The 57408-nt window shown below is 66.4% G+C and carries 56 protein-coding genes and 1 riboswitch (1 of these 57 cut by a window edge); of the genes, 31 read left to right on the plus strand and 25 right to left on the minus strand.

Annotated features, from left to right (window positions below; translation table 11 throughout):
- Positions 1-153: 153 nt before the first annotated feature.
- From V9E98_03170 to V9E98_03195, 6 genes are all read left to right on the plus strand, one after another.
- On the plus strand, positions 154-1185 hold the full coding sequence (locus V9E98_03170) for a DUF4192 domain-containing protein (protein MEI2715988.1): 1032 nt from the start codon (positions 154-156) through the stop codon (positions 1183-1185).
- A gap of 110 nt (positions 1186-1295) precedes the next feature.
- Positions 1296-1399: riboswitch (SAM riboswitch) on the plus strand.
- Positions 1400-1575: 176 nt separating this feature from the next.
- A complete protein-coding gene (locus tag V9E98_03175) occupies positions 1576-2901 on the plus strand; it encodes a bifunctional o-acetylhomoserine/o-acetylserine sulfhydrylase (GenBank protein MEI2715989.1) in 1326 nt (441 codons plus the stop codon).
- A 16-nt stretch (positions 2902-2917) separates the two neighbouring features.
- Positions 2918-4102, plus strand: a complete 1185-nt coding sequence (locus V9E98_03180) for a homoserine O-acetyltransferase (protein MEI2715990.1) — start codon at positions 2918-2920, stop codon at positions 4100-4102.
- Positions 4103-4277: 175 nt separating this feature from the next.
- A complete protein-coding gene (locus tag V9E98_03185; protein MEI2715991.1) occupies positions 4278-5072 on the plus strand; it encodes a PKD domain-containing protein in 795 nt (264 codons plus the stop codon).
- Positions 5073-5109: 37 nt separating this feature from the next.
- Positions 5110-5685: an HhH-GPD-type base excision DNA repair protein gene (locus V9E98_03190; protein ID MEI2715992.1), complete on the plus strand. Its 576-nt coding sequence runs from the start codon at positions 5110-5112 to the stop codon at positions 5683-5685.
- Positions 5686-5915: 230 nt separating this feature from the next.
- Entirely contained in the window at positions 5916-6089 is a 174-nt protein-coding gene (locus V9E98_03195) for a hypothetical protein (protein MEI2715993.1), read from the plus strand.
- Here V9E98_03195 and V9E98_03200 read toward each other — a convergent pair.
- From V9E98_03200 to V9E98_03220, 5 genes are read right to left on the minus strand one after another with little or no spacing between them, the layout of a single operon-like run.
- A complete protein-coding gene (locus V9E98_03200; GenBank protein ID MEI2715994.1) occupies positions 6076-7539 on the minus strand; it encodes a hypothetical protein in 1464 nt (487 codons plus the stop codon). The two genes, V9E98_03195 and V9E98_03200, sit on opposite strands and share 14 nt — an antisense overlap.
- 45 nt (positions 7540-7584) lie before the next feature.
- Positions 7585-8130 carry a hypothetical protein gene (locus V9E98_03205; GenBank protein ID MEI2715995.1) on the minus strand — a complete coding sequence of 182 codons (546 nt, stop codon included), beginning with the start codon at positions 8128-8130 and terminating at the stop codon, positions 7585-7587.
- Between the two features lie 47 nt (positions 8131-8177).
- On the minus strand, positions 8178-8360 hold the full coding sequence (locus V9E98_03210; protein ID MEI2715996.1) for a hypothetical protein: 183 nt from the start codon (positions 8358-8360) through the stop codon (positions 8178-8180).
- Complete coding sequence (locus tag V9E98_03215; GenBank protein ID MEI2715997.1) at positions 8357-9007, minus strand: hypothetical protein; 651 nt, start codon at positions 9005-9007, stop codon at positions 8357-8359. The genes V9E98_03210 and V9E98_03215 overlap by 4 nt, the downstream gene beginning before the upstream one ends.
- Positions 9004-9282, minus strand: a complete 279-nt coding sequence (locus tag V9E98_03220) for a hypothetical protein (GenBank protein ID MEI2715998.1) — start codon at positions 9280-9282, stop codon at positions 9004-9006. The genes V9E98_03215 and V9E98_03220 overlap by 4 nt, the downstream gene beginning before the upstream one ends.
- A gap of 391 nt (positions 9283-9673) precedes the next feature.
- Here V9E98_03220 and V9E98_03225 point away from each other — a divergent pair, with 391 nt between their 5' ends.
- Positions 9674-10219, plus strand: coding sequence for a hypothetical protein (locus V9E98_03225; protein MEI2715999.1), 546 nt, complete (start codon positions 9674-9676; stop codon positions 10217-10219).
- Between the two features lie 202 nt (positions 10220-10421).
- Here the strand turns inward: V9E98_03225 and V9E98_03230 are convergent, their stop codons facing one another.
- From V9E98_03230 to V9E98_03255, 6 genes are all read right to left on the minus strand, one after another.
- On the minus strand, positions 10422-10781 hold the full coding sequence (locus V9E98_03230) for a hypothetical protein (protein MEI2716000.1): 360 nt from the start codon (positions 10779-10781) through the stop codon (positions 10422-10424).
- A gap of 225 nt (positions 10782-11006) precedes the next feature.
- Positions 11007-11444 carry a hypothetical protein gene (locus V9E98_03235; GenBank protein MEI2716001.1) on the minus strand — a complete coding sequence of 146 codons (438 nt, stop codon included), beginning with the start codon at positions 11442-11444 and terminating at the stop codon, positions 11007-11009.
- A gap of 232 nt (positions 11445-11676) precedes the next feature.
- Positions 11677-13947, minus strand: a complete 2271-nt coding sequence (locus V9E98_03240; protein MEI2716002.1) for a hypothetical protein — start codon at positions 13945-13947, stop codon at positions 11677-11679.
- A complete protein-coding gene (locus tag V9E98_03245) occupies positions 13947-14093 on the minus strand; it encodes a hypothetical protein (protein ID MEI2716003.1) in 147 nt (48 codons plus the stop codon). Before V9E98_03245 ends, V9E98_03240 begins: the two co-directional genes overlap by 1 nt.
- An 84-nt stretch (positions 14094-14177) precedes the next feature.
- A complete protein-coding gene (locus V9E98_03250; protein MEI2716004.1) occupies positions 14178-14372 on the minus strand; it encodes a hypothetical protein in 195 nt (64 codons plus the stop codon).
- Positions 14373-14997: 625 nt separating this feature from the next.
- Positions 14998-16272, minus strand: coding sequence for a recombinase family protein (locus tag V9E98_03255; protein ID MEI2716005.1), 1275 nt, complete (start codon positions 16270-16272; stop codon positions 14998-15000).
- Positions 16273-16292: 20 nt separating this feature from the next.
- Between V9E98_03255 and V9E98_03260 the strand changes: the two genes are divergently transcribed.
- Entirely contained in the window at positions 16293-16517 is a 225-nt protein-coding gene (locus V9E98_03260) for a hypothetical protein (GenBank protein ID MEI2716006.1), read from the plus strand.
- A 60-nt stretch (positions 16518-16577) separates the two neighbouring features.
- Here the strand turns inward: V9E98_03260 and V9E98_03265 are convergent, their stop codons facing one another.
- From V9E98_03265 to V9E98_03275, 3 genes are all read right to left on the minus strand, one after another.
- Positions 16578-17726: a Dyp-type peroxidase gene (locus V9E98_03265; GenBank protein ID MEI2716007.1), complete on the minus strand. Its 1149-nt coding sequence runs from the start codon at positions 17724-17726 to the stop codon at positions 16578-16580.
- Entirely contained in the window at positions 17635-18429 is a 795-nt protein-coding gene (locus V9E98_03270) for a copper chaperone PCu(A)C (protein ID MEI2716008.1), read from the minus strand. Before V9E98_03270 ends, V9E98_03265 begins: the two co-directional genes overlap by 92 nt.
- 206 nt (positions 18430-18635) lie before the next feature.
- Positions 18636-19316, minus strand: a complete 681-nt coding sequence (locus V9E98_03275) for a hypothetical protein (GenBank protein ID MEI2716009.1) — start codon at positions 19314-19316, stop codon at positions 18636-18638.
- Between the two features lie 322 nt (positions 19317-19638).
- Between V9E98_03275 and V9E98_03280 the strand changes: the two genes are divergently transcribed.
- Complete coding sequence (locus V9E98_03280) at positions 19639-21234, plus strand: RNA polymerase sigma factor (GenBank protein MEI2716010.1); 1596 nt, start codon at positions 19639-19641, stop codon at positions 21232-21234.
- A 16-nt stretch (positions 21235-21250) separates the two neighbouring features.
- Here V9E98_03280 and V9E98_03285 read toward each other — a convergent pair whose 3' ends face one another.
- The gene (locus tag V9E98_03285) at positions 21251-21964 is read right to left on the minus strand and encodes a polysaccharide deacetylase family protein (GenBank protein ID MEI2716011.1); all 714 of its coding nucleotides are present in this window, start codon (positions 21962-21964) and stop codon (positions 21251-21253) included.
- 92 nt (positions 21965-22056) lie between these two features.
- On the opposite strand from V9E98_03285, the gene V9E98_03290 reads away from it, so the two are divergent.
- On the plus strand, positions 22057-22680 hold the full coding sequence (locus V9E98_03290) for an LON peptidase substrate-binding domain-containing protein (GenBank protein ID MEI2716012.1): 624 nt from the start codon (positions 22057-22059) through the stop codon (positions 22678-22680).
- Positions 22681-22695: 15 nt separating this feature from the next.
- Here V9E98_03290 and V9E98_03295 read toward each other — a convergent pair whose 3' ends face one another.
- A complete protein-coding gene (locus tag V9E98_03295; protein ID MEI2716013.1) occupies positions 22696-24603 on the minus strand; it encodes an IPT/TIG domain-containing protein in 1908 nt (635 codons plus the stop codon).
- Between the two features lie 256 nt (positions 24604-24859).
- On the opposite strand from V9E98_03295, the gene V9E98_03300 reads away from it, so the two are divergent.
- Both V9E98_03300 and sulP read left to right on the plus strand, forming a co-directional pair.
- Entirely contained in the window at positions 24860-26293 is a 1434-nt protein-coding gene (locus V9E98_03300) for an aldehyde dehydrogenase family protein (protein MEI2716014.1), read from the plus strand.
- A 120-nt stretch (positions 26294-26413) separates the two neighbouring features.
- Entirely contained in the window at positions 26414-28396 is a 1983-nt protein-coding gene (sulP, locus tag V9E98_03305; protein MEI2716015.1) for a sulfate permease, read from the plus strand.
- Between the two features lie 44 nt (positions 28397-28440).
- Here sulP and V9E98_03310 read toward each other — a convergent pair whose 3' ends face one another.
- Entirely contained in the window at positions 28441-28902 is a 462-nt protein-coding gene (locus tag V9E98_03310; protein ID MEI2716016.1) for a J domain-containing protein, read from the minus strand.
- A gap of 72 nt (positions 28903-28974) precedes the next feature.
- Between V9E98_03310 and V9E98_03315 the strand changes: the two genes are divergently transcribed.
- Together V9E98_03315 and V9E98_03320 are read left to right on the plus strand one after the other, a co-directional pair.
- The gene (locus V9E98_03315) at positions 28975-30327 is read left to right on the plus strand and encodes a transaminase (GenBank protein MEI2716017.1); all 1353 of its coding nucleotides are present in this window, start codon (positions 28975-28977) and stop codon (positions 30325-30327) included.
- 56 nt (positions 30328-30383) lie between these two features.
- Complete coding sequence (locus V9E98_03320; GenBank protein MEI2716018.1) at positions 30384-31919, plus strand: WS/DGAT domain-containing protein; 1536 nt, start codon at positions 30384-30386, stop codon at positions 31917-31919.
- An 11-nt stretch (positions 31920-31930) separates the two neighbouring features.
- On the opposite strand, the gene V9E98_03325 is transcribed toward V9E98_03320, so the two are convergent.
- Positions 31931-32311, minus strand: coding sequence for a cupin domain-containing protein (locus tag V9E98_03325; protein MEI2716019.1), 381 nt, complete (start codon positions 32309-32311; stop codon positions 31931-31933).
- Between the two features lie 138 nt (positions 32312-32449).
- Between V9E98_03325 and V9E98_03330 the strand changes: the two genes are divergently transcribed.
- Complete coding sequence (locus V9E98_03330; protein MEI2716020.1) at positions 32450-33412, plus strand: magnesium transporter; 963 nt, start codon at positions 32450-32452, stop codon at positions 33410-33412.
- Positions 33413-33451: 39 nt separating this feature from the next.
- On the opposite strand, the gene V9E98_03335 is transcribed toward V9E98_03330, so the two are convergent.
- On the minus strand, positions 33452-34168 hold the full coding sequence (locus V9E98_03335) for a M15 family metallopeptidase (protein ID MEI2716021.1): 717 nt from the start codon (positions 34166-34168) through the stop codon (positions 33452-33454).
- A complete protein-coding gene (locus V9E98_03340; protein MEI2716022.1) occupies positions 34165-34884 on the minus strand; it encodes a hypothetical protein in 720 nt (239 codons plus the stop codon). The genes V9E98_03335 and V9E98_03340 overlap by 4 nt, the downstream gene beginning before the upstream one ends.
- A gap of 295 nt (positions 34885-35179) precedes the next feature.
- Between V9E98_03340 and V9E98_03345 the strand changes: the two genes are divergently transcribed.
- Positions 35180-36091, plus strand: coding sequence for a hypothetical protein (locus tag V9E98_03345; protein ID MEI2716023.1), 912 nt, complete (start codon positions 35180-35182; stop codon positions 36089-36091).
- A gap of 121 nt (positions 36092-36212) precedes the next feature.
- On the opposite strand, the gene V9E98_03350 is transcribed toward V9E98_03345, so the two are convergent.
- Positions 36213-36662, minus strand: a complete 450-nt coding sequence (locus tag V9E98_03350) for a hypothetical protein (GenBank protein MEI2716024.1) — start codon at positions 36660-36662, stop codon at positions 36213-36215.
- Between the two features lie 104 nt (positions 36663-36766).
- Between V9E98_03350 and V9E98_03355 the strand changes: the two genes are divergently transcribed.
- Positions 36767-38266: an AAA family ATPase gene (locus tag V9E98_03355; GenBank protein MEI2716025.1), complete on the plus strand. Its 1500-nt coding sequence runs from the start codon at positions 36767-36769 to the stop codon at positions 38264-38266.
- 28 nt (positions 38267-38294) lie between these two features.
- Here the strand turns inward: V9E98_03355 and V9E98_03360 are convergent, their stop codons facing one another.
- The 4 genes from V9E98_03360 to V9E98_03375 form a co-directional block, all read right to left on the minus strand.
- Entirely contained in the window at positions 38295-39302 is a 1008-nt protein-coding gene (locus tag V9E98_03360) for a DUF2804 domain-containing protein (protein ID MEI2716026.1), read from the minus strand.
- On the minus strand, positions 39299-40594 hold the full coding sequence (locus tag V9E98_03365; GenBank protein MEI2716027.1) for a hypothetical protein: 1296 nt from the start codon (positions 40592-40594) through the stop codon (positions 39299-39301). Before V9E98_03365 ends, V9E98_03360 begins: the two co-directional genes overlap by 4 nt.
- 65 nt (positions 40595-40659) lie before the next feature.
- Complete coding sequence (locus V9E98_03370) at positions 40660-43053, minus strand: glycoside hydrolase family 3 C-terminal domain-containing protein (GenBank protein ID MEI2716028.1); 2394 nt, start codon at positions 43051-43053, stop codon at positions 40660-40662.
- A 35-nt stretch (positions 43054-43088) separates the two neighbouring features.
- Positions 43089-44729, minus strand: a complete 1641-nt coding sequence (locus V9E98_03375) for an alpha-amylase family glycosyl hydrolase (GenBank protein ID MEI2716029.1) — start codon at positions 44727-44729, stop codon at positions 43089-43091.
- A gap of 183 nt (positions 44730-44912) precedes the next feature.
- Between V9E98_03375 and V9E98_03380 the strand changes: the two genes are divergently transcribed.
- The 14 genes from V9E98_03380 to dprA form a co-directional block, all read left to right on the plus strand.
- Entirely contained in the window at positions 44913-46250 is a 1338-nt protein-coding gene (locus V9E98_03380; GenBank protein MEI2716030.1) for an ammonium transporter, read from the plus strand.
- Entirely contained in the window at positions 46247-46585 is a 339-nt protein-coding gene (locus tag V9E98_03385; GenBank protein MEI2716031.1) for a P-II family nitrogen regulator, read from the plus strand. Before V9E98_03380 ends, V9E98_03385 begins: the two co-directional genes overlap by 4 nt.
- Positions 46586-46594: 9 nt before the next feature.
- Positions 46595-48976: a [protein-PII] uridylyltransferase gene (locus tag V9E98_03390; protein ID MEI2716032.1), complete on the plus strand. Its 2382-nt coding sequence runs from the start codon at positions 46595-46597 to the stop codon at positions 48974-48976.
- A 48-nt stretch (positions 48977-49024) separates the two neighbouring features.
- Entirely contained in the window at positions 49025-50548 is a 1524-nt protein-coding gene (gene ffh, locus V9E98_03395) for a signal recognition particle protein (GenBank protein MEI2716033.1), read from the plus strand.
- Positions 50549-50698: 150 nt separating this feature from the next.
- On the plus strand, positions 50699-51322 hold the full coding sequence (gene rpsP / locus V9E98_03400) for a 30S ribosomal protein S16 (protein MEI2716034.1): 624 nt from the start codon (positions 50699-50701) through the stop codon (positions 51320-51322).
- Between the two features lies 1 nt (position 51323).
- The gene (locus V9E98_03405; protein ID MEI2716035.1) at positions 51324-51563 is read left to right on the plus strand and encodes an RNA-binding protein; all 240 of its coding nucleotides are present in this window, start codon (positions 51324-51326) and stop codon (positions 51561-51563) included.
- Between the two features lies 1 nt (position 51564).
- The gene (gene rimM / locus V9E98_03410; protein MEI2716036.1) at positions 51565-52083 is read left to right on the plus strand and encodes a ribosome maturation factor RimM; all 519 of its coding nucleotides are present in this window, start codon (positions 51565-51567) and stop codon (positions 52081-52083) included.
- 2 nt (positions 52084-52085) lie between these two features.
- Positions 52086-52793, plus strand: a complete 708-nt coding sequence (gene trmD, locus V9E98_03415; protein MEI2716037.1) for a tRNA (guanosine(37)-N1)-methyltransferase TrmD — start codon at positions 52086-52088, stop codon at positions 52791-52793.
- Between the two features lie 177 nt (positions 52794-52970).
- Entirely contained in the window at positions 52971-53321 is a 351-nt protein-coding gene (gene rplS / locus V9E98_03420) for a 50S ribosomal protein L19 (GenBank protein MEI2716038.1), read from the plus strand.
- A 72-nt stretch (positions 53322-53393) separates the two neighbouring features.
- Positions 53394-54095, plus strand: coding sequence for a signal peptidase I (gene lepB / locus V9E98_03425; GenBank protein ID MEI2716039.1), 702 nt, complete (start codon positions 53394-53396; stop codon positions 54093-54095).
- Positions 54096-54190: 95 nt separating this feature from the next.
- Positions 54191-54907, plus strand: coding sequence for a ribonuclease HII (locus V9E98_03430; GenBank protein ID MEI2716040.1), 717 nt, complete (start codon positions 54191-54193; stop codon positions 54905-54907).
- Between the two features lie 45 nt (positions 54908-54952).
- Complete coding sequence (locus tag V9E98_03435) at positions 54953-55312, plus strand: YraN family protein (protein MEI2716041.1); 360 nt, start codon at positions 54953-54955, stop codon at positions 55310-55312.
- Positions 55312-56814, plus strand: a complete 1503-nt coding sequence (locus V9E98_03440; protein MEI2716042.1) for a YifB family Mg chelatase-like AAA ATPase — start codon at positions 55312-55314, stop codon at positions 56812-56814. The genes V9E98_03435 and V9E98_03440 overlap by 1 nt, the downstream gene beginning before the upstream one ends.
- Positions 56811-57408, plus strand: partial view of a DNA-processing protein DprA gene (dprA, locus tag V9E98_03445; protein MEI2716043.1) — the 5' portion only. 77 nt of this gene lie beyond the right edge of the window; the window shows 598 of its 675 coding nt (coding positions 1-598); the start codon lies at positions 56811-56813; its stop codon lies off the right edge, out of view. Before V9E98_03440 ends, dprA begins: the two co-directional genes overlap by 4 nt.

A 57408-nucleotide genomic window follows, 5' to 3' on the forward strand; every position in this document is an offset into this window, starting at 1 on the left:
CGCCACGCAACCGGGCTCGTGTGAGAATTTCAGGGCCCCTGCGGTGCCGGCACCTCGACCGACACGCCGTTTCCACAGCCGTCGTGACCCCATCGTCATCCCCGGTCGGATCCGCGCAGTCAGATCCCCCTTCGGTCGACCTGACAGTGAGGCATGACCACCACCAACACTTTCTGCCCTGTCTCCCGCACACTCGGCCGTCACCCCGAGGAACTCCTGCCGGCCATCCCGCTGCTCATCGGTTACCGCCCGTCAGACAGTCTCGTCTGCCTGTTCTTCGACGGCTCTGGGAGTATCGTGCTGAGTTCCCGGGTGGACTGGGACACGTGTCGCACGGCACCAGACGATGTCGTGGCCACATTGGCGGAGCGAGCCCGCAACTGCGAGGCCAACTCCGTGCTCGTCGCCAGCATCGATGCCGTCCGTCCCGATCAGCACACCATCGCGGCCTTGGCGCTCAGCTTCCTGTCGCGTGACTTCGAGCTTCTCTGGGCGGGTGAGACATTCGACGATAGTTGGCGTGGCCTCGAATGCAGTCCAGCGTGTGGCGAGCATCTGCTCGACCGCCACCATCCCACGGTGGTCGGACTGATCGCCGATGGACTGGCCGCCGCCCCCGACCGCGACACCATCGTCGCCGAGATCGCCGAAGACCCCGGCCGACGCATCCCCGATCTGGGTACGGCGCCCACCGGTCGCCGCTTGGAATCGTGGCGCGATGACGCCATCGAGCGGATGGCGGAGTTGCTCCGCACGACGGAACCGCTCTCTGATTCCGACGTCGACCTCGTGACGCGGGCCTGTCGGGACCTACGGGTCCGAGATGTCGTCCTGTGGCGCATCACCAACGGACCGCATCACGGTCGCGCATTGCTCCAGCGGTGTTGGGACGTGTTCGCCGAGAGTCTGCGCCGAGCCCCCAGCGACTCGATTGCGCCTGTCGCGGCCGTCGCAGCGCTGATCGCATGGCAGCTGGGAGAAGGAACCCGCGCCATGGAATGCCTCAAGCGCGCGCGGGCGGCCGACCCCGACCATTCCCTGGCCGACCTCGTGTTTCGATGCATCGATCAGGCTCGGCCACCGTCACTGTGGCACCAGGTGATGGCAGGCCTCGATGAGGCCACCTGCCGGTACGGCCATATCGACGATCGGTTGGATCCCCAAGAGCGTTCCGACCGGTCATGACGGAACTGACGATCACCACGGTCCACTGAAGACCGCGGGTCCCATACCGCGTGCAGGGTTCTTGACCTCGGAAGTGGACGCACCGCTAACTGTGGGCTACCGTAAGCGCAGGTCATGAGTCCCAGCGACAAGCTCCGGCTAGCTGGGCAGCAACCCTCCGACCGCGGTGGGGTGCTCCGGGTGAAGACCTGGTCGATTACGACAAGCGCGGCCTTGCATCACAAGGCCCACAGGTAGAGGTGGATGTCATGTGTTGTTGCCGAATGACCGGTGTCGCCGGGGCCTGAACGGCGCATTACGCGTTCCCCGTCGACTCGTGCGGGCTCGATGCCTGACGTCCCTCTCTGAACATCTCAACACATTCACACACGTATCTGGAGGAATCCCATCATGAGCGAAGCCTGGTCTTTCGAAACCAAGCAGATCCACGCAGGCCAGACCCCGGACGAGGCCACCCACGCCCGAGCACTGCCGATCTATCAGACGACGTCGTACACGTTCAACGACACCACTCACGCCGCCAACCTGTTCGCCCTCAAGGAACTGGGCAACATCTACACGCGGATCATGAACCCGACCCAAGCTGCCGTCGAGGACCGGATCGCGGCACTGGAGGGCGGGGTCGGAGCCCTGCTGGTGTCCAGCGGGCAGGCGGCGGAGACCCTGGCGATCCTGAACGTGGCCGAGGCCGGCGATCACATCGTGTCCAGCCCCAGCCTGTACGGCGGCACGTACAACCTCTTCCATTACACGCTGCCGAAACTGGGCATCGAAGTCTCGTTCGTCACCGATGCTGACGATCCGGAATCGTGGCGCGCGGCTGTGCAGCCGAACACCAAGGCGTTCTTCGGGGAGACCATCGCCAACCCGAAGAACGACATCCTCGACATCGAGGCCATTGCGGCGGTGGCGCACGACGTGGGTGTACCGCTGATCGTCGACAACACCGTTGCCACCCCCTACCTGATCCAGCCGTTGCGGTGGGGTGCCGATGTCGTGGTGCACTCCGCGACCAAGTACATCGGTGGACACGGCACGGCCATCGCGGGTGTGATCGTCGACGGCGGGACCTTCGACTACGCCCAGTACCCCGAGCGGTTCCCGAACTACAACCAGCCCGACCCGAGCTACCACGGCCTCGTCTATGCCCGTGATCTCGGCGTGGGGTCACAGTTCGGGGCGAACGTCGCGTTCATCATGAAAGCTCGGGTGCAGCTGCTGAGGGACCTGGGAACTGCCGTCGCTCCGTTCAATGCCTGGCTGTTGGCGCAGGGACTGGAGACCCTGTCCCTGCGTATCGAGCGGCACGTGCAGAATGCCCAAGCCGTCGCGCAATGGCTCACGACCCGTGACGAGGTCTTGAGCGTCAACTATGCGGGCCTGACCAGTAGCCCGTGGTACGAACTCGGTCAGAAATACGCCCCGCAGGGGACCGGCGCTGTTCTGGCATTCGAGATCGCCGGTGGCGTCGAAGCCGGACGGAGGTTCGTGGAGGGCTTGCAGCTGCACAGCCACGTCGCCAACATCGGCGATGTTCGCAGCCTCGTCATCCACCCGGCATCGACCACCCACTCGCAGCTCACCCCCGAGGAGCAACTGACTGCGGGTGTGACGCCCGGACTGGTCCGACTCGCGGTGGGGATCGAGCACATCGATGACATCTTGGCCGACTTGGATGCGGGATTCCGCTCCGCCAAGGCCGAGGTCCAAAGCTGAGGAGGGTGGGCTCCTCATGACCACTTCCGTGGCCCCTCCCGCCAGCGGCGCCTGGCGGGAGGGGGATCCGGTGGCTTTCCGCAAGTTCGCCGACATCGGCGCGGTCGACCTCGAGTTGGGTGATGCCCTGTCGGACGTCCGAGTGGCCTATCAGACATGGGGGTCACTCAACGACCGCGGCGACAACGCGGTGCTGGTCGAGCATGCCCTCACGGGGGACGCTCACGTCGCGGGTGACAAAGCCCCGGGTCAGCCGACCCCAGGCTGGTGGGACGCGGTCATCGGTCCCGGCAAGGCCCTCGACACCGACCGCTATTTCGTTGTCTGCGCCAACGTCCTGGGTGGGTGTCAAGGCACCACGGGCCCGGCATCGACTTCCGTGGACGGTCGACCCTACGGATCACGCTGGCCCCGGATCACCATCCGCGACCAGGTCACCGTCGAAGCGCGGCTGGCCGATCATCTGGGCATCGAGTCGTTCACCAGTGTGATCGGTGGATCCATGGGCGGCATGCGGGCACTGGAATGGTTGGTCATGTACCCGGGTCGCATCCGCTCAGCCGCGCTGCTGGCAACAGCGGCAGCAGCCTCAGCCGATCAGATCGGCACCCAGACTGCGCAGATCCAGGCGATCACCAATGACCCGTCCTGGCATGGCGGTGACTACTACGACGCGCCCCGCGGTGGCGGCCCCCACCGCGGTCTCGCGCTGGCCCGCCAGTTCGCGCACCTGACCTACCGGACCGCAGGCGAACTGGATCTCAGGTTCGGCCGGGACGCTCAGCCGGGTGAGGATCCCCACACGCCGTTGGCCCGGGGTCGCGACAACGCCGCGGGGCGATACACGGTGCAGTCGTACCTCGACCAGAACGCGGACAAGTTGATCAGACGCTTCGATGCCGGCAGCTATGTCGCACTCAGTGATGCGATGTCCACGCATGACGTCGCCCGGGGGCGCGGGGCTCGGTCCGCGGTGCTCGGCCGCATCACCGTGCCGGTCAGGGTCGCGGGACTCGACAGCGACCGTTTGTACCCCCTGGCCCTGCAGCAGACCATGGCGGATGAGATTCCGGGATGCCCAGGGCTGGACGTCATCGAGACTCCCTTCGGACACGACGGATTTCTCATCGAGTCGGAGCGAGTGGGTCACATCGTGTCCGACCTGCTCGCCTCGGTGGGTGCTGATCACGCGACGTGCTGAACGAACGTCCGTCAACCCCTGTGCCCACCCGCTGTGGCCAATCACTCACCTCCACGACCGCGGTTGCGGGCTGTCGGGGAACGCCCCCTACGGTGACACCGCACTTCGGTGCGAGTCGGGGGACAAGTAGGGGGAAGCGGGGGACCTCATGTGGGGGAAACGGGTTGTTGGCTGCGTGGTTGCTGCCTGCCTTGTCGGACTGAGCGTTCCGGTCAAGGCGGACGACGGATCAGTGTCCGGGAACGACTCGCGTGATGTCTTCGTCGTGGTGGGCAGCAGTGGCGGTGGCGGATCACCCGGTAGCGGCAGCGGCGGTTGCGCCGGTTCGTGCGCCCCGGTGATCGTCATCCCAGCGTGTGTCCACGGTCTGCTCGGGGTCTCGCCACAGCCGGGATCTGGCGGTTGTCTGCCGCTGCACGACTCCGACTGTGGGCCGGGGGAGCGATTCATGCAGCAGTGGACAGGGGGTGCCGGCGGTTGGATACCGGGCGGGTTCGGCTGTTACGGACCCAGCCAGGTGGTATCCGTCGCGGACATCGCTGCGATCGTCGCTGAACGCATGGTGCATCGGGTGCCGCGACTTGAGGTGTCAGCGCAGCCCAGCGGACGTACCGTCCTGCGGATACCGGTGCTCTTCGATTCGGGGCAGCGTTCCGCGACCCACTCCTGGACGGACACCGTGGCCGGGATCACTGTGACCACCGATGTGTCGGCGACGTGGGACTGGGACTTCGGTGATGGTCGAACCATGCACACGACGCACCCGGGCAGCACGTGGCCGGACACAACCGTGAGTCATGCCTATGACCGACCCGGAAGATACCGGGCAGAGGTGACGACCACTTGGACAGGGACGTTCACGATTGCCGGATTGGGGGAGCAGGCCATCGATGGCCAAGTCACCCAGAATGCGAGCACGACGATTCCCGCCCGTGAGGCCGCCAGCGTGCTGCGGCCCCTGGACCGCTGAGGTGGCGCTGCGTGCCCCCGCCGCCTACCGTGGGCGCGTGCCTTCCCTGACCCTGGCTCAGCAACCCCAGGCTGATGCCCTGCTGTCCAACGACCCGTTCGCACTCCTCGTTGGCATGCTGCTCGACCAGCAGTTCCCGATGGAGAGGGCTTTCGCCGGCCCGTTCCTGTTGGCCGAACGACTCGGGGATCCCACCCGGCTCGACCCCGCTGTCGTGATGGCCACCGACCTCGATCGGCTCATCGCCCTCGCCCAGGGACCACCGGCCATCCATCGCTACCCAGGATCCATGGCACGGCGCATTCAGGACCTGGCCGCGGTCGTGGTCGACGACTACGACGGTGATGCTGCCCGGATTTGGACCACCGGCTCCGGCGGCGAGGTTCTCAAGCGGCTGAAGGCCCTGCCGGGTTTCGGTGACCAGAAGGCCAAGATCTTCCTGGCAGTACAAATAAAGGTAAACGGGTTGGACATCCCTGGCGGTCGTGAGGCTTGCGCCCCCTACGGCGAGCCGGGGACGTTCATGTCCGTCGCCGACGTCACCGGCCCGGACAGTCTCGCCAAGGTCCGCGAATGGAAGCAGGAGCAGAAGCGGGCGCGCGCCGCCACCTGACCGCCACCACCCGTTTCAGGTGATAAGCACCACGTCACCCTGGCTCGGCTCGCCAGCCTCCGCCCCGTCACACTGAGCGGGCACCTCCGGCCACGTCCCCCCCGTCGTGGCCGGGGGTGCAGCCACGTAGCGCCACCTTCACCACGACCGGCCACCAGTTGCCGACAGGCACTGACAGTTTCGCCGGGCACCCTTGACCGGCAGCCCGAGACGGGCCAACGGTGGGCACCATGACCGACTCGCTGACCCATGACGATGCGGCCCGTTTGATCGACACCGACTCCGAGCAGGGCCACCTGCGACTCGACCCGGCGGTGGCGCATCTGGCCCTGACGCCTCAGGAGGCCATGGTGCTCGGCCGGGTGCTGATCGACGCAGCGGTGTCGGTGGCTAGTCCGGAGTGATCGCAGCGGCGGCTAGTTGCTCCTGTGCCTGCGTAATCGCAGACGCCCACACGTTGCCGATCGGATAGGAGTCCGGCACGGCGAACGTCTCCGTGAATCCCTGGGAATCTTCGGGGGCCACGGGAGCGAAGCCCTCGGACCGCAAGCGGGACAGGACGATGGCCTCGGCGGTGATCGCCACCATTCCGTCGTCGAAAGCCGCAGCCTCAACCAGTGTGTATCCGAGCCGTCCCAGGGTCCGCATCCTGTCGTCAAGGTGATTCGTGATCCCCACCTTGTGACAGGTGTAGACCTCATTCCAGAGCAGGTAAAGGGTCCCCGGTTGGTCTGTGCGGTAGCCGGAGATCATCCCGATCCGAGAGCACCGCGGACAAACGCCCTGACCGCGTTTCACGCCTCCGTAGGTCGGGGCGATAGGCAATCCGCATCGCGTGCACACACCCGGCCACGGGGCCTTGGGATTGCCGGGATAGGGCGCGGTCGGCTCGAAGTCGCGAGCCCGCATCTTCCCGAGCACGATGTCCATGTCGACACGCTTGCCCGCGCAGTAGGCGCAGGCGTTGCCGTGACGGTAGACGACGTGTGCGATATCGGCGCTTCCGCCTCGTCCGCAGCGGTGGCATACCCCAGGCCACCGCGACTTGATCCCAGGGAAAGGAACGGACGGATGGAAGTCCTGCGCGAGCATCTTTCCTTCAACGATGTCGGCTGGGATCGAATGACGGCACGGTCGGATGCCGCTGTGTGTGACATCGGCGTATCGAGTGGTTGCGGGCTGGCCGCATGTCACACACACACCGGGCCAGGGAGTGAAGGCGCCGGGGAACGGCACCGAGGGCTGGAAGTCAAAGGCCAGCACCTTGCCCATTACGATTGCGTCATCGAGACGGTTGCCGCCGCAGTAGTTGCAGGGCCCCTGCCCACCTTGAACGCCGGACAGACGCGGGGCTCCGGGATTGCCGCATCGCAGACACACGCCGGGCCAGGGGTGATGGCGACCGCGATAGGGGACCGATGGAACGAAGTCCAGGGCAATCATCTTGGCCCAGGCAATATCGGGATCGGTCTTGCGCTGGGCGCAGTAGGCGCAGGGGTCTCCTTTGCGGGCGGTCACGTGTTGCAGAGTTGGACTTCCCGGTCTCCCACATCGGAGGCACACCCCCGCCCACGGCTTCATTGCGCCGGTGAAGGGCACCGAGGGTCGGAAACCACGAGCCAGCATCTTGCCCTCCGCTAGAGACGGATCGGTGCGCCGCCCAGCGCAATAGCCGCGGGGATGATGCCCAAGCCCCAGTACGTTGCCGAGGAACGGGCGCACCGGACGGCCGCACACCAGACACACTCCCGGCCACGGCTTGTTCAGACCCTGGTAAGCCACCGACGGCTGGACGCCACGGGAGAGCATCTCGGCCCGCGCCTCATCGTCAGTGAGGTACTGACGTGGTTTCATGCTCGACCCCCGATGCGCTCAGTCCATTGTGTCGCCAATGCGCGATCACGACTCCACCAGCCGCCGCAGCCGGTCCAGTTCGTCGGCCCCGGTCCACGACCTCCCGCACGCCGGGCAGGTCAGACCGAACGCGAACCGTTGGGCTCGCAGCATGATGTGGGCGTCGGCGCAGTCCAGATCAGGGCACGGCACGATCCCAGGGCGGGCATCATGCCCATCGAGCGCCCGCGCCAGCGCCCGGCGTGCTCGCCGCAGCGCGTCGATCGCGTCGTCATCGAGATACCCACGCCAGCGCGTGATCCGGTCCACCAGCGCGGGCACAGTCCACGGCCCGTCGTGGTGCAGGTCGTGGGCGATGGCGATGCCGGTGACGATGCGGCGCAGTTCGGCATCGGCATGAACCCTGGCGTCCAGGATGGTGACCCCCTGCGGGGGCTCGGACCAGCGATGCACCTTGACCTTGATCCCGGCATCGGTGGGGGCGCGCCTGGGCAGCACGGCCTCCGCGTCGGTGCGTTGCCAGGTGAGCATCAGCACATCGCACTCATGCAGTAGCGGGTCCCGACCGGGCAGCGCCCCGGGGCCGATCACGGGAGGAGTGCACAACCGCCCACCGCCACCCGGCCGGGAGTTCATGGTCACCGGCGGCGGACTTGGCGCGCCAGTGATGTCGGATGGTCTGGTGGCAGATCCGAGGCGGGCCGATCGTCGGACCAGCGCCCACGCAGCCGGTGGACAGCGGCAGCCAGTTCCCGTGGATCCGCGATCGGTTCGGCCGGTGTCTCGGCGGTGGCGTCGGAGTCTGCGGGTACGTCGCTCACGACGCCACCGCCGAGTCCTCGGGCTCGGCATCGGCCAGCGCCGCCGTGACGGCGGTTGCCAGGCGGTGTAGGCGATCGGGCGTCGATTCGCGCGCCCGGCGAGCGTTGATCAGGTGTGCACTCGCCTGAGAGACGTACGGCTGCGATCCGCTCAGCGGGACGCCCGCGAGGGCGAGCAGTTGCTCGGCTTCATCGGCACGCCGAGCCGATTCGTCGGCGGCCGATTCGGCGGCTGCCACGAGATCCCGACCGTGAGCCCGTGCCTCCGGTGATGCCAGCGCGTCGGTGACGATCGCGGTCATCTTCGCGGTAGCCGATCGTTTCGCGGCGTGAGCGACATCGGCCTCTCGGCGCAGGTCGTGCAGCCGGGCCAGGTCGGCGGCAGGCACCCGAGCCCGCGACGGCTCGTGATCGAGGTACTGCACACCGATTCCGGCCGCCTCAGCGGCCAGGATCAGTTCCCGGCGCCGGTCGTCGTACTCCACTCCCGCCTGCGCGTAGTCCCGTACGGCCGCGATCAGCGCGGCATCGTCGGACCAGCGCGCGCTCTCGGCCAGGAAACGCATGGCACGGTCGTTCGCCGCGCCCCCGAACGTCGGGGCGTCGGCGATCGCGTCGGCCAGTGACTTCGATCTGGACTTGCTCATGCGGATGTCCTCATCTCAGATTCGTAGGCCGCCCGAGCGGCGGGGGTGAGTCGAAATGCGGTCCAGCCCAGGTGTCGGCCACGCTCCGTGATCCCGCTCAAGACCATGTTCTGCATCGCGGATCGGACCGCGTTTCGGTTCCGGTCCGACTGAACCAACCCGATGGCCACCGTCACATCGTCAGGACGCCAGAACTGCTCCGGGTCCGCGGCGACCAGGTGCGCGAACACAGCGGCGGTGATGCCGCGTCGGGTCGGGGCGATCGGTAGGCGCACGTGGTGACCGTAACTCAGATGGGAATCATTCTCAATAGCAGTAAGTGACAAACGGCGGGCTTGCATCGGCCCTTAGGCGCAGTGCGTGGTGGGGGCCGGGGGGACGCGAGAGGCGGGGGCGCCCCAGAGCCCGACCAGTGGGAACACACAGGAATCCGGGTGGACCGGTGTCGGTCCTGGGGCGGCAGTTGTTCTTGAGTTCGTTGCGCTGCCGGGCAGGCCGGGGCCACGTGCGGTGGATCGGGGAGGTTGGGCCGACTTCGCCCCATCGCATATTGCAGAGCGTAGGCTCGAGGTCACGGGGCGCAGTCAAGGCTCCGGCCGCAGCGTTGAAATCAACGGCGCAGTGGGTAGTCGAGCGTTGGAAATCCAACGGGAAAGTTCAAGAACAATGAAGACACATCAGCGTTTTGCTATGGCACTGGGGATCGCGGCGACTTCGGCAGCCGTTTGCTTCTCGGCCGTCTCGCTAGCAACGGCGGACGACGGGTGGACAACCCAGTCAGCGACTGAGGAAGTCGCTCTCGGTCGTGACATTGACGCCATGCATGAGCAGGCAGAGGCCAGAGCGAAGCGATCACAAGCGCGAGTCGCGAAACTGGATCAGACCATGACCGCAACTGGCAAGAAGGGCCCGCGCGGTCCGCGCGGTCCGCGGGGGCCGGCAGGGCCGCAAGGACCATCCGGTGTGCTGAACATCTACTCGGTCGTTTCACCCACGTTCACTGTGAGCACCAACGGAAGCGGCGATTACACAGCGACCTGCACATCGGGCGGAAAAGCCATCAGCGGAGGCTTCATCCAGGCGGATACGCCAAACTTCTGGCTCAGCACATCGATCGTTGGCAACTCTGAGGGCGAATGGATCTACAGCGTCACGAACGGGAGTAGCGTGTTCACCGCATCAGTCTTCTTTGAGACGATTTGCGCCTTGTAGCCGCTGCCGCGGCGGACCATCCGGGATTCCTAAGTGGTCCCGGCTGGGCCGCCCCGGGTACTCAGGCAACCCCGACGGTCCCGCGGCGTCCTGGCATCGGTCCGCCAGTACGGGAGCAGACGGGGCAGAGGCTGCAAGCGGTGGAGTTGTGTGTGTGTTGGATCAGTGTCGGTCAGTTGTCTTCCAACTTGTCCGGGTACTCCTACTTACGCCAGTTCCGCTTGTCGATTACGTAGACGCCAGCGGCTACTTCGGTGATAACCAATCTTGACGGAGCCCGCGCGCTGCAGGCTGTGGTGACTTCCTGCTGAAAGTCGGCAATCAATACGTCGTCGGGCAGAGCGGGCTCGATGCCGTCCACGTCACGAGCGCTAGTCAACATGTCCGCTGCGGCAACGCGCTGCTGGTCAGATGTCATGTCGTCGTTCCAGTCGGCGCATGTTGTGTTGGCGTAGGACTTGGTCCAGGTCTGCTCGAACCTGCTACTCGTGCTGCCGCCGGAACATCCGGCCAACATGATCGCGATAGAGCCGACGACAAGGAGACGGTTCAACGAAGCCATTCGGAAACCCCCGTTCGTGAACTCTTTGCCAGCCTACCGATTCTTCAACGTCGGCACCTAGTTGACCGGGACCACCGTTGGGCGACGAGGCGGTGGGAGTCGACCCATCCATGTGGACACCGCACAGCATCTTCGATTCCGGCACGATCAACTGGCAGCCGCGTTGCAGGCAGCCCGAGCGCGGGTCGGGGTAGCCGAACTCCAGTTTCGGTGCGGCGACGGTGGTTATGGCGTGCCCTTTGCGTAGCGGGCCAGATACCGCGCCGCGACGGTCGCCGTCATCGGGCCGGATGCGTCGCGGTCGCTCGGGTGCCACACGATGCGGGGCTGGCCGACTGCGACCAGCGCGCCCGTGGCGCCACGGACGAAGGGCTGGCCGCTGGCGTCGAACGCGGCCACCCTCCGCGTGTAGACCGGAGCGTCGCTCGTCGGGTCGCCGTCGCGGGTGAAGGTGACGCGGTAGCCGCCGCCGGGTTGGTAGTTGTAGTTCCTCATCGAGATGTCCTTTCGTCGTTCGGCTCGTGGAGATCGTGCTGGGGTTCCGGGCAGCCCGGATGGGTGGCGATGCCCGCCACCGCCAAAGCCACGGCCATGGGAGCGCCGCAGTACTCGCAGGGCGGGCCCGTAGGTGACCCGGATTCCGGGGTCGGTGGTGGTGGTCATGGAGTGGGTCCTTCCGGTAGTCGATTCGAAGGTCATTTCGCCCGCGCCGAGGGGGGCGGAGCAGGGGGTACGTAGGGGGTACGCGTACCCCCTACCCCCGCGCGACAACACCGCCACCGACGCGGGCCGCCACGCTTAGATAGATAGATTTCTTCATCTACGTGTACGGGCCAGGTCAGGGGGGTAGGGGGTACGCGTACCCCCGTACCCCCTACCCCTTGCGCTGGCGGTGTCACGGCTTCACCCGGCCCGGCGTCATGCGGGCGACCGTCTCGGTGGGCTTGGTCGGGTGGGGCCGTTCATCCACGACGATCCACCCCGCCCTCCGAGCGATCGCCAGGGCTTCATCCCAGAACGCCAGCAGACCGTCCTGGCTGGCCCGACCCTTCGCACACTTCCGGACGCACCCGTCCGGTCGATCGCGGTGGTGAGTGTGCACGTGGCGCGCGATCCGTTGCGCGAGCCGCTGCGGGCCGGTGTCGTCGCTGATCCGCTGAGCAACGGCGGCCTGTCGAGCCTGTCGCAGTCCACGGTGTTCGTCATCGGCTTTCGCCCGTGCCTGACGGTCGGCGTGGGCGTACTTCAACGCGACGGCCGACATCGCTTGCAGATGGCCGCTGATCGCCCAGTCATCGCCGGTGATGTCGTGGCGGCCGTCCATCAGTGCCAGCAGCGCGGACACTTTCAACCGTTGCAGGTTGTCGTGCTGACCGTCGCCGTTGCTGCCCAGCGGCGCCCAGGACGTAGCGACGGCGTGGCGGGCGTCGTCGATGTGGTCCGCGATGTCGTCGGGCACGGTGATCGCGGTCAGGTGGCGACCACCGCCGAGAGGGGGGCGTGGAAGTTCCAGAGGTCCGGGCCACTCGGGGCGGTCGCGGCGCCTGGGAATCGAGGGGTCCACCAGCGGCGCCCACAGGAAGCGTTGCGGGGTCCCGGCGTCAGCGTGCTGCAACAGCCCGTCCGCCTTGCCCACTTGCACGCCGACCACTACGGACAGCCGGTAGCCGTGGGCGGCCATCTCGGCCCGCTTGGTCGGGTCCGCGTACGGCTGGGACAGTTTGCTGCCCATCCATGCGGAGTTCAGCAGGCCCAGAAGGGTGGAGCCGCCGCGCTCGGTTTGCGGCGTCAGCGACGCCACTTCATCGACTTGCACGGCCATGGCGGTGTCGCGTTGCACCCACTTCTTGACCCCCTTGTCATAGGCGCCGTACTGACGCAGCAGACCCTCGCCAGAGGCCACCCCGGGATTCAAGGTGCCCCACGTGGCCAGGTCTTCGGCCACAGCCAACGTGGACGACTTGCCAGCGCCCGAGCGCCCGAGCAGGGCAACGTACAGATTCAGCGAGACGTGACCGCCGACGATGGGCGGCAGGACGTGACGCGGGTCGATCTCGGCGCAGTAGCGCGCCAGGAATGCCGCCAGGACGGCCGGGGCGGAGACACCACGGGCGTAGGCGGCTGCGCGCAGATGCTCCAGCCATCCACGCTCGTTCCACACGGAATCCAGCGCCCCCGCCGGATTCGGTCCGCCAGGACTCTCACCGTCGCCGGTCGAGCCCTTCCACTCGTCGATCCTCCGCACCCGCCCGCTCCGCCACTCGGCCTGCGCCTGAGCGCGGGCGGTATGGACTTGTTCCAGCACCTCCTGCGGCCAGGTGTCGAACGGCGATTCGGGCACCTCTCCGTCATCGACCATCGCGGCGGCGGCGGCCTCGATCGCCGTGCACATCTTCTGGAAGTCGCCGTCGTACCGGGACTGCGCCAAGCACCACGCAGCGGTCATCGGAACACCGGGTTCGGCCCAGTCCACGGAACTGGAGTGGATCACCACCACACCGCGCAGGCAGTTGCCGGACTGATCGGACTCGGCACCGGGGCGCACGAACACCACCGCACCATCAGGGCGAGTGCCCACCACTTCCCAGGCATCAGGCAGGACGCAGGGCACCGGCAGCGACCCGTCCGCCACCGCGTCCGTGATGACCGCCCCGCTGCCGGTCAGACCGGATCCTTCCGGGGGCCGGTCCTGTCGATTCTGGCGGCGCCGTTCGGCGTCGGACGGTTCATGCAACTCGCGGATCGGGGCCACGAGCACCTCGTACTCATCACGGGTCAGTTCGTGCACCTGCCAGTCATCGGGCAGCCGGGGCCGTCCGGGGCCGTGGATGACGGCGTACTGGCGATGACGGCGCAACTCGGCGAGCAGGGTGTCCGTGCCGTCAACCGCCCGGCGCGCCAGCACGGTGTCTGCGGGCAGATCGCCCGCCGTGATGCGCAGGTACGCGTGCCGCCCGCCGTTGCGGGACCTCTGTTGACAGGACTCGGGCAAGCGGTCGAACACGCCACTGATCTGTGGGAAGTCCATGCCCGCGCTCTCCGCGTCGATGGTCACGGTCCGAGTCACGGACGACGACAACACCGCCCAGCCGTGCACAGTGGCACCGCGCTTGCCGACGCCGTGCGAGATCCACTGACGGACGTCATCAGCGCTGGCAGGCTCCATCACGTAGTCCCGACCACCGTGGCGCCACTGACCGGTTGGCGCTTCTTGCGCCCCACGGGGTAGAGCGCCAACGCGTTGGCCAGGAGGATGGCGGCGGCGCGTTGCAGTTCGGCCGGGTCGGAGGGGTTGAACGAGACCTTCCTCATGCGCCCCCCCCGAGCGATTCGGCGGTGGAGGGGACTGCAACATGGTCGGCGAGCCGCAGCGTCGCGATGACCCGATCGAGTTGCTCATCGGTCATCGGTGGCGCCGCGTCCAGCAGACGTTGCAATAGCAGGTTTCATCTCGACCCCGAGCGTGTTGCTCGGGGTCTCCTGTGCCGCGCTCATCAGGCGGTGGCAGGCGATATCCGGGTGCGCGGGCATAGGAATCCCGAGCAGTTCGTACAGTCCGGCGACGGGGATGACGATGCGCCGGTCACTCACACGCACGGAGGGGATGAGTCCCTGACTGCACCGACCTGGTGGGCGCTGGCGGCGAGACAGGCCGAGGATCTCGCGCGGCCTCGGTGATGGTCACGACGGGCGTCTCGTACGGACTGGGAAGCGGTCGAGTTGCAGGCATAGGATGCACGCAGCCTCTCTGTGATGAGTAGGTTGTGCCGTCCGTCCCTTGTTCGTGCCAATGAATCCGGGGGCGGGCGGCTCTGTCATCGGGAGACTGCACTGCATGTCATCGGGCTGTCCAGCAGGCCGGTTCCCCTTGTGACACTTGAACTTTCCGGCCTTACCGGCGGCTAGTTGCGGCTACCGGCGACTACCTGCAACTACTGACCATCGGAGTCCACCAGAGTTCCGTCGCTAGGTGCCGTTACCACTCGCTATCGATGGCTAGTGCCAGTCACGTTGACGTCACCGGCCGAACTTCAACATTGACCGATTACCGATCATTCTCCGCAGTCAGACCCACTCGACTTCGATGTCATCGGCGGTCGGATGCGTCGTAACCGCCGCCCGCACAACCGTCACCTTCATCAGGCCGCGCAGCAAGAAGTCGCGCAACGCCTCCGGATCTTCGTCGGCCAGGTTGTCCAGCCGTCCCGGCGCCAGTTCATCGTCGGGAACTGTCAGGATCGCGCGGAGCGCCGGATTGGCGCCCGGGCGGGTGTGTCGGCCGCCGAGTGCATCTGCTCCAGTTTGCGGCGGATGGGCTTGGCGGCTGCCGCGTAGTCCTCTGGCGCCAGGGCACCTTCCGCGGCCAGCGTCGCCAACGCCGCCAGGCGGTCGGACAGTTCCTTGATGTGCTCGCCCTCTCCGTTGTGTTCCGCCAGTTGCTCGGCACGCTCGACAGCGCGCGCTGTGAGCCGTTCCCGGTTGCGGGCGATCCGCCCGGGCGGCCAGGCTCGAGCACTCGATCGGCAACCAGTTCGTACCGGCGGGTCAGGTGTTGAGTGGGCGGGCACATGAGCCGAACGCTGACCTTGGAGCGGTCACGGGTGCCCTTGTAGGTGGAGGTGTTCATGTGATGTCCACACAGGCCGCAGATGACGAACCCGGACAAGGCTCTGGTAGGCCGTCGCCCGCTACCGCTGCGGCCGTTCGTGCGGCGCTTCGGGTTGCTCAGGATCGCGTCCACCTGCCGCCAGGTGTTCGGGTCGATCAGACGTTGACCGTCGGCGGCATCCGCCACGATGGCGCCCTTGTATGAGATCAGTCCGGCGTGCCGGGGATTGCGCAAGGTCCGCCCCCAGGAGCGCGGGTCCATCTTGTCGTCCGGCCAGCGGCGCGCGATGCTACGCAGGCTCCACCCATCGAGCAGCAGGGCCGCAGCCTCCGCGATGCGCGGACCTTCCTCAGGGTGTGGCAGCCAGTGGCCCACAGTGTCGGTCCGGGTCCAGCCGTATGGCCGCAGCGTGGACAGGTACAGACCACGGTCGGCGTCATCGGCGCGAGCCTCCGCCACGCGATCGCCCTTGCGGCGTGACTCGTGTTCGGCCACCGATCCCATGATCTGCGCACGCATGATTCCGGCGGCTGTGGTCAGGTCCACATCGCCATCGACACAAGTGCGGATCGTGACCGCGTGGCGCTCGACCGCGGAGGTCAGTTCGATCAGATCTTGCATACGCCGGTAAAGGCGGTCGCTGGCCCACGCCGCGACGTGAGTCACCGTGCCCGCTTCGATGTCGGTCAGCAGTCGCTCATATGCCGGACGCGTGCGGCCCGAGTAGGCGGAACGGTCATTGTCGATGTACTCGACGGCCGCGGCCCGGTACTTCGCCGGGATCAGTTCACGGCAGGTCTTGACCTGGCGGGTGACGCCGACCGCCTGGCCCTTCTTGTCGAGACTGATTCGGGCATAGATCGCCCAGCGCTGTTCGGTCACCGGTGAGAGTCCCCTCGTAGGTGTCTACCGCTATTCTGCCATCTAGGTTCCTGGCATTGGTTGCCAAGAGGTTGGACGTCAAGCCTCGTGGTTGGCAGTCGGCCTGCGCCCCCTACGGCAAGCGGGGAACGCGGATGTCGGTGGCGGATGTCACCGACATCCAGACCCTGAACGAGGTGCGCGAGTGGAAGAAGGCCCAGAAACTCGCCAAAGCGGCGTCGAGTGAGTCGTCGGCGGGTATCTGACACCTGCGCTGTAACCATCGGGGCACGGCGTGCGGCGGACAGCTCTCACCCGGACAGTTCTCACCCGAACAACGCGTGCCCCAGCCAGCCACCGGACTCGAACCCGGGCAACACCGCGGCGACGCTGGACCCGATGGGGGTGGTCCACACGTTGAGCAGATCCTCGTCCTGCAGTCGCTCCTGGATAGGCACGAACTGTCGATCGACATCTCCCGCGAATGCTACGAAGAGCAAACCGGCATCCGGTCTACCGTTGGTCTCACCATCGTCGTAGTTGTACGGACGGCGATAGATCCGCTCCTCGGGATTCTGCGGAGCCGCGAGCCGGATGTGAGCGAACTCGGGGATCGTGAGCAAGCCGTTGGTGGTAGCGGCGAGGTCGGGGGGATCCTTCTCGCTTCCTCCGGTCAAGGGTGCACCGTCGCTGAGCCGACGCCCCATCATCTGCTCGCGGGAAGTGCGGTCGAGTCCGGACCACGTATCCAGGTTCATGCGGATACGACGCAGGACCATGCCGGATCCGCCACGAATCCAGTCCGGCCCCTCGTCGACCCAGACGACAGAATCGAAATCACTGGTCCCGGGGGTTGGGTTCACCGTGCCGTCGATGAACCCCATCAAGTTGCGGCCAGTCGATCCCGCGGGGGTGGTCCCGACCGCGCGATGAAAGCCCGGCTGCACCCAATCCACATTTGCGGTGGCCTTGGCGTCACCGGTGAGAACCTGACGGGCGTGGGAGACCGTGATCGGATCGTCGGCCCCGATCTGCACGACCAGGTCACCACCCGACCAGCGTCGCTGCAGGTCATCCACATTGAATCGTGGGAGCGGCCGCAGCCACCGTGGGCGCGGAACGTCCTGCATCCCAGCAGCAGTGAACAGTCCAGGTCCCACGCCGACAGTGATGGTCAGGCGAGCGGGCACAGCGGCGAGTTCCGGTGCCACGTCGGCCAGGGCCGGCAGTCCCTGCGTGAGTCGCTCGATGTCGTCGGTCCACACCTTCATCAAACGCGCCAGGTCCGCACGGGTCACGCCTGTGCGCAGGGTGAACCCGACGAAACTGGCGAAGGACTGCAACGGGGTGGTTACTCCTGCCTGGTGCGGCCCCCAACAGGACTCAATCGCGGTGCCGACGTGCTCGGTGGGTGGAGTGTCGGAGACGACGGCGGATTCGTCTGCTCCAATCGGGGTGGGGCGCGCGACCGTCATGGCGCCCAGTGTCGCGGCGCCACCCATCAGCAGGTGGCGTCGCGACACGGGGGACGAACGACGTGGAGTCTGTGCCATCGGTCAGGACTTCGTCGGGTCCGGCGACGACTTCGTCGGGTCTGGTGACGACTTCGTCGGATCTGGTGACATGGAGTCCATCGGAGTCCATGGACTCGGATCCACCTGGTTGATACTTCTCGTCTCCTCCTGAGAAGTTCTTGGCTTGCGCCGTGAACTGGGCCGTGGCGCCACCGGTACAGGTCAAGGTGATGGTGATGTCCTTACCGGCCTTGATGGGGCCCGTGAGATCCATCAGCATCACGTGATAGCCCCCGGGCTCAAGCAGCAAAGTTCCGCTGGCCGGCACAGCGAACCCGTCGGCCACCGGTTTCATGACCATGGAGCCGCCGGAATCGACAACTTCATGCAGCTCGGTACGGGCCGACGACGGGGACGACGCGGCCGTTACCGTTACCGGTTCGCCTGAACTGTTGGTGAGTGTTCCGAATGCGGCAGTCATGCCGGAGTTGGCCGCCTTGACCCAGCCGTCGGACACGGTGATGGGACAACTCGGTGACGGACTGCCCCCAGCCGTCGGTGACGAGTTGCCGGTGCAGCCCGACAGTGAGCCGACCCCCAGAACGGCAGCCGCTGCGAGGGCGAGAGCTCGGGGGCGGTGGTTGGTCGTGCGTGATGTGGTCATGCGATTCATGGATTACCTCAGAGTCGATGGATGAGAACGGTCGATGGATGAGAACGGTCGATGGATGAATGGAACGGCCGCTGGATGACAAGAGTCGACGGACGAGCCTGCGGCCAACCGGCGGGGACCACTCGGCCGTCATCGCCGGGTGAGTGATGGGAGCGCCGCCATTACACCGTCAGTGACGCCGCCAGCGAACCCCTGTGTCAGGCAAAGGCAGGTGGGCCACGGTGGGGATGGCCGACATCGACGAACCGGCTCTGAAGTGCGGGGGCTGCCTCTGAGGGAATCGTCCGAAGGCCTCGCGCGGCTCGCTCAGCCAGCGGCCACACCGCTGTGAGCAGATCCAGTAACGATCGCGCGGAAGTGCCTGACAAGCCCGACAAGACCGTGAGGGCTTGCAGTGAGCGCTGCTCCCCAGATGCGAGCCACCACCCCAGCGCCGCAGCCGCCAGAAGATGCCCGGCCACCATCGTCGGTTCGGACACCAGGCACGCGAGAGCATCCGCGATCGCAGAGGCAATCTGGGGGCCGTAGGCATCGGTGGACGTGCGCAGAGCATCTCCGTGGGTCATCGCCATGTCCGCTGTCGACATGGCCGAGTGGCTCGAGGACATGGCGTGCGGGGCGTGACTGCCGGCACCCGTCCCCGGGCTCAGTGCCACATGGACGGCCACCTGTCCCAATACGAGCACCCCGGCTGTTCGTGGCGCTGATCCCGGTCGGCCTTGCGCGCCGCGGGCCACGAGGAGGGCCACCACGAACACCGCGAGGAGTGTGATCGACGTGGAGGTGGAGCCCCCCGCCAGGGTGTGCATCGTGACGCCGAGTGCGAGCATGACGCTCGCCGTCAACGCGGCCCTCAGCCACGGCAGCGACACGATCACCCGACCAGCCTACCCAGCGGACTCGGGCGGTCCGGGGCGCGGTGCGCCGCCCGCGGCAGCGGGCCGATTGTGCCCTGGGGCAGATCCGATCGGGCGATTGCTGGCGGGTCCGGCATACTCGACCCAGGAAACGGGTAGGCCCGCATCGGGAATCCGAAACAGCGTTTCGGTGTTCCCACTGAGGCAGGTGCCGCCACCGGGGTGTTGAATCCGCGACATGACTGAACCCGTGTCACAATGAACCTTGGCGCTCGGCGCCCAAGCCCGTCCAAGTCCTCAGGACTTGACACGGGCCTTTCGTATTCCGCCACGAGGAGGACTGTTGGCCGCCAAGACCGCCACCAAAGGCCGCACCACCAAGGCACCCGCCAAGAGTGCCGATGCTGCCAACGCCGCCAAGAACGGCAAGGCCGGCGCCACAACATCGACCACCAAGGCGTCAGCCAAGACGGCGTCAACTGCAAGGCCTGCGACCAAGAAGCCGACCACCAAGACCGCGGCGAAGCAAACCCCCGCACGCAAGGCCGCGGTGAAAAAGACCCCCGCCAAGAAGGCCACCGCCGGCGTGGCAGCGAAGAAGACCGCCACCAAGGCGGCGACCACCAAATCCGCGGCGGCCAAGAAAGCGCCTGCAGCGAAGAAGGCATCAGCAGCCAAGAAATCCTCTGGGGCAGGCGAGACGGCGAAGGCAGAGTCGACAAAGACCACCAAGCCCGCGACCAAGTCCAGGGGTGCCAAGCGGGCCAAGACGGACGACGAGACTGCGGTTGTCGCCACTGTCGTGGCCGATGCCCCCGTGGCAGACAAGAGTGCCGACGACGAGGTGGACATGTCCGCCGCTGCGGAGATCGAGGCAGCGGCCGAGGCCGACCTGCAAAAGGACCTGGCAACCCTGGAGAAGGATGACTCCGGCAAGCCTGCTGCGCCCGGCACCGAGGGTTTCGTGCTGTCGGACAGCGACGACACCGACGAACCGGTCCAGACCGTCACTGTGGCCGGCGCCACTGCGGACCCGGTCAAGGACTACTTGAAGCAGATCGGCAAGGTTCCCCTGCTGAATGCCGAGCAAGAGGTGGTGCTGGCCAAACGGATCGAGGCGGGACTCTTCGCCGAGGAGAAGCTGGCCGATCCGGCGTTCACGAAGAAGCTCAACGACGACCAGCTCTACGAGTTGGAGCAGCTCGTCGTCATCGGCCGTCGCGCCAAGAACCACCTTCTCGAAGCGAACCTGCGCTTGGTGGTCTCGCTCGCCAAGCGTTACACCGGCCGCGGCATGCTGTTCCTCGACCTGATCCAGGAAGGCAATCTGGGCCTTATCCGTGCGGTCGAGAAGTTCGATTACAAGAAGGGCTACAAGTTCTCCACCTACGCGACGTGGTGGATTCGTCAGGCCATCACCCGCGCTATGGCCGATCAGGCACGTACCATCCGGATCCCGGTGCACATGGTCGAGGTCATCAACAAACTGGCGCGTGTCCAGCGGCAGATGTTGCAGGACCTGGGCCGCGAGCCGACGCCCGAGGAGTTGGCCAAAGAGCTCGACATGACCCCCGAGAAAATCGTCGAGGTTCAGAAGTACGGCCGGGAACCCATCTCGCTGCACACGCCCCTCGGCGAGGACGGCGACAGCGAGTTCGGTGACCTGATCGAGGACTCCGAGGCCATCGTTCCTGCAGACGCTGTGTCATTCACCTTGCTCCAAGAGCAGCTGGATCAGGTCTTGGTCACCTTGTCCGATCGCGAGGCGGGCGTCGTTCGCATGCGCTTCGGTCTCACTGACGGCCAGCCCAAGACCCTCGACGAGATCGGCAAGGTCTACGGCGTCACTCGCGAACGTATCCGTCAGATCGAGTCGAAGACCATGTCCAAGTTGCGCCACCCGAGTCGCTCACAGGTGCTGCGCGACTATCTGGAGTGACAGGGTCCTCTTGGGGCTATCCGGGTTCGCAGGCGGGGACGACGGCGAACCGGTAGCCCATCTTCTGCCACTTCGGCAGCATCGTGCGCACGGCGGAGACGGTCGTAGCGTGAGTGTCGTGCATCAGGATTACCGCCCCCGGGCTCGTCGCCTTGCGCAGCGCGCGGACCGTCCATCGCTGGGAGTGTGGTGACCAGTCGTCGATGTGCGCGGTCCACATCACCGGCTGGAATCCCAGACCCAGTGCCACCTTGGCCACTCGCTCGTTGATCAGCCCATAGGGCGGTCGCATGCACGAGTCCAGGCGGATCAGACGCTCGGGGTGGCGCAGTTGCCAATGAACCTTCCGCGTGGATATCTGCGTCAACCTCGGGTGATCCCACGTGTGGTTGCCGATGGCGTGACCGTCGCGGTGCATCCGCCGGATGGTCGACTTGTCGGCCGCAGCCGCTTGTCCGGATACGAAGAAGGTGGCGGTGGCATCGTGACGTCGCAGCGCTCGCAGGAGCGAACTCGTGGCGGGAGCGGGGCCGTCGTCGAACGTCAGGTACAGGACCTTGTCGTGGGTCCGGGGACCGACCGCCGCGCGATACCACCCGGGCGGATTCGGAATCCCCTTGCTCATCTGCTGTGGGCCGCTTCCCTTGTTCCACCGGACATCGTCGGTTCCGCCCGCCCCCACGCCCAGAGATGTCACCACAGCAAGGATGCCGATCGCGACCACGTTCACCTCATCAACATACGACTTGCACCTGAGCAGCCGCGGACAGGCATGGCACCTGCCGGATTGCCGATCGCGAGTCACGGTGGTTCGCTGATCGCATGGACTCAACACCGATGTTCCCCCTGGGTTCGGTGCTGTTCCCCCATATGCCGCTTCCGCTGCGCTTGTTCGAATCGCGCTACCTCGTCATGCTCGGACACCTACTCGAGCAAGACGACCCGTCTTTCGGGGTGGTCCTCATTGAGCGAGGACAGGAGGTCGGCGGTGGCGAACAGCGATTCGGTGTGGGCACCATGGCGCAGATCATCGAAGTTGACGCTCGCAAGGACTTCGTGTCCGTGGTGGCGCGCGGCACTGATCGATTCAGAGTCGTCGACTGGGAGGCGGACGGCCCCTACCCCAGGGCGACACTCGCGCCCCTGCCCGAACTGCACTGGAACTCGGGCCTGGAACCCGCCCGCAACGAAGCGGAGTCACAGGTGAGGCGGGCCCTGGCGGCCATGGAGGAAGTCGGAGGGACTGTCTGGCCGGCCGACGTCGCCCTGGCGACGGATCCGATGATCGCGACCTGGCAATTGGCCGGACTCGCCCCCATCGGTCCGATGGATCAACTCTCACTGCTGCAGGTGGAGTCGACGGCCGACCTGCTGGCGGCGATCAGTAGGTTGAGTCGCGAGGTGACCGACATCATGTCGCTGCGCCGTTCCGAGTCGGGGGAGTAGCGTGCCGCTACCGCGCTACTTCTTCTGGCGGAAGCCCACTGTCATCCATGACCCGTAGCCCACGGCGTTCGCTGCCTGGACCTGGACGTTGTACTTGGCGCGCTTTCGCATGCCCTTGAGGGTTCGCTTCGTACTTGTCTGCTCATGCCAGGATCGGTAGTTCGTCTTGCGGTTGGGCTTCGTCCACCGGATCCGGTACTTCACGATCGGGGAACTCCCTGTGGCGCTTGGTGGTCGCCACGAGATCTGCACCTTGCGCTTGCGGAAGTTGCTCGCCTTGAGACGGTTCACGACGCCCGGCTTGCTGATGAGCGGCGGGGGCGTGGTGGGCTGAGTGGTCGGCGCTGTAGTGGGAGTAGTGGTCGGGGTCGTTGTGGGAGCGGCGGTGGGTCTCGACGTGGGTGAGGCGCCATCCGTGTAGGTGTAACCGCCGGCCAGCGAGCCGGACGCCGTATCCGGATTGGTCACAGTCACGGCCACCGCTCCGGCCGCATGGGCCGGAGTGGAGCACGTAATGCTCGTGGTCGAGACAACGGTGGGGGAGGTGCAAGCGGAGCCACCCAGGGACACCGTGGCACCGCTGAGGAACCCGGTTCCCGTCACAGTGACTGGAGTACCGCCGCTCGTTCCACCCGAAGCCGGGGACACGGCCGTGACCGATGGCGCGGTTCCCACCAGGATTCCCGTGTTCGACTGCGCGATCCGGCTCGTCCCATCGGATCGTGTCCAGGTTGCCACGGCGGTGATTCCATCAGCTGACAAACTCACCCCGGGGGGCGATGGCGCCCCACCGGTCGCCGACACGGTTACCGGAGTCTGCCAGGTACCTGTGGTACCGCTGACCTCCGCGGCCGCGGTCTGGATCACCGTGTCCGACTGCCGCCAGATCACGACGGATCGGCCTCCCGAAGCCGACATCTGCACCTGCGGCACTGCGGCGCCGGACCCGACGACAGCTGTGATGGATCCCCACGTACCGGTGTTGCCGTTGACGGTTCCCACCCGGGACTGCAGCACCCCGTTGCGGTCCCATGTGGCGATGACGCGATCTCCGGCGGAGGCTGCCGCGACTGTGACGTTGGCCGCGTCCTGGCCCGGTGCGCTGAGTTCGGTCATCGGGCCCCAGTCGGCTGCTATTCCGCTGATCGTTGCCGAGCGGGACTGGGCGATGATGTGCGAGCCGTTGCTTCGCAACCAGGTGGCAGTGGCGGTGACCCCATCGTCGGAGAGTGTGGTGCCGGCCCGTTCGGCGCTCCCACCCGGCGCGGACAACGTGGTGGCCGTTCCCCACGTCGCTGCTGCTCCGGCCACAGTCGCCACAGCGGACTCCACGACGCTGTCGCGTCGCCAGGCAGCGATTGCAGCAGCCCCATCGTCGGACACCCGGATCACGGGACGGGATGCGCTTCCCGCCGGGGAGATGTTAGTCACGCCACCCTCCCACGATGCGTCGTTCCCGCTGATGGTGCTGGACGCGGATCGGATTCGAGTGGTTCCCGGATCGACCCACACCGCGGTCGCCCGGTCGCCCGCGGCGGACAGAGCGACATCGGGGTCGGTAAAGCCTGGGGGCAACACGCCGGAAACTGTGCGGGTGATGCCCCAAGTCGCCGAGTTGCCTGACACCGTTGCCGACCGTGCCCTGATGAAATCCCCAGCACCGCCATCCCACACAACTGTGGCGTGGGTACCGTCGGTGTCCAGGGCGACTGCGGGGGGTTCGGCGGTCGAAGCAGCGAAGTCCTCCAAGGGACCCCAGGTCGCGGTGCCCCCGGACATAGTCGCAACCCGGGCCTGAATTACGCCGCCCCGTAGCCACACTGCGATCGCCCGGCTGCCGTCCGCCGAGATCTCGATCTGCGGATCCGTGGCGTCGACTCCGGTCGAGGACAGATCGGTGACCGAGCCCCACGAGCTGCTCACGTCCGCTCCACCAGACGAAGGTGCCAGCAGCAGCAGACTGGCAGTGAGAGCAAACACCACCGAGAGCGCCAGAGGACGTCTCAGGCCCATCGTCAACCTCAATCCGCAGACGTCTGTTCATACCGCCCAGGGGAACCCCTCAGGCGGCAACCTCCACCATAAGGCGTGATCCGCGGCGCGAGGTCCATGACAGGCGCCTCCCATGCCCGTGCCTGTCCGGCAGGAAGCCCGCTCGCGGCTCTCATAAGGTGGGCCCATGACCGTTGAATATCCCGTAGCCGGACAGTGGACAGCCGGAACCTCGTCGCGACAGGTGCTGTCGCCCTTCGACGGGTCCCTCATCGCCGAGGTGCCCGCATTCAGTGGGGCCGATGTGGACGCCGCTGTGGCTGCGGCCGACAACGCGATGGCCACGTCCCCCTTGGCGACCCACGAGAGGGCGGCCATCCTCGACCGAGCGGCCCAGTTGCTGGCGGGGCGCCAAGAGGACTTCGCGTACGACCTGGCTCGGGAGGCCGCCAAACCCCTCACCCAAGCGCGCATCGAGGTCCAGCGAGCGGTGTCGACCCTGACTTTCTGCGCCGCGGAGGCGCGCACGTTCACCGGTGAGATGGTTCCCATGGACGCGGCGCCGTCGGGGGTGGATCATCTCGGTTTCGTGATGCGGGTTCCGATCGGGGTGGTAGGAGCCATCAGCCCGTTCAACTTCCCCCTCAATCTTGTGGCGCACAAGGTCGGTCCGGCCATCGCCGCCGGGTGCGCTGTGGTCGTGAAACCTGCCAGTCAGACCCCCCTGTCGGCTCTGAACCTGGCCAAGGTCCTGTTCGAGGCGGGTCTGCCGTTGGAGTACCTCAGCGTGGTTCCCGGCAGCGGGGGTACGGTCGGCGACGCCTTGGTGCGCAATCCGGATGTCGCACTCATCTCGTTCACGGGTTCTCCGGAAGTCGGCTGGGGAATTCGTGCGGAGGCCCCCCGCAAGCGAGTCGGACTGGAACTGGGCAACAACTCCCCGTTGATCATCTGCGCCGACGGCGACTGGAAGGCAGCTGCCGCGGCCGTGCGACTCGCCGGGTTCTCGCACGCGGGACAGTCCTGCATCTCGACGCAACGCATCTTGGTGGAGGACTCGATCAAGGACGATTTCGTGGCGGAACTCGTGCGGCAGGTGTCGACCCTCGTCGTCGGTGACCCGCTCGCCGATACGACGGAAGTCTCCGCCCTGATCGACAAGGCCAACACCGACCGGGTCAAGTCCTGGGTCGAATCCGCGACGGCCAATGGGGCCACGGTCGCGGCCGGCGGCACGGTCACCCCCGAGGGTCATCTGAATCCCACGATTCTGGTGGACGCCCAACCCGACGACGACGTGTGCGCCCATGAGATCTTCGGACCCGTGGTCGTCGTGCGCGGCTTCACCGACGTGGCAGCGGCACTGGCCGAGGCCAACGACTCCCACTACGGCCTCCAGGCGGCGATCTTCACGGCGAACATCAACACCGCGCTCTGGGCTGCCAAGGGCCTGGACTACGGGGGAGTGCTCATCAACGAGGTGCCGACGTGGCGCGCGGACCACATGCCCTATGGCGGCCTGCGCGATTCCGGTAACACCCGCGAGGGTCCCGGCTGGGCGATTCGGGAGATGACCGAAGAGCGGCTCGTCGTCATCAAGACAGGAGCCGGACCCGCCTGACAGCTCGTTGCCGTCAGCCCCTGCCACGACGGCCCGATCAACCGGCTCCCACGACCTCTGACGGATGAATTTCGGCCGGGATTCACCTGCGCGTCGGTGCTACCGTGGCACGAATCACAGATGAACGGCGGGTTAACAACTGTGCAGGTGGCGGCCGGCAGCGGACTGATGGGACGACTGCCCATCGCGTCATGGTTGCCGCGTTATCGCCGCGCCTACATCGCCGGCGATCTGCTCGCCGGACTGGTCGTCGCAGCGCTGGCGATCCCCCAGGCACTGGGTTACGCGGGTATCGCCGGTGTGCCGGTCATCGTGGGCTTGTACGCCATCCCGTTCGCGCTGGTCGCCTACGCCGTGTTCGGCTCGTCCCCGCACCTTGTGGTCGGACCGGTGTCCACGGTCTCGGTGCTGTCCGGGGCACTGGTCGCCGACCTGGCCCAAGGAGATCCCGGGCAGGTCGTGGCGTTGACGAGTGCATTGGCCATCGGCGCAGGACTCGGTTTGATCATCGGGGGCGTGGCCAAACTGGGCTGGGCGGCCGAGTTCCTGTCACGGCCCATCGTCACCGGATTCGTCTTCGGGCTCGTCCTGCTGATCATCATCGGTGAGATTCCCAGTCTCCTGGGGATGCCGCCGGCGACCGGGGACATATTCGGCAAGATCGGCTCGATCCTCACGTCGATCGGGGACATCCAGCCGCTCACCGCAGCGATTGGAATCACGGCTCTGGTGGTCCTGTTCCTCGGTGCCCACTTCGTGCCGCGGGTTCCTTGGGGCTTGATCGTTCTGATCGTCGGAATTGCGTTGTCCGCGGCCTTGGCGTGGTCGCAGGCGGGTGTCGTCGTGGTCGGCGCTGTCCCTCAAGGATTGCCACCGATCGGGTTGCCGCACATCTCCGGCGACCAGATCCCGCCCGTGATCGTCGGCGGGTTGTCCATGGCCATGGTGGGGCTCGCGGAAGGTCTCAGCGCGGCCCGCATCTTCGCCGCCCGTGAGGGTTACAGCATCAACACGAACCAAGAGCTGGTCGGTACCGGTGTGGCGAACCTCGCGGCCGGGGTCTCCGGGGGGATGGGTGTGGCCGGGTCACTGTCCAAGACCGCCGCCTCACGCCGCTCGGGTGGACATAGCCAGATGACTGGCCTCTTCGGTGCCGCGATCGTCCTGCTTGTTCTGGCCTTCCTCACCGAGTACCTGGCGCCGTTGCCGCGCGCGATCCTGTCCGCAATCGTCATCCAGGCCGTGTGGGGTCTGATGGACCTGCGCGCGCTGCGCCGTTATCAGCTCATCAGACGAAACGACTTCAACTCCTCGATCGCCGCGATGGTCGGCGTCTTGATCCTCGGGCCGCTCTACGGGCTCCTGGCCGCCGTGGGGCTGGCCGTTCTCGGGCTCGTCTACCGGTCCAGCCGCGCTGACGTGGACATCATGGGCAAGGTGCCCGACGAGAAGGCCGCGTGGGGCAGCATCGACAACCACCCCGAGCGGCGCACGTACGACGGGGTCCTTGTCATCAGGCTCGACGCCCCGCTGTTCTGGGCGAACTCGACCGAGATCGCCGATCGCTTGCTGGCCGAAGTCGACGCCAACGCCGACACGCAGGCGCTGGTGTTGGACCTCGAAGCCACGAGCCAACTGGACACCACCAGCATCGACACCCTCGAGTTGCTGCTGACCCGGTTGCGAGAACGTCAGATCGACCTGTACCTGGTGCGCGTGTTCTATCGCGCCCGCAGGGTCTTGGCCAAGTCGGGCTTCATCACCGAACTCGGCGAGGACCACATGTGGCACAGCATCGCCGCCGGTGTCCGTGCGGCCCGCAAGGACGCGCACCTGAAGACCAAGAGTCATGCCCAGCCCGAAGACGAGCCGAACGGCGACGAGCTGAACGGCGACGAGCTGAACGGCGACCTGCACAACAGCGAGGAGGACGACGACAACGGGGACCCGAGTTCCGAACACATAGCCACGGGCAGTCGTGCCCGCCACAACGGCGATGACGATGACGATGACGATGACGACGGCACCTCCGGTCCAGTACCACGAGGCGGTTACCAAGACCCGTTCCCGACCCGGCGCCGGTTCTTGTTCTGGCGGCGGTGACGCCGACGGGTCGAGGCGTTGATCGCGGCAGTCTGCCACCGGACTTACGGCCAGTAGCCGTGCAGTCGGGCGTAACGGGTGAGGACCACCGCGGCCACCACCGTGCCCGTGACCAGGGTGGTCCACGGCAGCACGTAGGCCAGCACCACCGCCGCAACTGCGAGCAGGGCCATGACCACCAGCAGTCCATGTCCGATTTCGGAGGCGTCGGCGCGCGGGGACCGGATTCCCTCTCCCTGGGAGGCCATGCGCGCCTCGGCTCGAGCCGCTGCTGCCCGAATCGCCCGCTCGGTGTCGTAGCGCCGCCGCTGCTCGGGGTCCGACAGGACCAGATACGCGACGTGAACCGAACGGAACCTGTCCTGATCGCCGCCGACATCCGGGTGCGTGGCGCGCGCAGCGCGATGCCAGGCAGCCTGGATATGGCCGTCGTCTGCGTCAGGGGCCACGCCCAGGACGGCATAGAGATCGCCGGGCACTGAGGCCCACAGGTCTGTCTTCGCCATGACTTCTCGAGTGTCCCACCTCGGCGGGCTCGCAGTACGTTGACTCCAGCAGAGTCACCGAGAGGAACCCCCGTGAGCATCGATCGACAGCGACTGGCCGAGCACCTGACGCAGGAGCGGGATCTGCACGTCCAGCGCACACCGAAATCCCGCGCCCTGTTCGAGCGGGCCGATCACCTGTTCGGGCGCGTCCCGATGACCTGGATGAACAAATGGTCCGGTGGCTACCCCTTGTACCTGGCCGGTGCGCACGGCAACCGCATCACCGACGTCGACGGCAACGAGTACGTCGATTTCGCGCTGGGAGACACCGGCGCAATGGCAGGGCACTCCCCGAAGCCAACCGTCGCCGCTGTGGAGAAGCGCATCGGTCAAGAAGGTGGGATCACCACGATGATGCCGACCGAAGACGCGGAGTGGGTCGCCGCCGAGCTCACGCGCCGATTCGGGATGCCCCTGTGGTCTTTCAGCCTGACCGCGACCGACGCCAATCGATGGGCCTTGCGGATCGCCCGCATGGTGACCGGGCGTTCGAAGGTCATGGCGTTCTCGTACTGCTATCACGGCTCGGTCGACGAGACTTTCGTGATCACGGGTGCCGATGGGGGTGCGGCACCGCGCGGGGGCAACGTCGGTCCTGCCGTCCCGATCGACCAGACGACGCGGGTCGCGGAGTTCAACGACCTGGCATCGGTCGAGGCAGGATTGGCGCACGGCGACGTCGCGGTGTTGATCATGGAACCGGCGCTGACCAACATCGGAATCGTGCTGCCGGAACCCGGGTTCCTGGACGGCGTGCGGGACCTGTGCGACCAGTACGGAACCCTGCTCCTCATCGACGAGACCCACACGATTTCGGCTGGTCCGGGAGGTTGCACCGCTGCGTGGGGGCTGCGGCCGGACATCTTCGTGATCGGGAAGAGCATCGGTGGCGGAATCCCCACGGGGGCCTATGGGATCACGCAGGCTTTGGCCGACGCCGTGGCAACTCGGGAGGATGCGGACCTTGTGGACGTCGGGGGCGTCGGAGGCACCCTGGCGGGCAACGTCTTGTCGACGGCGGCCATGCGAGCAACGCTGGGAGATGTTCTGACGGACGAGGCATTCGCCCACATGATCGAGCTGGCGACTCGGTTCCGGGACGGGGTCGAGCAGGTCTTGAGCCAGTACCTGGTTCCCTGGTCGATCGAGCAGTTGGGTGCTCGCGCCGAATACCGGTTCTGCTCTCCGGCACCTCGCAGCGGCAGCGAGTCCGCTGCTGCCCACGACGACGACCTCGAGGAGTACCTGCATCTCTTCTTGTCGAACCGAGGTGTACTGATCACCCCGTTCCACAACATGGCGCTCATGTGTCCGCAGACCACCGCGGTCGACGTCGACCTCCATTCGCTGCTGTTCGGCGAAGCGGTGGCGCAGATCGCCTGACGGGCGGCGACGCGCTTCGCACGCGCCATAGACTGAGAGCGGTCCGGGAGGGCGTCATGAGCAATGTCACCAGTGTCCAGATGGGTGTCCAGGACGCCCTGTGGCTGACGATGGATCGGCCCAACAACCTGATGGTTGTGGATGGAGCCATGGTCCTGGGTAAGCAGGTCGATCTCGAACAGGTCCGAGCGGTCTACGAGCACGCGCTCGGGCGCTTCCCGGTATTCCAGCGCAAGGCGGTCCCCGCTGGGATGGGTTGGGTGTGGCAGGACGACCCCTACTTCTCGATCGACCGGCACCTGTCCGAGGCGACGCTCCCGCAGCCGGCGGACATGCGCGCTCTGCAGCAGTTTCTCGCCGATCAGCGCACCGCGCCATTACCGAAAGACCGGCCCCTGTGGCGCGCCTACCTGATCGAGGAGATGAATCTCGCTGACGGCACTGTCGGATCGGCGATCGTCAATCGGTTCCACCACGCAATTGCCGATGGGGTGCGCCTGACGCAGGTCATGCTGGGCTTGTGTGAACTCGACGAGTCGGCCAAGCCGGTGACGGTGGCCAAGCCACCCGCCGAGCAAGGTCCGCTGGACCTGGTAGCCGGTCTCGCGGGCACGGCGCGTTCGACCGCCGGCGCCGCGACTCGATTCCTGGGCAAGGCGGGTGTGGGCGCAGCCTCCGACATCGCGCACGCAGTCACCCATCCGATGGAGACTGTCTCCGGGCTTCCCGGCAAGGCGGTCGGTGCGCCAGGTGCTGTACTGCACGGTGTCGAGGACGGCGTGGAACTGTTGCGGCATCCAGATCATCTGCTGGACGCGATGGACGTGATGGGCGTCGAGGCGAGTCGCGGCGCCAATGACATGTCGTCGGTGACCAAACTCGCACTCACCTCCAGCGCCAAGACCGTGTGGACGGGCAAGCCCGGCACCAAGAAGGCCATCTCCTGGTCAGAACCGATCCCCCTGTCGTTGGTGAAAGAGGTCGGCCGGGCGACCGGTGCCACGGTGAACGATGTCCTCTTGAGTGCTGTGGCCGGGGGGTTGCGCAACTACCTGCTGGAGCGCGATGCCTACGTGCCCGAGATCAACTGGATGGTGCCGGTCAACCTCAAGCCGTTCGCCGACAACCTGCCTCCGGACCTCGGCAACTACTTCGCGATCGTGATCCTGCCCATGCCGCTGGACGATGACAAACCCCGCGACCGGCTCGCGACCATGCATCACCGGATGGATCGCATCAAGCACTCAGACGAAGCCGTGCTGACCTTTGGCATCCAACGTGTGGTGTCCATGAGTCCTGGACCGGTGGCCTTCTCACTGACCAACTTCTTCGCCAACAAGGCGGTAGGCGTCCTGACCAACGTGCCCGGGCCACGCGGCGAGATGACGTTCGCAGGCGCCCCTGTGCGACAGGTCGTGGGATTCGCACCGTGTTCGGGTGACCAGCCGATGACCGCGACCATCTTCAGTTACAACGGCGAGGTCACCGTCGGTTTCGCCACCGACGCGGGCTTGATCCCGGATCCAGAGGCGCTCGCCGATCTCGTCGTGGCCAGCATCGACGAACTCGCTGAGGCCGTCGGCGTCGGCTGACTCCGGGCTGCTCAGGCGATGATCAGGTCATCGTCGCCCGTGGGCATCTCCAGCGGGCGGTAGGTGTAGAAGAACGTGCACGGAGTGGACGCGTTGTTGGCGGCCTCGTGCGGAACACCCGGCGGGACGTAGACGTAAGAACCCGGACCGACGTCCTTGCCCATCATGTGGCAGGTCCCATCAAGAATCAGGATGTGGTGATGGGCCGCGTGGTGAGTGTGCTCGGGATTGATCGCCCCACCATCGATCTGCATCAGACCGAGCACAGTGGCTCCGGACTGCCACAGCACCTTGTGCCGGACCCCGGGTGTCGCGTCGTTGGCGATCCATTCGATCGCATCGATGTCTGCAGCACTGTCGACGATGACCCGCCCGAGGTCGTTTCGCTCCATCGTTCTCACCTTCCTGTCTTCTGCGTCATCCCTGTCTTCTGCGTCATTACGCTGTCGGCCAGGCCTGGTCCGACACCTGTGCTGTCCCCACGCTATTCCCCCAGGTCCGGTATGGGCGCGGTGGGTGAAACTTGAGGCATGACAGAGCCTGCAGCCGATCGTTCCATCGTGGGACTGGTCACCGATGATGTGCCGGTGACGAACCCGGAGGAGACTGCCGCGCAACTGCGTGAGGCGCTCCCCGGCAACCGGTACGTCAGCGTCAGCGACATCCCTGTTCTGTCCGGAGGCGAACTCGTTGGCCTGGTGTCGGTCGAACACGTCCTCGCTGCGGAGCCTGATGTTCGGATCACGGACATCATGGATCCACGGCCTCCGATCGTGACTCCCGGAACCCACCAGGAGAAAGCGGCATGGGCCATGGTCCAACACGGTGAGTCCGCTCTCGCCGTGGTCGACTCCGAAGGCCGGTTCCACGGCATCGTGCCGCCCAACCGGATAATGGGCGTCCTGCTTGCCGAGCATGAGGAGGACATGTCTCGCCTGGCAGGTGTCGTCCACGACACGGAGGCTGTGGTGGGTCGCACCGTCGAGTCGGTTCCCCAGCGGGTCCGTCACCGGTTGCCCTGGCTTCTGGTCGGTCTGGCCGGAGCCATGGCCGCGGCCCTCGTCGTGTCGTCGTTCGAGGCAGCCATCAGCGCTCAGGTGATGCTTGCGTTCTTCCTCCCCGGTGTCGTCTACATGGCCGACGCTGTCGGAACCCAAACTGAGACGGTCGTGGTCCGGGGCCTGTCCGTGGGTGTGTCTGTTGCCCGGGTTGCTCGCCGTGAGGCGTGGACAGGTCTCATCATCGGGGTCATCGTCGCCGCACTCTTCATCCCGCTCGGCTGGGTCGTCTTCGGCGACCTTCGACTCATGCTCGCCATAGGCCTCGCGCTGTTCCTGTCCTGCGCCATCGCATCCGTGGTCGCGATGTCCCTGCCCTACCTGTTGGCGCGGTTGGGCCGCGATCCCGCGTACGGGTCCGGGCCCCTGGCAACCGTGATCCAGGACCTGCTGACGATCATCTGCTACGGCGTGATCGTGACCCAGTTGCTGTGATCGATACGGGTCCGGCCTGTCATGCGCCGCATGGTCAGGTCATCCGTCTTTCGGGATCGTGTGTCCATATCTGACCGGTTCGCCCGTGACCGCAGCCCAGAACCGGGTTCCGTACTCCCAGTGCCACCACTCCTGCGGATGGACCACGAACCCCGCGCCGCCCATGGCCGCAGCCAACCGACGGCGAAGATCCCGGTCACGCCGCGGGCCATCGGGCTCGAACGCGGCCGCCGCCGCAGCGGGGACGAAAGCGTCGAACGACGTCCCCAGCGACAAGGGCACGCCGCGCCACGTGAGGGTCAGGTCCACGGTGCCGCCACTCGCGTGCGGGGGGCACCGGGCAGGGTCGGGATCGGGTCGAGTGACGAAACCCGGGGCCAGGGTGGAGTCCTGGTAGACCGTGTCGTGCAGTACTGCCTGCAGTTGGGGATCCCGCCACGCATCCCACACGGCCAGTCCGAATTCCTTGGGCAGGTCGTCGGCGGCGCGATACAGAGCATTCGCGGCACCTGGGCGCAACCAGGCGGTGGGCCGACTGAACGGCCATCCCTCGTGCCAGTAGGCCGCCAGGATGCGAATCCGACGGTGTGCTATCTGTTCCAGATCGCCGGGCTGAGGTGGGGGAGCCGGTGGCAACTCGTCGCTCTCCCGTGCTGTGACAGGGGTGAGTTCCGTGTCCCATGCTGCCCGGGGCACACATTCGCTGCTCGCGGATGCCCAGTGGTAGTCCGGCAGCGGCCCCTCACGGACGATCACGAACCGGACGCCCGCAGCGACCGGCTGATTTGGTCGACCTTGCGCCAGATCGTGGCACGGACCTCAGGGCTGCTCATCTCGCCGAGGTGGGTGACCCGCGCCGGGATGTGGTCGTCGATGGGGTATTCGGGGAATGTCTCGAGGTGGCGCCGGTACTCGTTGTCCGTTGCGATCAGGATGTTGGTCACCCCCGGGACGTCGATGTGCGCCGCCGTGTACGGGTAGATGACGATCTCATGGGTGCTGTAGATGTTCGTGACCCGGTCGGCGATGACGGGCAGGTCGTCGTGCAACTTGGTGAGGAACTGCGAGCCCTCGGCCATGTCGGTCAGGGCCGGCGTCAGGTTGCGCCGGGTGAGTCCTACGATGCGGGCTACACGCGCGGCGCTGCGCGACCCCTGCCACGGGGCACCGACGCTGAACACGTGCTGCACCTGAAGGGGATTGTCGAGCGCGAACCGCAGGCATGCCAGGGCGCCTTGCGAATGACCTACGAGCACGACGGGCGATTCCGGGTCGCGGCCCATCTTGGTGAGGCCGCGCCGGATGTCGCGAGTGATGTTCTGTTGGGATCGGTGCAGCGGCAGTGTGACACCGAAGCTCGCCAGGGTGATGAGGAACGCGTTCGGGTGCCGCTCCAGGACCTTGCGCATCATCAAGGTGGCCGCGACCCCCTTGATGGCGGTCCCGGCGATGATGGGCACGGCGATCGTCATGCGGTCGACCTCCTCTCCTGACTGTGGGACCTCGGCTGTCGGCTGTCGGCTGTCGGCTGTCGGGTCACGTCGGCTGTCGGGTCGGCTGACGGATGAGGTCAGCGGACGGATGAGGTCAATAGTGCCGCGCCAGCAGGCGGGATGCGACGAAAGGCGCGCGCAAGACGAAGGTTCGCTGCCGTGTACTTGCCCAAAGCCTTCGGAATCCGCAGGAATCGTTGTGGCTGAGTGGTTACCGGGGGCGAGGCTCACGGCCGGTTATCCTGCTGGGACACCTATCGGGAGGGTTCACGTGTTGCGTCGCCGCCGTTCCACCACGGCCGTCTACGCGGCCGTCATGGCATCTGCCGGGCTGCTCGTTGCGGCCTGCGCCTCATCGCCGACCGCCACGTCCGACGGTGCCACGGCACCGGGATCGGGGTCGGAGTCGGGACAGACCATTGCCCCCGAACCGCCGCCTGAACTGCCCCGCGGGGGTCGAGAGGTGTTCCCCGAGTACCGACTGGTCGGCTACTCCGGTGTCATGGGCGACGTCAACGAGGACATGGGCCGATTGACGGGTGACCTCGACGCGCGCTGCGAACAGATCGAGAGAGTCGGCAAGAGGTATGAATACGGGCGCCGTTTGCTCCCCGTCTTCGAGTTCATCCCCGTCGTGGTTCACGGTTCTCCGCAGAAGGACGGCACCTACCGCACGCGTGTCGGCAAGGGCCAGGTGCGCGAGTACCTCGAAGCGGCCCGGCGCTGCAAGGCCCTGCTCTTGCTGAACATCCAACCGGGGCGGTCGGAGTTCATGCCGGAGATGAAGCACTACGAGAAGTTCCTCGAAGAGCCCGATGTCGGCGTCGCCCTCGACCCGGAATGGGCCATGGATCCTGGGGAGATTCCCGGGGTCAACCTGGGTCGCACGGACGGTCCGGAACTCAACGAGGCGGCGATGTATCTGTCGGACATCGTGGCCGAGCACAACTTGCCCGAGAAAGTGATGGTCTTCCACCAGTTCAACTTCGGTGCCGTGGAGAAGATCAAAGGTCTCAAGCCTCAGCCAGGAGTCGCGTTGATCCGGTCGATCGATGGCCTCGGTGGTCCCGAAGCCAAGATCGAGGAGTACAACGCGCTGATCAAGAATCAACCGCCGTACATTCACCCCGGGTTCAAACTCTTCTACAAAGAGGACACCAGTCCCCCTGGGGATCTCGGCTCATGACCCCGAAAGAGGTCATGGCGCTTCGACCCCGACCCGAGTACATCCTGTACGAATGACCCACCTGCACCACGGCAGATGACGATCACCGCCTGCGATGGGCGCGCAGTAGCCGGTGGGTCGGTTACGACCGGCCTCCAGTCGCTTCGTCCATCAGCACAGGTGCGTTCATCTCGGCGAATCGATCAGCTGTGCGGCGGGCGCGCTCTTTGGCCCGTGCAGCCCGCTGGGCGCCGCGGGTGTCGCGCCAGCGTTGCCGGCGCTCATTGATGCGGGCCGTTGTCCGCGCGGCAGTGGGGGCCCATCGGTCCTCGAATCGGGACACCCGCTTGCGCACCGCCCGCTCCGCGGCGAACTCCACGCTGCGGCTCTGACCGCGCGCCACCAGGTTGTCGTACTGGTCCACGACCGCCGCAGCGAGAGCCGACGGTGTCCGGGTGACCCCGGACAGAGCGCCGCGAGCGTTGCGTGACAGGCCATCCACCGCGCCGATCACGGCGTAGACGGGCTCGGGCAGCTCGCCGTCCAGAACCCGACGGGTCAGCGATTGTGAGAGGTCCTCCGGCAGCGTCATGGACCCATGCTCGGTTGAACGCTGGCTGTTCGCCGACAGCCACACGCAACCGGCCGCGCCGTGTTACCCGATCGGAATCACGATGCGCGGGGGGACAATGGGGTGTGGCAGAACCCGATGCCCCCACCCCGGGTGACCGGCTGCGGCAGTGGCTCGCAGCCAGTGGTCGCCACGCCACGTTCATCGAGACTCACGTTTCCGTGGTGGCCTTGACTGCCGATCGGGCGTACAAGGTGAAGAAGGCCGTTCGGTTCCCCTTTCTGGACCTGTCGACTCGGGAACGCCGGTTGGCGATGTGTTGGCGCGAGGTGCATCTGAATCGTCGGCTCGCTCCCGATGTCTACCTCGGGGTCATCGACATCACCGGTGCGGCGGGGGAGCCGGTCGAGCATGCCATCGAGATGATCCGGCTACCCGATGCGATCCGCCTCGATCATCTCCTGACGGATGCAGACACCCCGGCTCGGCTCACCCAACTGGCCCACCACCTGGTGGAGTTCCATGCCACTGCCGACGGCTCCGATGCGATCGATCAGTCAGGTACGGCGGCCGCCGTGCGACGCCTGTGGCGTGACGAGATCGCCGGACTGACTCCATTCGCCGGCACCGTGGTGCCCCGTCGCGATGCGCAGGCTTGTGCCCGTCTGGCACGGAACTACATCGACGGCCGCGCCGCGCTGTTCACCGATCGCGTGCGGCGGGGCCGGATCCGCGACGGTCATGGCGACCTGCGGTGTGACGATGTCTTCTTCCTCCCGGATGGCATCCGGATCATCGACTGTCTGGAATTCGACGATCGCCGCCGTCGGGGTGACGTCCTGACCGATGTGGCATTCCTGGCCATGGATCTGCAATGGCGAGGGCGCGAGGATTTGGCCGAATGGTTCTTGTCCGAGTACTCGAGACTGTCGGGGGACCACTGGCCGCAGTCGTTGGCCCACCATTGGATCGCCTACTTCGCCCATGTCCGCGCCAAGGTCGCCTGCCTGAACGGAGGTGTCGGCGGTGCGGCAGCCCGCCGCGACGCTGAGGAGCACATCGCTCTTGCGCGGACCCACCTCCGCCTCGCTCAAGTGCATCTCGTCGTCGTGGGTGGACTGCCGGGGACAGGCAAGTCCACGGTGACCCGCGAACTGGCGCGCCGGGGGGAGTTCGATGTCCTGCGCAGCGATGTCGTGCGTCGGGAGTTGCCCGCGCTGGTCGCCGCCGATCCCGGGGTCCGGTATTCGGCGGCCGGCCGGGCGGCGGTCTATCGGTCGATGCTGCATCGAGCTGGGAAGGCCATGGGGCTGGGGCGCAGTGTCATTCTCGATGCCAGTTGGGCCGCCCGTGACGACCGTCGAGACGCCGCCAATCTGGCGGCCGCCTGCGGCGCGGAACTCGTTCAGTTGTGTTGCGTCGCGCCGACCAGCGTCACGCAACAGCGCATTCGGGACCGGCTCAGTGCGGGGACCGACGAATCCGAGGCAGATGTCGCCGTAGCCCGGTCGATGGCGGCGCGGTTCGACGCCTGGCCCGAGGCGTCAGTCATCGCCACGACCGGAGACATCGCGGAGTCTGTCGCTGCGGCGGCTGCGGCGCTGACCGACACCCTGATCCGCTGATCCTTCGCGTGGCAGTGGAAGGCCGAAGTCACCAGCGCATCCGTGCTTCCTCGGCGAACCCACGCAGGTCGTGGAGTGCCAGCACCTCGCCCGTGTCCGTGCTCACGGTTCCGGACCATGTGCCGAAGCATTGATGCACCTCGGTGGCAATCACGACCGCCTCGGTACGGGCGCGCCGCTCGAACGAGGGTGCGAACGTCACGTCGACCCGACCGTCGGTTTCGTCCCGGACCCGCCAGGGCCGCAGCCAGTTGTCCGGGTCGTAGTCCCAGGTGAGGTCGGCCCCGATCTTGTGCAGTCGACCGTCGACACACAGCGCGTTCTCGGTCATGCCGGTGCCGTCCGTCCACTTGCCCCCGAACTGCAGTCCGATGGTGTGGTGGTCCTGGCGTCCCGACGCCGAACCCCAGTTCCAGGTGGTGCGGTATGGCCACCGGCCTCGGCCATGGTCGAGGACCGCGTACGAATCATCGGCGGCGAACCGGTATCGGACGCCGTCTGCCACGACCGCACCCACAGCGGGCAGGGTGTTGTCCTTGACTGTGTACTGAAAGCGCTGGTCCGTCCATGGGATGACAACACCGAGGCTCTCGTGGCCGGGGGGTCGGGTCACAGTGACATCAGCCGAGATCCGATCGGTCTTCGCGCGCAGGCGGATGGTGTCGTCTAGCGGCTCGATGCGGATCTGCACACCTGCGCTTCGCACGCCGACCTCCCCGTCCCCGCTGCGTTGGGGTAAAGCCACGCGACCGAGCGGGATGATCGCGGTCTTGTCGATCTCGACGCCGTCATAGGTCATGAACCACACAGTGTGCAGCGCCAAGTAGTCGATGGAGCTGACGGTGAGAGCCAGAACGTGGTCCGGACCCTGAACGCACCAGTACTCCCACCGCTTCGTGCGCCCCCAACCCGTGAGGTTGGCGCGGTGCAGAGGTTTGCGGGTCCACCCGACCGCGGCAGGATTGAGACTCCCCTGGGGAGCGCAGAGATCGACCGGAAGTGTGATCTCAGGCTCATGGCTCAGGCGAGCGGTCATGACCGCATCACTTTGACCGTGCGTTTGGGCGGGGACGGATCGGTGAGTCCGCCCGCTGCCGCGCGCACTTTCAGCGTGTACTTGCCGGGCTTGCTCTGGTAGGTGCGCGGTGAGGCGCAGGATTTCCAGGTGGCCTTTGGTGGCTCCTCGCCCTTGATCCGCTTGAACCACTTGCACTGGAATGTCGAGTCGGAAACGCTCGACTCGAACCGGAATGTCAGCGCGACTTTCTTCTTCGCCGTGTAGACCTTGGCTTTGGGGGCCTTTGTGATGGTCGTGTCCGGCGTCACCGGCGGTGGCGCCGGCGAAACGCCGGTCACGCGGGCCACCTTGGTCTCCGTCGGCGTGCCCGGGTAGTCCAGCGTCACCCACAGCGTGTCCGATGGTCCGGCTGCCAACTGCCGCGGTGCTGCCCCTGCAGCCGGGAATCCGCTCAGTGTGGTGTATCCGCCGTCGGACGTCAGCCTTCCCAGGTTGCGTCCGTTGAACTGCGCGAACCAGTAGGCGCCGTCCGCACCGAATGTCACCCCGAATGGATCGAGTTGAGCCGTTTCCGTGGTCTGCGGGGTTCCGCCGGGTTGGATCCGGCCGACGTTCTGCGGATTTGCCAGCGGGTTTGAGTAGCCCATCTGGTCACCGGGACCGGCCGCGATGCCCTGGTTGCCGCCACCAGTGGGATAGGCCGTTCCGGTGCCGTCGACGGCGACACTGACGACCTGTGCACCGCCATTGCCATCAGCCACCCAGATGGTCCCATCGCCGCCGGCGGCGATCGCTTTCGCGTCCTTGACCTTCGTGACGGCTGTGGCGAACTCGGTCACCACAGCCGGTGGCCCCGGCACGATCCGGAAGACCTTGTCCATGCTTGCCGTCCAGAGATTCCCGTCGGGCCCCGGTACGATGCCCCGCGGGTCGGTAAGGGCGGCGATGGCCACGGTGGTAGGTGTCACCGGACTGGTGACACCGGTGGGGTTGAACGACGCCACCCCACCGGCGTAGGTGATCCACATCAGCCCGCCTGTTGCGGTGATCCCGACAGGATTGGTGACTCCGGTGATATCGAAGCGATCGACCTGCCCCGAAGGAGAGATGCGGGCGACTTCGTCGGTCGCTCCGTTCAGCGTCACCCACATGTTGCCGTCGGGGCCGGGAGCGATGAGATTGTTGGTCCCGATGTCGGCCACGGAGTAGACGCCGTCCACCTGCGGGTCGGCGTGTGCCGGAGTCGCCAGCAGGAGTCCCCCCGCGAGTAGTCCGGGAATCACCAGAGTGTGGGCTGCGATGCGGGTCATGGAGTCAGCCTGACCTATCACGGGCCCGGAGTCGATAGCCGACCGCGCCTGGCGCCGTGATCGGGTCACCGGTGGAACAACCGCTGGGACACACCGCGCACCACAGCCGCTGCGCTGCGGCTTCCCGCCGCGAGGGGGCGGCCGTTGAGGACGTCCACCAAGGCATCGAGTGCGGACCAGGGGATCACCCCGCCGGCGAACAACGCCACACCGCGCAGCGGCATCTCATCGAGAGCCCGGCCGAGCATCGTCACCATGGTGCTGTCGCCTGCGGCCATCTGTTCGAACTGGCCACGTGTGTAACGATGCAGTCCCATTCGCAGAACCCGGCCGACCCGGGACTCTTGGAGTTCGCCGACGGTCGTCAGCCGACTGAACGGACGTACGGGTCGCGGCAGCGGCACTGGTCGTCCGAGTAGTTCGGCGAACTCCTGATCGGAGCGTGCCACTGTGACAGGACCACAATCCCCACCGGGGACCTGGCCCGTGACGGTGACGGTGATCGTCGACCGGATGTCGACGCTGGACGCGGCCAACTCCAGCACGAACTCCCCGGATGGCACACGCCACCTCTGGCTGTCGGCATCGAAGTACGAGAAAGCGCGATCGTCCAGCGAGATCGTGACCGTCTGCGTCGCGCCCGGTGCCAGGTGGACCTTCGCGAATCCGCGCAGTTCACGCAGCGGCCGGGCTACGGCACCGGTGATGTCGCGTACGTACAACTGGACCACGTCACTGCCCGGCCGGGGTCCCGAATTCGTGATGGGAACGGACACCGTCACGTTGCCGCCCGGGGCGAGTTCCGTCCGGTCCGCGGTCGCAGGCCCCCATTCGAAAGTGGCGTAGCTGAGTCCATACCCGAAGGGGAACAGGGCAGGAACGTCGTTCGTGGTGAAGTGCCGATAGCCGACCAGAAGGTTCTCGCGGTATTCGACTTGGTGCGGTTCGCCGGGGAAGTACGGATCAGAGGCCACATCGGTCTGGTCGATGGGGAAGGTCTCAGCCAGCCGGCCTCCGGGATCGACGTCACCGAACAGAACGTCGGCCAGGGCAGACCCGGAGGCCTGGCCCCCCAGGTAGGACTCCACGATGGCTGCGGGGGCATCCACCCAAGGCATGGCGACCGGCGACCCGTTCGACAGGGCCACGATCGTTCTCGGATTCGCCGCGCACACTTTGGTGATGAGCGCGTTGTGTTGCTCGGGAAGGGCCATGTCGGACCGGTCGAAGCCTTCGCTCTCGTAGACGCCCGGGAGCCCGGCGAGGAGCACCACCACATCCGCCCGACGAGCCGTGCGGACCGCCTCACGGATGAGCAGGTCGTCGCGGGCGGATGTCACAGGGTCATAGCCCGGTGCGTAACTGGCAGTCGCGGCACGGGTCCGGATCGCGTCCCAGGCGGAGTCCACGCTCGTCGGGTTCACCAGGGAGCTGCCGAATCCCTGGAATCGAGGTGCGCGCGCGAAGGCGCCGATTACGGCGATGGAGATGTCAGGATCGAGCGGGAGGATGCCGTCGTTGCGCAGCAGGACGGTGCTCTCGGCCGCCGCACGGCGACAGAGCAGGTGATGGGCGACAGTGTCAGCGGCCGACCCCTGTTCGCCTGGAGCCTGCTGGGTCAGGTCGAGGACCCGCTGAGCGCTGGTGGCGACATCAGATCGTGGGAGTTCGCCGGACGCGACGGCCGCGGCCACATCACCATCGGAGATCCCTCCACTGCCGGGCATCTCGAGGTCCATCCCCGCGTGCACACCCACGACGCGGTCGTTGGTGGCCCCCCAATCACTCATGACCAGACCGTCGAATCCCCATCGATCACGCAGGATGGCCGTGAGCAGGTCGTGGTTGTCGCAACAGTGGGTGCCGTTGAGCGAGTTGTAGGCCGCCATGACCGTCCAGGGACGGGCTGCGCGGACTGCGTGCTCGAACCCTGCGAGGTAGATCTCGTGGAGAGTGCGGTCGTCCACCACGACATCGACGACCAGCCGGTGCGCCTCTTGGTTGTTCACCGCGAAGTGTTTCAGGCACGCACCCACCCCGGTCTGCTGGATCCCGTTCACCATGGCCGCCGCGAGCCGTCCGCTCAGCAGCGGATCCTCGGACAGGTACTCGAAGTTGCGACCGCAGTTGGGGTGACGCTTGATGTTCAAGCCGGGGCCGAGCACGACACCGACACCTTCGGCGCGAGCCTCATTGCCGACCGCTCGGCCGACCTCGGCGATCAACTCCTCGTCCCACGAAGACGCCAAGGTGACTGCGGTGGGGAAGCACGTGGCGGGGTTGCTACCCGACACTCCCAAGTGATCTCCGGCCTGGTCCTGCTTGCGCAGACCATGCGGACCATCGCTGAGCATCACGGCGGGGACGGCATGGTCCGGCAGGTCGCGCGTATGCCACACGTCGCTACCGGACAGCAGGCTGATCTGCTCATTCAAGGACAGGTCGGTGGCCCGGATCATGGTCCCATCCTTCCGTCGCGGTTCGGAGTTGGCCATCAGCGCGGTCGGGTGCGGCGCACGATGATGGCGGAGTCCGGGGGCAACCCGATGGTGCCACCGGCGCATGTCGCGCCGCCACACTCCAGCAGCAGCTCGGCGCTCACTGCGCGCACTTCCACCGCTCGGGATCCGAAGTTCGCGAACACCGCAGTTTGATCGACCGCGTCACCCGCTCCCGAGTCGGTACGACGGAACCCCAGGACATCGTCCGGCAGCCCCGCGATCAGGTCCAGTGACCCGATTCGCAGAGATGGCGACGACCGACGAAGGGCGAACAGGTGTCGATACAGGCTGAGCAACGAGTCAGGATCGTCTTCCTCGTCGGCGACATTGACGAAGGAGTGGTCCGGGTTGACCGGAAGCCACGGCCGCACTGACTCGGGACAGAATCCGGCGTTGGCGGATGCGTCCCACTGCATCGGCGTGCGTACCTCGTCGCGGTTCAGTCTCTCGGCCATGCGCCGGTTGAGCGCCTCCGGTACCCAGCGGGCGAAGCGTGCGGCCACCGGGTCCAAGGCCCCCGCCATGGGCAGGTACGTGTTGGACATACCGAGTTCCTGCCCCATGTACAGCGTCGGCACGCCTCGGACCGTGAGCTGTATGACGGCCAGCACCTTGGCTTTGGCGAGGTCGCCGCCGACCCGGTCGATGGATCGGGACCGGTCGTGGTTCTCCAAGACGTAGGTCGGCTGCATGGGGGCCGGGAAAGCCGACTCGAACCGGGCGATGGTGTCTCGGAACCACTGGGCGTCATAGGTGTAGAGCAGGAAATCGAAGAGGAACACCAGGTCGAGGCCGGCGCCGTCGGCGTGATACTCGCGTAGCACCTCGGGTGAACCGAACACCTCGCCCAGAAGGATCCGCTCCGGTTCGCCGTACTCGGCGCACACCGCATGAAGGTCCTGAGCCAGGCTGATGTTGTCCGGCGTGTTCTCTGTGTTGTCGCGGCGCCACAATCGCGGATACCCGGTCGACTTGCGTGGGGCGAAAGGGTTGTCCCGCAGCTCGGGGTCTTTCATGATCTGGCCGAAGATGTCCAACCGGAAGCCATCGACGCTGCGATCCAACCAGAAGCGGACCGCCGCGAACATGGCCTCCCGAACCTCGGGATTGCGCCAGTTGAGGTCAGGTTGGAAGGGCAAGAACGTGGCCATGTAGAACTGGTCCCGTTCTGCAGACCACTGCCAGGCCGAGTCGATCTCGAGTGCCGAGCGCCAGTTGTTGGGCGGCCGGCGGCCGTCACGACCCCGACCGTCGGCCCAGATGTACCAGTCCGACTTGGGGTTGTCTCGCGACCCCTTGGAGCGCAAGAACCACGGATGCTGGTCGGAGGTGTGGTTGAGCACGAGATCGAACATGATCTTCATCCCGCGGCGGTGGACCTGCTCGATCAGCTCCTCTGCGACGGCAACCGAGCCGTATTCAGGGGCGACATCCGTGTAGTCGGTCACGTCGTAACCGAAGTCCTCCTGAGGGCTGTTGAAGAACGGGGACACCCACACCGTCTCGACTCCGAGGTCCGCGATGTAGTTCAAGCGCTCGATCACTCCTGCGAGATCTCCGATGCCGTCGGCGTCCGAATCCGCGAAGGAGCGGGGGTACACCTGATAGATGCTCGTTCCGTGCCACCACGTCATGGATTCATCCTGCCGGTCTGGCTGTCCGGAGTCGTGCGCTGACCGGACGAAACATGACTGTAACGAGGAAGCGGAATTCGTCACGGGCCTGAAACGCTTCCGCGCCGACTGTCGAAACAGCGGGCGACAACTCTGACGTCATCCCTGGGGACAGTCCCTGGAGGGAACGAAGGGAGCACGGCGATGGAAGAATCGCTGCTGAACACAGGTGACACAGCCTGGGTTCTCACCAGTGCTGCTCTTGTCCTGCTCATGCTGCCGGGCCTGGCCCTTTTCTACGGTGGCATGACGCGATCCAAGAGCACACTCAACATGATGATGATGGTCTTCGGAGCCACGTTCCTCGTGGGCGTCCTGTGGGTCATCTTCGGCTACTCGATCACGTTCGGAACAGATGGTGGCAGTGGGTTCTGGGGCAACCCGACCGAGTACCTCGGCCTCGAGTCACTGATGACAGACGACCCCGAAGCCGCACTTCCGGCCATGGCGTTCGTGGCGTTCCAGGCGATGTTCGCGGCCATCACGGTGGCGCTGATCGCCGGTGCCATCGCGGACCGCGCCAAGTTCGGAGTGTGGCTGATCTTCGCCGGCATCTGGGCGACGATCGTCTACTTCCCCGTCGCGCACTGGGTGTGGAGTGCGGGGGGCTGGATCTTCGAAGGCCTCGGCCCGCTCAACGGGACCCCGGCGATCGACTTCGCCGGTGGTACTGCGGTGCACATCAACGCGGGCGTCGCGGGTCTCGCGCTGGCGATCATCCTCGGTAAGCGTCTTGGGTGGCCCAAGACCCCCATGAAGCCGCACAACCTGACGCTGGTGATGTTGGGCGCCGGTCTGCTGTGGTTCGGCTGGTTCGGATTCAACGCGGGGTCTGCCCTCTCCGCCGGCAATACCGCCGCAGTCGTGTTCTTGAACACCTTCGCGGCGACCTGCGCGGCAGCGATCGGCTGGCTGTTGGTGGAGCGCTTCCGCGACGGGCATGCGACCAGCCTCGGTGCTGCCTCCGGCGTTGTCGCCGGCCTGGTGGCCATCACACCGGCGTGTTCCGCGGTCAGCCCCATGGGGGCGCTGATCCTCGGTCTGATCGCCGGCGTGCTGTGCGCCCTCGCGGTCGGGCTGAAGTACAAGTTGGGATACGACGATTCACTCGACGTGGTGGGTGTTCACCTCGTCGGTGGGCTGGTCGGGACCTTGCTCATCGGCTTCCTGGCCACCGAGGCCGCGCCGGCCGGGGTGAATGGGCTGTTCTACGGCGGAGGCACGACGCAACTGGCCAGCCAGGCCATCGCGGCGTTCGCGGTTCTCGCGTTCTCCTTCATCGTGACTCTCGTCATCGCCAAGATCCTCGATCTGGTGATCGGCTTCCGGGTCACGGAGGACGATGAGGTCGCCGGTGTCGATCGCACGATCCACGCCGAGACGGCCTACGAACTGTCCGAGACGGGCGCAGGCGGCCAGTTCGCCGGCCTCAGTGCACACAGCGCCGCCAAGGCGCAGAAAGAGATCGAGGTGAAGGCATGAAGCTCGTCACTGCAGTGATCAAGCCGTTCAAGTTGGAAGAGGTGAAGTCGGCGCTGGAGGCCTATGGGATCCACGGGCTGACGGTCTCCGAAGCCAGCGGCTATGGCAGGCAGAAAGGCCACACTGAGGTCTACCGCGGGGCGGAGTACACCGTCGACCTTGTACCCAAGATCCGGGTGGAGGTGCTCGTCGACTCCGACGACGCCGAGTCTGTGGTCGACGTCATCGTGAAGACGGCCCAGACCGGCCGGATCGGTGACGGCAAGGTGTGGACCACCCCCGTCGACACCGTGGTGCGGGTGCGCACCGGTGAACGCGGCGTGGACGCCCTTTAAGGAACAGCGGTGCAGGTCGACGGAACAGTGAGCGCTACGGCCGACACGGCCGAGGCCACCACACATTTCGTCACATCCCGTGCCGAGTTGCTGCGGCGCCCCGGACCACCGAGTCCGGGGCGCCGTCGCGCGCTCGTGGCCCTGACTGACGAGTGGCTCCAAGAGGTGTTCCGGCTGGCCGGGGGGACCGCTCGGCGCGCGGCACTTGTCGCGATCGGCGGGTACGGGCGCGGTGAACTGTCGGTCGGCAGTGACCTGGATCTCCTTCTTCTGCACGATGGTTCGGTCGGGGATCTCCCCGACCGGATCTGGTACCCGGTCTGGGACAGCAAGATCCGCCTGGACCACTCGGTGCGCACCTTGTCCGAGGCCCGCCGGCTGGCCGCGCGCGACCTGAAGGTCGTGCTCGGACTGCTCGATGCCCGAGCAGTGGCCGGTGACGAGTTGCTGGTGGAGCGATTGGTCAGTTCGATCCGATCCGACTGGCGCGGCTTCGCTCCCAAACGGATTGAGGAACTGCGCGCATCCGTCGACGAACGGCGGGAGCGTCAAGGTGAAGTCGCGCATCTTCTTGAGCCGGATCTCAAGGAGTCCTACGGCGGTCTTCGTGACGTCACCGTGCTGCGCGCGATCGCGGCCGGTTGGCTCACAGACATCCCGCACGCGGAGATGGAGCCGGCGACAGGGCTGCTCCTGGATACTCGGGATGCGCTTCACATGCGCACCGGGCGGCACTCCGACCGGCTGATCATGCAAGAACAGGATGGGGTGGCAGCCGTCCTGGGGTGCCCCGACTCCGACGCACTGATGCGTTCGGTCTCCGCTGCCGGGCGTTTGGTCGCACATGCGAGCGACACCACCTGGTACCGCGTCGCCCGGGTGACGCGCCGCTCCGCGCGCCGCCCGTTCCGTCGCCTCAGTGGCCGCGGCGACCGCTCTCCACTGGCCGACGGTGTCGTGATGCAGCACGGTGAAGCGGTCCTGGCCGCCGAAGCGCGCCCCGCCCGCGACCCCCTGCTGTTGCTGCGGGCCGCCGCCGCCGCGGCTCAGGCAGGGGTGCATCTCGCCCCCCATGCCGTTGTGCGCTTGGCCACCGAGTCCGCCCCGATGCCGGTGCCATGGCCAGCCTCGGCGCGAGACTCGCTGGTATCGCTACTCGGTGCAGGACGCGCGACACTGCCTGTTTGGGAAGCCTTGGATCAGGCCGGCGCCATCGGTCCGCTGATTCCGGGTTGGGATGTGGTCCGAAGCGCACCGCAGCGCAATCCGGTGCATAGATTCACGGTGGACCGGCACCTCGTCGAGACGGCCATCCAGGCGTCGAAGTACCAACGCGACGTTCAGCGTCCTGACCTGCTGATGGTGGCGGCGCTTCTGCATGACATCGGTAAGGGTCGACCCGGGCGGGATCACACCGAGGCCGGGGTGGAACAAGTCCAAGTCATCGCACCCCAGTTGGGATTCGATGACGCCGACACTCGAACCCTCGTCACTTTGGTGCAGCACCACCTGCTGCTGCCGGAGACCGCCACCAGGCGAGATCCTGAGGACCCGGTCACCGTCCAGCGCGTGGTCGATGCTGTCGGCGATAGGGAGACTCTGGAGTTGCTCTTCGCGTTGACCCGGGCCGACGCTCAGGCGACAGGTCCTGCCGCCTGGAGTGAGTGGCGAGCCGCGTTGATGACGGACCTCGTCCATCGTGCTCGCAGCGTGCTTGCCGGCGAGCCTGGCCCGACCGGCGACACGCTCACCCCGGAACAGGAGGAACTCCTGCAAACCGGACGTACCGACGTCATGGTGGGGGCGGACGCCCCCGGCAGCATGATCACCGTCACCGTGACAGCACCCGATCGCATCGGCTTGCTGGCCACTGTCGCCGGAGTCCTCGCCGCCAACCGCCTCGACGTACGAGCGGCCCGAGCCACAGGTGCCGCTGGGATGGCGTTGTCGCAGTGGACCGTCGATCCCGGTTTCAGTGGTCGGCCCGCTACCGAGCGATTGCGTGAGGACCTGCGGCGAGCGCTGTCCGGCGCTCTCGACCTCCCTGCGTTGCTCGACAAGCGCGAGAAGTCCTATCGCGATCGTGGCGAGATCTTGGCGCTGGACCCCCGCGTGGAGGTCGTGGCCGACGCGTCCGAACGTGCCGTTGTGGTCGAGGTCCGCACTTACGACCGACCGGGGGCGCTGTATCGGCTCGCCACCGCGATCGCCGAGGCGGGACTCGACATCATCGGGGCGCGAGCCGATTCGCTGGGATCAAACGTGATCGATGTGTTCTACCTTCGTGACGCAGAGGGTGCCCGACCCGCTCCCGACCGGGTCACGGACCTGGTGGCCCGCCTCACCGAAGTCGCCCGAGCAGATTCGACTCCCGCCGTGGCGCCCGCGTGAGGGTAGGCTGGGCCCTCGTATCTGCCTCCGCATTCTGAGGATTCCGACTTGTTCGCGTCACTGTCCGATCGTCTGACCGCCACGTTCAAGAACCTCCGCGGGAAGGGTCGGTTGTCCGAGGAGGACATCGACACCACCGTCCGCGAGATCCGACTGGCGCTGCTCGACGCCGACGTCGCCCTCCCAGTGGTCCGAGCCTTCTGCGCCCGCGTCAAGGAGAGGGCCCTGGATGTCGAGGTCTCCAAGGCGCTGAACCCCGGCCAGCAGGTCGTCAAGATCGTCAACGAGGAACTCATCGCCATCCTGGGCGGCGACACCCGACGGCTGCGTTTCGCCAAGACCCCGCCCACGGTGATCATGCTGGCCGGGCTACAGGGGGCGGGCAAAACCACGCTTGCGGGCAAGTTGGCTCGATATCTGAAGGACCAGGGGCACCAGCCGATGCTCGTGGCGGCCGACCTGCAACGACCCAACGCCGTCGATCAACTGCAGATCGTGGGGGAACGCGCCGACGTCGTGGTCTATGCGCCCGAACCGGGGAACGGGGTCGGCGACCCCGTGGACGTGTCCCGCCGGGCGATGCGCGAGGCGGAACTCAAACTGCACGACATCGTCATCGTCGACACGGCGGGCCGTCTGGCGATCGACACCGAACTCATGCAGCAGTTGCGCGACATCCGCGACACCGTCCACCCCGACGAAGTGCTGCTCGTGGTCGACGCCATGATCGGCCAGGACGCCGTCAACACAGCCGTCCTGTTCAACGAACAGGTCGGGTTCGATGGCGCCGTTCTCACCAAGCTCGATGGCGACGCCCGCGGTGGTGCCGCGTTGTCCATCGTGGGGGTCACCGGTCGTCCGATCATGTTCGCCTCGACGGGGGAGAAGGTCACCGACTTCGAGACCTTCCATCCGGATCGCATGGCCGGGCGCATCCTCGACATGGGCGACGTCCTCAGCCTGATCGAGCAGGCTGAGCGTGTCTTCGACGCCGAGCAGGCGCAACGCATGGCCGGCAAGGTGGAGCGCGGTGAGGACTTCACCCTCAACGACTTCCTCGAGCAGATGCAGGCCGTCAAGAAGATGGGGTCGTTGTCCAAGCTGCTCGGAATGCTGCCCGGCATGGGCGAAGTGAAGGATCAACTCGAGTCCTTGGACGACCGCGAGATCGATCGGGTGGCGGCCATCATCCAGTCCATGACCCCGGCCGAGCGGCAGGATCCGAAGATCCTCAATGGCTCCCGACGGGCCCGGATCGCTCGTGGAGCCGGTGTCGAGGTCAAGAACATCAATGCGTTGGTCGAACGTTTCGGCGAGGCGCAGAAGATGATGCGGCAGATGCGCAGTGGCAAGGGCCCTGGGCTTCCCGGCATGCCGACCATGCCGGGCGTCGGTGGCGGCAAGAAGTCGAGGGGCCGATCTGGCGGCAAGGCGAAGGCCAAGAAGGGTCGCTCCGGCAATCCCGCCAAACGGGCCGAACAAGAAGCTGCCGCAGCATCGGGGCGCCCGCTGGTCGATCCGGAGTCACTGGAACTCCCCTCCCAGTTCAAGGATCTGCTCGGGCGGCAGTGAAGTTGGGGCTCCCGGGGCTTTCTGGCACACTGGTGCGGTTGGTCGTCCGGACCCTCTCAACCGGATGACCGGGCTCCCCAGGACCCGCGCACCGAACCCCACTCGGTGTTACCGGCCCTGATCCCACCATCGACAGGAGTAACAACAGCCGTGGCTGTCAAGATCAAGTTGAAGCGGATCGGAAAGACCCGCGTCCCGCAGTACCGCATCGTCATCGCCGATGCCCGCACCGCCCGTGGCGGTCGCGCCATCGAGGAACTGGGCATCTACCAGCCCAAGCAGAACCCGAGTCTGATCAGAGTCGACTCCGAGCGGGTGCAGTACTGGTTGTCGGTCGGCGCCCAGCCCACCGAGCCCGTCATGGCCATCCTCAAGGTCACCGGCGACTGGCAGAAGTTCAAGGGTGAGCCCGGCGCCGAGGGGACCCTCCAGGTCGCCGAACCCAAGGTGGATCGCAAGGCGGTCTTCGCCGCCGCCGCCGCTGAGGCAGTCGGTGAGAAGGACCGACTGGACGAGGTCAAGTCGCGCGCCGCGGCCAAGGCGGCCGAGGCCCGCGAGGCCGCGAAGGGTGACCAGTCCGAGGCATCTGACGACGCTGCGGCCGCAGCGTCGGACGCCGGGGATGCTGCCGCCGAGACCTCGGCTGCACCCGAGAGTTCCTCGGCCACCGAAGACTCCTCGGCTGCCGTGGCGTCCGCGGCCGCCGAAGAGTCCCAATCAGAGCAGCAGCCTGAGGCAGCCGCGACCCCGGCGTCGTCGGACGAGGCGAGCTGACATGCTCGCCGAGGCGCTTGAGCACCTGGTCCGGGGCATCGTCGACAATCCGGACGATGTCTCCGTCAAGGAACGCACGCATCGTCGCGGCATGACCTTGAAGGTGCGAGTGCATCCTGGCGACATGGGTCGGGTCATCGGCAAAGCCGGGCGCACCGCGACCGCCCTGCGGACCGTGGTCTCGTCGCTCGCGGGTCGCGATGGAGTTCGCATCGACTTCGTGGATACCACCGAGCACTGACGTGTGGGTGCGCGTTGCGCGGATCGGTAAGCCGTTCGGCGTGAGAGGGCAGGTCACGGTCCAGGTCTTCACCGACGAACCCGACGCGCGGTTCACCACGGGCGTCGAGTTGGCCCGTTCCGACGCCGGTGCCGATCCCGTGACGGTGCTGTCCGCGCAGTGCATGGGCACGCGGTGGGTGCTCTCCTTCGTCGGCATCGACGACCGCAACGCCGCGGAGGAGCTGCGCGGAACCGAACTCTTCGCACCGGCCGTGACTGCCGCCGGCGAGGACGAGTGGTTCGACTGGCAGCTCCTCGATCAGCCCTGCGTCGATCCGACCGGATCAGAGCTCGGTCGAGTCGTGGCGGTCGAACATCTTCCTGCACACGACCTGCTCGTGGTCCGCACGCGGACGGGCCAGGACGTTCGCGTGCCGTTCGTGAGCGCCATAGTGCCGCAGGTAACCGGTCGGGCTGTGGTCATCGATCCGCCTGACGGGTTGTTCGCAGCTGAAGGCGCCGACGGTGGGATCGACTGATCGTGCGCATCGACATCGTCAGCATCTTCCCTGAGTACCTGGCGCCGTTGCGACTGTCGCTCGTCGGTCGGGCGATCGAGGGCGGTCTCGTCGATCTCCATGTACACGATTTGCGCTCCACCACCACGGACCGGCATCGCACCGTCGATGACACGCCGTTCGGTGGTGGTCCGGGAATGGTGATGATGGCCCAGCCCTGGGGTCTCGCGCTCGACCCGCTCGTGACGGACAGGGGCGCGGTCGTTGTTGTCCCGACTCCTTCTGGACGACTCTTCACGCAGCGCGAGGCGGCGTCGCTCGTAGGCCGCGAACACCTGATCCTCGCCTGTGGCCGGTATGAAGGCATCGACGACCGAGTCTGGCTGCACTACCGAGATCAGGGGATAGAAGTCCGGGAGTTGTCCATCGGCGATTACGTCCTGGCCGGGGGAGAGGCTGCGGCGTTGGTGATCGTCGAGGCCGTGGTACGCCTGCTCCCTGGAGTGCTCGGCAACGATGAGTCGGCCGACGACGATTCCTTCGCTCCGGATCGATCGGCGGCGCTCGAAGGCCCCAACTACACGAAGCCACGCGAATGGCGAGGGCTGTCCGTTCCGGAGGTGCTGCTCAGTGGCGATCACGCCCGGATCGCAGCTTGGCGCGGGCACCAGTCGTTGCTGCGCACTCGCACGAACCGGCCGGATCTGGAGTCGGGTCATCCCGACCAGTGACCGCGCCGGTTGGGCAGACGTGGCTCCGCCCGGGTTTGGCCGCCGGCCTCCCAGTCGGGCATACTGCCAAGGACGTGGCCCCAGCCCCGGCCCTGCCACAGGGGAGCCGGATCAGCCCGCCGCGGTCCCATCACCCACAGCGTGGGCGACCTGTGGCGCCTGCAGAGAGAGTGCAACATGCGCAAGCTCGATTTCGTCGACGATGTGTCGCTGCGCAGCGACCTCCCCGATTTCCGCCCCGGCGACACCGTCAAGGTGCACGTGAAGGTCATCGAAGGCACCCGATCACGCATCCAGGTTTTCCAGGGCGTCGTACTCGCCCGCAGCGGTGCCGGCCTGCGCGAGACATTCACCGTGCGCAAGGTGTCCTTCGGCACCGGAGTCGAGCGCCGCTTCCCCCTGCACTCGCCGATCATCGACAAGATCGAGGTCGTCAGTCGGGGTGACGTTCGGCGCGCGAAGCTCTACTACCTGCGCGATCGTCGCGGCAAGGCCGCCAAGATCCGGGAGAAGCGCGAAAACGTCTGAGCGGCCTGACGGTAGGTCTGATCGGCCGGACGGTAGGGTCGTCTCGAGGTGACAGCGACGGAGGAACTCCCGGTGCCCAGACAGCGTGAGAAGGAGTCCCACAAACTTCCGCTCTGGCTGGAGATGCCGCTGGTCATCGTGGTCGCTGTGCTCCTGGCCTTCGCGGTCAAGACCTTTCTCGTCCAGATCTTCTACATCCCCTCGGGATCGATGGAGAACACACTCCTCGTCGGCGACCGGGTGGCCGTCAATCGACTCGCCTACCGTCTGGGGGAGCCCGCTCGTGGCGACGTCATCGTCTTTGATGGCGTGGATTCGTTCGTTCCGGCCGACCAGGCTCCGCCCTCCGAGGGTCCGATCGAAGGTCTCCTGACCGAACTCGGGCGCACAGTCGGTGTTGTTCCCCCGCCCGACACCGTCTTCGTCAAGCGCGTCATCGGGGTCGGGGGCGACCGCGTCGTGTGCTGCGACGACAAGGGTCGGATCGAGGTCAACGGGCAGCCCATCGGTGAGCCCTATCTGTACCCGGGTGACAAGCCCAGCAGTACCCGTTTCGACGTCAAGGTCCCGCAGGGGAAGTTGTGGGTCATGGGCGATCACCGCTCTGCCTCTGCGGACAGCCGCGCGCACATGGGCGAGCCGGGTGGGGGATTCGTTCCGGTCGATCGTGCTCTGGGCCGCGCATTCGCGGTCATCTGGCCCCAGGCGCAATGGCAGATGCTGTCGACTCCGCCATGGGCGGAGAAACTCAACCAGGAGAGTCCCAACTCCTGACTTTCCAGAACCTGGATTACTCCTGAGGTTCCTGAACCCGGATTCCTGCGCCACCCTCACCCGGTTGGCTCCCACCGGAGCGATAGCCTGACCCGATGCGGCCGACGTTGCGCTTCGAGAGGGACCTCTTGCGCCGGGGGCACGCGACCGTCGCAGGAATCGACGAAGTGGGCCGCGGTGCCATCGCCGGTCCTGTGGCCGTCGGCGTCGTCGTGATCGACGGCCGTACCCGGACCGCTCCGAAGGGTCTGCGGGATTCGAAACTTCTATCGCCCGCGCAAAGGCAGTCGCTCGACCCACGCCTGCGCCGGTGGTCGTTGGAGCACGCGGTCGGAAGCTCCGGTCCCGACGAGATCGACCGCTGGGGGCTGATCACCGCGCTCCGGCTCGCTGCGTTGCGTGCGCTGGAACAAGTAGGCTCCATCGGCGCGGTCATCCTCGACGGCTCACACGACTGGCTGACAGCTCCGGCGCAGTCCGAACTCGACCTTGGACCTGCGATCCCCTGGCCGCGTGTCAGCGTTCCGATCGTTCATCGGGTGGTCAAGGGCGATCGGTCGTGTTCGACAGTGGCGGCGGCCAGTGTCATCGCCAAGGTCACCAGGGACGCGGAGATGGGCGAACTCGCAGTCCGGGATCGCCGGTACGGCTGGGACGTCAACAAGGGCTACAGCACTGCCGACCACAATGCAGCCATCCGTCGGTGGGGGCTGTGCGAGCAGCATCGCAGGTCCTGGACGGTGGCCTCCGCTGCGTCAGTCGACCTGTCCGAATTCCACAGCCCACCCTCGCAGACCGTCGTCCCCAGTTGACGAGCCGCAAGTCGGTGTCGCACCGGCCCACCCCAGCCTGGGCCCATGACCTCAACACGGCAACGACTGGGCAGGCTCGGCGAAAATCTGGCCTGCCGCCACCTTCGTGATCTCGGCTTCCTGATCCTCGACCGCAACTGGCGGTGCAGAGACGGCGAGATCGACGTCGTCGCGCTCGATTCCGGGCAGGTCGTCATCTGTGAGGTCCGCACCCGACACGGCACGACAGCGGGCACACCCGCCGAATCCATCACGCGCAGCAAGATCAGGCGGTTGCGCAAACTGGCCTGGCAGTGGCTGCAGCATCGGGGGGCCAAGACCTCTTGGGTCCGGATCGATGTCATCGGGATCCAGATCGATGACCTCGGCCGGCACGAGATCACACACATACGTGGAGTCGAGTGATGGCCCTGGCCTGCTCACACGGAGCAGTCTGCGTTGGCCTGAGCGGACAGGTGATCGAGGTTCAGGTCCACCTGTCGAACGGCCTCCCGGGGATGACCATTGTCGGGCTGCCGGATACATCGATCAGCGAGTCCCGCGATCGAGTTCGCTCGGCGGTCGTCAACAGCGGGTTCGAGTGGCCGACCGGACGGATCACCGTAGGGCTGTCTCCGGCTTTCGAACACAAACGTGGATCGGGGCTGGATCTTGCTGTCGCGGTGGCGGTGCTGGCGGGCAACGGCGCAGTCAAGCAGGGAAAGGTCGACGGAGCGGTGTTCCTGGGGGAGCTGGGACTGGATGGCTCCGTACGACCGATCCCCGGGGCGGTCGCGATGGCTCTCGGCATCACCCGCGGGACGGGCGCGGTCGTGTACGCCGGCCCGGACACCGCCGCTCGGATCGCACGGGTTCCGGGATTACGCGTGGTCCCCGTGGCGTCACTGCGCGAGACCATCGACGTCATCCGCGGCGACCGGGCACCGACACCGGTCACCTCCGGACCTCACGTCATCGACGACGGGGGATTCCCCGAACTGTCGGATGTCGTCGGCCAACCACTGGCCTGCCGTGCTTTGGAGGTCGCAGCTGCAGGCGGTCACCATGTACTTCTGAGCGGGCCTCCGGGGGTTGGCAAAACCATGTTGGCCCAGAGGCTCCCGGGTCTTCTGCCGCCTCTCACCGACGCGCAGGTGCTGCAGGTCGCCGCAATTCGAGACGCCATCGATGGGGTGGGAACCGATGCGCTCAGCCGCGTCCCACCGTTCCAGGCGCCCCACCACACAGCGAGCCACATCGCGATGGTGGGCGGGGCCGTCGGTGGTGCGACCCGCCCCGGTCAGATCACGTTGGCTCACCACGGAGTGCTCTTCCTCGACGAGGCCCCCGAGTTCGCCCGCGCCACGCTGGAGGTGCTGCGCCAGCCACTTGAAGACGGCTACGTGAGTATCGCGCGGGCCGCGGTGAGTGAGCGGCTGCCGGCCTCTTTCCAACTTGTCCTGGCGGCGAATCCCTGTCCGTGCGGTGACGATGCGCACTGCGAGTGCACGGCCGTCGAACGCCGCCGCTACCGCGCCCGGCTCTCCGGGCCCCTACTGGATCGGATCGACCTTCGGATTCGACTGGCCCCGCCGCTCGGTACCGTCCCAGGGATGGTCAGTCACGAAGTGCGGGCCAGGGTCAGCGCGGCCCGGGCCCGCGCGCAGGAGCGGCTCACCCAACACGGGCACAGCCTCAACTCGCGAGTACCCACCGGTCTGCTACACGGCGCCCTGTCTTTGACCCCGCGCGGGCAAGCGGACCTCGACCGGTTGAGTCGCGAGGCGGGGTGGAGCCGACGTTCGAGTGATCGCCTGATCCGCGTGGCATGGAGCATCAGCGACCTGACAGGCGGCAGTCGTCCGGGCCCTGAGGAGCTGGCCGAAGCGCTGCTGTTGCGCAACCAGTCGTCGGAACTGATCCGATGAGCACGCTGATACCCGGCTGCCGGTCATGGCCGCGACAACTGGATGATCTCGAGCACGAGACGCCCCAACGCCTGTGGGTCACCGGAACCGGCGACCTCAGACTGCTGGCTCTGCGATCAGTTGCGATCGTCGGGGCTCGCACTGCCACCTCCTACGGCGTCACCGTGGCCGGTACCTTGGCGGCGAGCCTGGCTGAGGCGGGGTGGGTCACTATCTCGGGTGCGGCGTTCGGGATCGACTCGGCCGCGCACCGCGGGGCGCTGGCCGCGGGTGGCGCGACGATTGCGGTCATGGCCGGTGGCGTGGACGTTCCTGTGCCGATCTCTCATGCCGGGCTGTTGGAGCGAATCGCCGACACCGGCGCTCTGGTCTCCGATCGGTCGCCGGGTTCCCAGCCGATGAAGGGTTCGTTCCTTGCCCGGAATCGACTGATCGCAGCGTTGTCTCGCGCAACCATCGTGGTGGAAGCGGGGCACCGATCGGGGGCATTGAACACGGTGCAGTGGGCAGAGTTGCTCGGCCGCCCGGTGTTGGCGGTCCCCGGTCCGTGCACGTCTGCCATGAGTCGGGGGACCCATTCCTTGATTCGCACCG

The sequence above is a fragment of the Candidatus Nanopelagicales bacterium genome, from assembly GCA_037045355.1.
Taxonomy (GTDB): domain Bacteria; phylum Actinomycetota; class Actinomycetes; order S36-B12.

What these genes read in the sequence shown, in the direction of transcription:
- V9E98_03170 (MEI2715988.1), top strand. Translation starts at nt 154, where the DNA reads ATGACCACCACCAACACTTTCTGCCCTGTCTCCCGCACACTCGGCCGT.
- V9E98_03175 (MEI2715989.1), top strand. Translation starts at nt 1,576, where the DNA reads ATGAGCGAAGCCTGGTCTTTCGAAACCAAGCAGATCCACGCAGGCCAG.
- V9E98_03180 (MEI2715990.1), top strand. Translation starts at nt 2,918, where the DNA reads ATGACCACTTCCGTGGCCCCTCCCGCCAGCGGCGCCTGGCGGGAGGGG.
- V9E98_03195 (MEI2715993.1), top strand. Translation starts at nt 5,916, where the DNA reads ATGACCGACTCGCTGACCCATGACGATGCGGCCCGTTTGATCGACACC.
- V9E98_03200 (MEI2715994.1), bottom strand. Translation starts at nt 7,539, where the DNA reads ATGAAACCACGTCAGTACCTCACTGACGATGAGGCGCGGGCCGAGATG.
- V9E98_03215 (MEI2715997.1), bottom strand. Translation starts at nt 9,007, where the DNA reads ATGAGCAAGTCCAGATCGAAGTCACTGGCCGACGCGATCGCCGACGCC.
- V9E98_03225 (MEI2715999.1), top strand. Translation starts at nt 9,674, where the DNA reads ATGAAGACACATCAGCGTTTTGCTATGGCACTGGGGATCGCGGCGACT.
- V9E98_03230 (MEI2716000.1), bottom strand. Translation starts at nt 10,781, where the DNA reads ATGGCTTCGTTGAACCGTCTCCTTGTCGTCGGCTCTATCGCGATCATG.
- V9E98_03235 (MEI2716001.1), bottom strand. Translation starts at nt 11,444, where the DNA reads ATGACCACCACCACCGACCCCGGAATCCGGGTCACCTACGGGCCCGCC.
- V9E98_03240 (MEI2716002.1), bottom strand. Translation starts at nt 13,947, where the DNA reads ATGGAGCCTGCCAGCGCTGATGACGTCCGTCAGTGGATCTCGCACGGC.
- V9E98_03245 (MEI2716003.1), bottom strand. Translation starts at nt 14,093, where the DNA reads ATGAGGAAGGTCTCGTTCAACCCCTCCGACCCGGCCGAACTGCAACGC.
- V9E98_03265 (MEI2716007.1), bottom strand. Translation starts at nt 17,726, where the DNA reads ATGACGGTCGCGCGCCCCACCCCGATTGGAGCAGACGAATCCGCCGTC.
- V9E98_03270 (MEI2716008.1), bottom strand. Translation starts at nt 18,429, where the DNA reads ATGACCACATCACGCACGACCAACCACCGCCCCCGAGCTCTCGCCCTC.
- V9E98_03290 (MEI2716012.1), top strand. Translation starts at nt 22,057, where the DNA reads ATGGACTCAACACCGATGTTCCCCCTGGGTTCGGTGCTGTTCCCCCAT.
- V9E98_03300 (MEI2716014.1), top strand. Translation starts at nt 24,860, where the DNA reads ATGACCGTTGAATATCCCGTAGCCGGACAGTGGACAGCCGGAACCTCG.
- sulP (MEI2716015.1), top strand. Translation starts at nt 26,414, where the DNA reads ATGAACGGCGGGTTAACAACTGTGCAGGTGGCGGCCGGCAGCGGACTG.
- V9E98_03310 (MEI2716016.1), bottom strand. Translation starts at nt 28,902, where the DNA reads ATGGCGAAGACAGACCTGTGGGCCTCAGTGCCCGGCGATCTCTATGCC.
- V9E98_03320 (MEI2716018.1), top strand. Translation starts at nt 30,384, where the DNA reads ATGAGCAATGTCACCAGTGTCCAGATGGGTGTCCAGGACGCCCTGTGG.
- V9E98_03325 (MEI2716019.1), bottom strand. Translation starts at nt 32,311, where the DNA reads ATGGAGCGAAACGACCTCGGGCGGGTCATCGTCGACAGTGCTGCAGAC.
- V9E98_03330 (MEI2716020.1), top strand. Translation starts at nt 32,450, where the DNA reads ATGACAGAGCCTGCAGCCGATCGTTCCATCGTGGGACTGGTCACCGAT.
- V9E98_03340 (MEI2716022.1), bottom strand. Translation starts at nt 34,884, where the DNA reads ATGACGATCGCCGTGCCCATCATCGCCGGGACCGCCATCAAGGGGGTC.
- V9E98_03350 (MEI2716024.1), bottom strand. Translation starts at nt 36,662, where the DNA reads ATGACGCTGCCGGAGGACCTCTCACAATCGCTGACCCGTCGGGTTCTG.
- V9E98_03360 (MEI2716026.1), bottom strand. Translation starts at nt 39,302, where the DNA reads ATGACCGCTCGCCTGAGCCATGAGCCTGAGATCACACTTCCGGTCGAT.
- V9E98_03365 (MEI2716027.1), bottom strand. Translation starts at nt 40,594, where the DNA reads ATGACCCGCATCGCAGCCCACACTCTGGTGATTCCCGGACTACTCGCG.
- V9E98_03370 (MEI2716028.1), bottom strand. Translation starts at nt 43,053, where the DNA reads ATGATCCGGGCCACCGACCTGTCCTTGAATGAGCAGATCAGCCTGCTG.
- V9E98_03375 (MEI2716029.1), bottom strand. Translation starts at nt 44,729, where the DNA reads ATGACGTGGTGGCACGGAACGAGCATCTATCAGGTGTACCCCCGCTCC.
- V9E98_03380 (MEI2716030.1), top strand. Translation starts at nt 44,913, where the DNA reads ATGGAAGAATCGCTGCTGAACACAGGTGACACAGCCTGGGTTCTCACC.
- V9E98_03385 (MEI2716031.1), top strand. Translation starts at nt 46,247, where the DNA reads ATGAAGCTCGTCACTGCAGTGATCAAGCCGTTCAAGTTGGAAGAGGTG.
- V9E98_03405 (MEI2716035.1), top strand. Translation starts at nt 51,324, where the DNA reads ATGCTCGCCGAGGCGCTTGAGCACCTGGTCCGGGGCATCGTCGACAAT.
- rplS (MEI2716038.1), top strand. Translation starts at nt 52,971, where the DNA reads ATGCGCAAGCTCGATTTCGTCGACGATGTGTCGCTGCGCAGCGACCTC.
- V9E98_03430 (MEI2716040.1), top strand. Translation starts at nt 54,191, where the DNA reads ATGCGGCCGACGTTGCGCTTCGAGAGGGACCTCTTGCGCCGGGGGCAC.
- V9E98_03435 (MEI2716041.1), top strand. Translation starts at nt 54,953, where the DNA reads ATGACCTCAACACGGCAACGACTGGGCAGGCTCGGCGAAAATCTGGCC.
- V9E98_03440 (MEI2716042.1), top strand. Translation starts at nt 55,312, where the DNA reads ATGGCCCTGGCCTGCTCACACGGAGCAGTCTGCGTTGGCCTGAGCGGA.